Raw genomic sequence first — 56,941 nt, forward strand, 5'->3', positions numbered from 1 at the left:
GCCGACCAGGTCGACAGCGCGCAGCTCAAGGTCTGCAACAACAACTCGCGCCCGCTGAGATTCTTCCTCGTCGGCTACAACCAGTTCCACGACTGGACCGGCTCCCGCTTCTGGGACGTCCCGGCGAACGGCTGCACCACGGCCTGGGACTACTGGTGGCAGACGGACCGCTCGGTCGAGTTCCACTACGAGCGCTCCAACATCGGCTGGCACACGAAGTTCGTCTACATCCCCCGCCAGCGCGACGGCGGCACCTCGACGTACTCGATCAACTGACGGCCGGAGCGCCTTTGCCGACGGTTTGCCCACCTGTCACCTACCGGACATCCACACCCTTCACCGTCTGTGAAGAGGTCGCGCGCCATCCGGTCAAGAGCCTCACTCCCGTAAGGCTCGGACGTAGGCAGGACACGTGGCAGGCCGTCCAGAACTCCCCGTGGACCCCGAGGCCGGTCCCGTCCAGCGGCTCGCCCACACCCTGCGTGAACTGCGGCGGGCCGCCGGCGGACCGGCCTACCGGGCCATGGCGAAGACCGCGGGCTTCGCCGCGACGACCCTCTCCCAGGCGGCGGCCGGCGAACGCCTGCCTTCCTGGCCGGTCGTCGAGGGCTACGCCCGCGCCTGCGGAGCCGACCCCGCGCCCCTGGAACCCCTGTGGAAAGCGGCGCAGGAACGGGTCAGCCACGCCGTGCGCGAACCCGACGAGGACGAGCGCTCCCCGTACCGGGGACTGACCCGCTACGAGACCGACGACCGGGACCTGTTCTTCGGCCGGGACCGGGCAGTCGGCGAACTCAAACGCCTCGTGTGCGAACAGCGCCTCGCCGTCCTCTTCGGCGCCTCCGGCAGCGGCAAGTCCTCCCTGCTGCGCGCCGGCCTCATCCCCCACCTGCGCGAGGAGGCCGCCGCGTACGGCAGGCCCGCCGTCCTGCGCGTCCTCACCCCGGGACCCAGACCGGCCACCACCTACGGCCACCTCCTCACCCCCGCCGACGACGAACCGGAGAGCTGGGTCGTCGTCGACCAGTTCGAGGAAGTCTTCACCCTGTGCCGGGACACGGAGGAACGCACCCGGTTCATCGACCTGCTGCTCGCCGCCCGCGACCCGGACACCCGGCTGCGCGTCCTGATCGCCGTCCGCGCCGACTTCTACGCCCGCTGCGGCGAACACCGCCGCCTGGCCGACGAACTGTGCGGCGCCGGCCTGATGCTCGGCCCCCTGACGGCGGACGAACTGCGCGAGGTGATCGTCGGACCCGCGCGGCAGGCCGGACTGCTCGTCGAGCGAGAACTCACCGCACGCCTCGTCGAGGAGGTGAGCGGACGGCCCGAAGCGCTGCCCATGCTCTCCCACGCCCTCCTGGAGACCTGGCGCCGAAGACGCGGCCGCGCCCTGACCCTCGCCGCCTACGAGGCGGCCGGCGGAGTGCGCGGCGCCATCGCCGAGACCGCCGAGGAGCTGTACCGCGGCCTCACCCCCGCCCAGGCCCGCATCGCCCGGCACCTGCTGCTGCGCATGGTCGAACCCGGCCTCGGCGCCACCCCCGACACCCGCCGCCCGCTGCCGTGCGCCGAACTCGCCGAGCACACCAACCCGGACGTCCCGGTCGTCGTCGACCGGCTCACCCGCGCCCGGCTGCTCACCGCCGACCAGGACGGCGTCCAGCTCGCCCACGAGGCCCTGATCACCGGCTGGCCCCGGCTCACCGGCTGGGTCGAGGAGGACCGCGACCGGCTGCGCCACCGCTCCCGGCTCACCGAGGTCGCCCGCGCCTGGCACGAGCACGGCCGCGACCCCGGCGCCCTCTACCGGGGCACCGCGCTGGCCCGCGCCGAGGAACTGTTCCCCGACCACGACCTGCTGACCCGCACGGAACAGGCGTTCCTCACCGCCGCCCTCGACGCCCGCGACACCGAACGGCACTCCGCCGCCCGCGCCGCCCGCCGCCACCGACGACTCCTCACCACCCTGGCCGCCGTCCTCGCGACCGCCCTGGCCGTGGCGACCGTCGCCTGGTCCCAGCACCGCTCCGACGAGCGGCAGCGCGCCGCCATCGCCGCCCGCCGCGTGGCCGCCGTCGCCGACGCGCTGCGCACCACCGACCCCCGCTCCGCGCTCCTGCTCGGCGTCGCCGCCTGGCGCATCGCCCCGCTCCCCGAGACCCGCCGCGCCCTGCTCGGCTCGCTCGCCCAGCCCGAGGCGGACGCCTTCACCGACCCCGCCCCCGGCACCACCCCGCGCCGCTTCCTCCTCGACTCCGGCCGCACCCTGCTCAGCGTCACCGGCGGCCACTGGACGGCCTGGGACGTCGCCACCCACACCAGGACCAGGGGCGGCGCACTGCCCGACGGCGAGGCACTGGACGCCGGCACCGACGGCCGCGTCATCGCCGTCTCCCGACCCGAGGGCATCCGGCTGTGGGACACCCGCGCGGGCCGCTGGACGGGCGGCCCGGCACCCCTGCCGCTGTGGACGATCATCCGGCTCGGCCACGACGACGCGCTGGTCAGGGACACCGAGGACGGCCGGGTCCGGCTGCGCGCCGTCGGCGACGGGCGCGTCCTGTTCGAGATCCCCTCGCCCGGCGCCGCCGACCCCGTCCTCAGCACCGACGACCGCACGGCGGCGGTCTGCCCCGCCCATGGCGCCCCCCAGGTCTGGGACACCGCCGCCCGCCGCAGGCTCCCCGGCGCCTGGGAGCACGCCGCCGGCCTGTGCGACCCCGCCCCCGACGGGGACACGCCCACCACCGTGCACCTGGACCACGGCCGCCTCCTCGTCCTGACCGCCGACACCGTCCACGTCTGGGACGTCCGCACCGGCAAGGCCCTCGCCACCGTGAGCGACAGCGGCGTCTCCTACGCGTCCCTCAGCGCCGACGGCGCCTTCCTCGTGACCACCGACCCCGGCGAACTGCGCGTGTGGCGGCTGTCCGACCCCGACGCGCCGGTACTGCGTCACGGCCTCGACAACCAGAACCCCTACGACGGCCCCGCCTGGGACCCCGGCCGCCCTGCCCTGCGCTACCTGGAGGGCGGCACCGTCCACACCCTGGACGTCGCCGCGGCCGTCACCCCCGCCTGGCGGACCACTCCGCCCGACCAGGTCCTGCTGAGCCCCGACGGCACCACTGTCGCCACCGCCGAACGCACCGGCGGCCACTACACGTTCCGCCTCGCCTCCACCCGCGGCGGCGCCGCCCGTACCCTCCCCGCCCCACCGCTCCCGGTCGCCGCCGACCCCGCGGACATCGCGCCCCTGATGGCGTTCGACCCGCACGGCACGGCCTTCGCCTACGGGTTCTCCGCACATGGCCTGCCCACCACCGGCCAGCACCTCACCGTGTGGGACACCCGCCGCAGCCGCGTCCTGCACACCCTCGACCTCGCGCCCACCCCCGCCGAACCCATCGTCACTCTCGCCCTGGGCCCCGCGGGCCGCACCCTCCACCTCGTCCGCATCCAGCCCCCCGGCAACCTCGGGGCCGAGACCTGGGACACGGCAGGCAACCGCCGCACCCGCGCCGTCCCCGGCCTCGCCGGACCGGTCCTGGCCGTCAGCCCCGACGGCCGGCTCCTCGTCGGCGACAACGAGGTGACCCTCCTGCCCGCCGGCCCCCCGACCGACCGCGACCTCGTCCTCGGCGAGGAGATCAGCGCCCTCGCCTTCGGCGCCGACGGCACACAGCTCGCCGCGGGCGCCGCCACCGGCCGCGTCGCCCTGTGGGACGGACAGCTGTGGCAACGCGCAGGCATCCTGCGCAACGCCTTCCCGCCGTCGCTCGGCGGCACCCCGGAATCCGTCAGCGCGCTCGCCCTCAGCCCCGACGGCACCACCCTCGCCGTCGGCGGCAGCACCGGCACCCTCCAGCTCTGGGACACCCGCACCCAGCAGCCCCTCGGCTCCCCCCTCACCACCCCCGGCGACGCCGTGCGGACCCTCGCCTTCAGCCGCGACGGCGCCACCCTGTACGCGGGCAGCACACACGTCCCCGTCCAGCGCTACACCGTCGACCCGGACCGGGCGGTCCACGAGGTCTGCGCACGGGCCGGCGGTACCGGACTGACCCCGGAGCGCTGGCGGGCGTACATCCCCGACGCCCCCTACCGGAGCCTGTGCGACTGAACCGCGTTTTGCGAAGGGTTTAATTCCGGTAAGCGGCCTCTCCACGCCCCGGAATTTCCCCGAAGATTCTTTTATCGCCGATCAAGAGGGGACCAGCTCCCACGCAATGGAGATCACCTTCCGGCCTGCCCACAGTATTGCGGAGCGCCGGGCGGGTCGCTACGCTGAGCGCTCCCCGTGGGGAGGGTCCGCTGTGAGAGCACAGGGTGAATTATCGCCGCTCTCCTGGTTTATTCGGAGACGGGACTTTCGATTATTCTGGACGGCCGGCGCGATAGACGGACTCGGCTCTCACGCGTCCGTCCTCGTTCTTCCCCTGGTATTGCTGGGGGCCGGATATCCGCCGGGCCTCGTGGGAATGCTCGCGTCCACGGCGATGGTGAGCGGCCTCGTGGCCTCCCCGTTCGCCGGCGTCCTCGCCGACCGCCTGCCCCGCAAACCCCTGATGATCTGCTCCGCGCTCGTCTCGAGCGCCGCCATGGCGACGGTGTGCGCCGCCGTGGCGTGGGGCGAGACCGTCTTCGCCCACCTGCTCGCCGCCGCCGTCACCGAACAGGTCGCGAGCGCCTGCTACACGGCCGCCGCCCACGGTACGATCCGCCGGCTCGTCCCGCCCGCCGACTACCCCCGCGCGATCGGCAGCCTCCAGGCCCGTGACCAGGCCACCCAGATCGCCGGTCCCGCCCTCGGCGGCGTCCTCTACCAGACGGCCCGCTGGGTCCCCTTCCTCGCCGACGCCCTCTCCTTCCTCCTGTCCGCCGTCCACGTCCGCGCGATGCGCGCCGACCTGACGCCCGAACGCGACGGCCCGCCCGCCTCGTTCACCGCCGACCTGGCCCGGGGCGTGCGGTTCGTGTGGACCGACGGGTTCCTGCGCTTCGTCATGCTGTGGACCGCCGGGCTCAACGCCGTGCTCGGCGCCCTCTACTACCACGCCGTCTTCAGCGCCCAGGCGCGCGGCGCCAGCGCCTCCTCCATCGGCCTGATCCTCACCGTCTCCGGCGTCGGCGGACTCGCCGGGGCGCTCGCCGCGCCCTGGCTGGTGCGGCGCCTGCCCGGCGCGCTGGTCGTCACGGCCGCCTCCTGGGCCATGGTGCCGATGGCCGCAGGTCTCGCGTTCACCACCACGACCTGGGGATACGGGCTGCTGCTCGCCACCGTCACCTGCGCCGCGCCGTCCGTCGTCATCGTCCTGCACGCGCGCGCCGTCCTCGTCGTGCCCGACGCCCTCCAGGCCCGCGTCGGCACCGTGCTGGGCACGGCCGGCGAAGGGCTCGCCGCTCTCGCGCCCCTCGCCGCCGGCGTCCTGGTCTCCGCGTACGGCGGCCGGACCGTGGGGCTCGGCTGCGCGGGTGCCCTGAGCCTGCTGGCGCTGTACGCGACCCGCGGCGCGACCCACCTGCGCGGCGACGGCCCCGACGGCACACCGGAGGCGCCCCGCCTTTCCGCGCCCGAGGGGAGCGCGCGGTGACCGGGCGCGGCTACGGCGTCTACCGGCCCGTCCTGCCGGCGGTCTGCCCCACCGACCCCGGCCGGATGGCCTACGCGGGCGACGCCGACGGCCGGTGCGAGATCTTCGCCTGGGACAACGCCACCGCCGTCCCCCGCCAGGTGACCGACCGCCCCCACGGCACCCTGCTGCACGCCATCGACGCCGACGCGGCGATCTGGTGGTTCGACGAGGACCGCCGGGGCCACGGACACTGGCGGGTCCAGGACTTCACCGGCGGCCCGCACACCCTGGCGCTCCCCGGCGCCGCCCCCGGCCGCCCGCGCGGCCTGGCCATGACCGACACCGGGCTCGTGGCCGCCGGGCTCGGCGACCCCGACGGACTGCGCGTCCACCTCGGCCGGCGCGGCGGCCCCCACACCCTCGCGCTGCGCGCCGGCCCCGACACCCGGCTGAGCGACCTCGCCCCGCACGGCGACCTCCTCGCCGTCTCGGGCCCCGCCCACGCCCCGCACGCGGTCACCCTCGCCACCCCCGACGGCACCACCCTCGCCACCCTCCCCGGCACCGAGGGCCGCCTCTGGGCCCTCGGCTTCCGCCCCAACGCCGCCGAACCCCGGCTGCTGGTCATGTGCGAACGCGACGGCCGCTACCGCCTCGGCACCTGGCGCCCGCGGCGGGGGATCGAGCTGTACCCGTGGTGCGCGTTCGACACCGAGACCACCGCCCGCTGGTACCCGGACGGCGACCGGATCCTGCTCCGCCAGGACCGCCACGGCCGCAGCCGCCTGTTCACCGCCGACCCCGCCCGCCACACCGTCACCGCCCTGCCCGTCCCCGCCGGCAGCGTCCTCGACGCCGCCCCGCGCGCCGACGGCGACGTCCACTACCTCTGGACCGACGCCGTCACCCCGCCCCGCGTCCGGTCACTGTCGGGCACGCGGCTGCCGGGCGCGGACGGCTGGCCGCTGCCCCCCTTCGGCCGCCACCGCGACCTGTGGACGCCCGGACCCGACGGCCCCGTCCACACCCTGCTCACCCTCCCCGCCGACCGGACCCCGCCCCACCCGCTGGTGTTCCTCGTCCACGGCGGCCCCGCCGACCACGACCGCGACGCCTACCATCCCATGGTCCACTCCCTCGCCGGCTCCGGGTTCGCCGTGGCCCGGGTCAACTACCGGGGCTCCACCGGATACGGGCCCGCCTGGCGCGCCGCCCACTCCGACGGCGTCGGCCACACCCAGGTCGCCGACCTGGTCCGGGTCCGCGCCGACCTGCTGCGCCGGGGCGTCGGCCGCGCGGGCGCCGTCGGTCTGTGCGGCACCTCCTGGGGCGGCTACCTCGTCCTCCTCGCCCTCGGGACACACCCGGCGCTGTGGGACGCCGGGGTCGCCGTCAAACCCGTCGCCGACTGCGCGACCGCCTTCCGCCACGCCACCCCGGCGCTGCGGGCCGTGGACACCGCCCTGTTCGGCGGCACCCCCGACCAGGTGCCCGAACGGTACGCGCGCGCCTCGCCCACGACGTACGCGCGCGAGGTCCGCGCGCCCCTGCTCGTCGTCGCCGCCCGCAACGACGTCAAGTGCCCGCCCGAGCAGATCGAGGTGTACCTCGCCGCACTGCGCGCGGGCGCCATCCGTCACGAGGCGGTGTGGCTGGATTCGGGACACGACGGCTATGACGGCGCCGAACACGTCGCCGTCATGGAACGGTCCCTGCGCTTCCTCGACCGCGGCCTCACCGCCGCCCCCGACGTCCCGGCCGCGCAGTGAGCCGGGGTGAACAGCACCATGACCCAGCCCGTCCGATCGACAGAAAGGGGGTGTATGTCATGCAGAAGGACATCTTTCACGACGACCCGCTGGAGGACACCGACGAGAACCGCGCTGTCGGAGTCGGCGTAGTCGTGCGGTTCCGCAACGCGGACGAGCAGGAGCACGAGGAGCAGTAGCACCACCGGGGGCCGGCCCGCGCTGAGCCCGCGGACCGGCCCCCGCCCGGCCGCCCGAACCCGACCCGTGAAAAGAGGCAAGCCGTGCGCGTACTCCTGGTGAACATGCCCTGGGCGCCGATCGATCTCCCGTCGCTCGCCCTCGGAATTCTCAAGCACGGCGTCGACGAACACGTTCCCGGCGGCCGGGCCGAGGTCATGCACGCCAACATCGATTTCGTGGACTGGGTGACGGAACGGACCGAATTCTCTCTGGGGGACTACGGTTACTACTCGCTCGCCTCCTATTTCCTCGGCTGCGGCGACTGGGTTTTCTCCTCCGCCCTCTACGACGACCCCCGGTGGCGGATCACGGAATTCACCGAGGCCATGAACGACCGGCTGTCCCGCGAACGGATGGCGATGACGCTGGAACTGCACCGGGCGGCCCCCGAATTCGTCCGCCACATCGCCGAACGCGTCGTCTCCCTCGCCCCGGACGTCGTCGGCTTCACCTCCACCTTCCAGCAGAACACCGCCGCCCTCGCCGCCGCCCGGCACGTCAAACGCCTCGCCCCCGAGATCGTGACCGTCATGGGCGGCGCCAACTGCGACGGCGCCCAGGGCGAGGCCGTGCACCGCAACTTCCCCTTCGTCGACCACGTCGTGCGCGGCGAGGGCGAGGCGTCCTTCCCCGCCCTGCTCAGGGCCCTCGACGGGGACGGCGACCTCGCCGACGTCCCCGGGCTGTGCCGGCGCGGCGCGGACGGCGCCTCCACGGCGAACGCCATGAGCACGACGCCGCTGCCGCCCGCCGCGATCCTCTCGCCCGACTACACCGGGTACTTCGAACGGCTCGCGGCCTCCGCCGCCCGCTCGTGGGTGGAACCGAAACTCGTCGTCGAGGGCGCGCGCGGATGCTGGTGGGGCGAGAAGCACCACTGCACGTTCTGCGGGCTCAACGGCTCGTTCATGCAGTTCCGCAGCAAGGACCCCGGCGCCTTCTTCGACGAGATCGTCGACCTCGTGCGCCGGCACCGGATCCTCGACATGTACGTCGTCGACAACATCCTCGACATGGGCTACCTCTCCTCGCTGCTGCCGAGGATCATCGAGAGCGGCCTCGACCTGCGCATGCACTACGAGATCAAGTCGAACATGCGCAGCGGCCAGCTCCAGACCCTCGCCGACGCGGGCCTCATCTACGTCCAGCCCGGCATCGAGAGCCTGAGCAGCCGGGTGCTCGGCCTGATGGACAAGGGCGTCACCGGCTGCCAGAACGTCCGCATGATGCGGGACGGCGCCGCCGCCGGCCTCTCGGTGGTGTGGAACTACCTCCACGGGTTCCCCGGCGAGGACGCCGAGGACTACGACGAGGTGACGGTCCAGCTCCCCGCCCTCGAACACCTCCACCCGCCGGTCGAGGAGTCCGCCAGGATCGCCATCGAACGCTTCAGCCCCTACTTCAACAACCCCGGCCTCGGCTTCTCGGACCTGCGGCCCGCCGAACCGTACCGGCTCATCTACGACCTGCCCGAACCCGAGATGTTCGACCTCGCCTACGTCTTCGACGTACCGCCGCGCGGCGTCGGCGAGGACGTCGTGGAACGCCTCAACGCGGCGATCAGGCAGTGGAAGCGGTCCTACGCCGGCAGCCGGCTCACCTACTGCGACCTCGGCGACCGCATCGTCCTCGTCAGCGTCCGGCGCGCTTTCGACTGGCATGTCCGGGAACTGACCTCGCCCGTCGACGTCGCCCTGTTCCGCCTCCTCGACCAGCCCCACTCGGTGGCGGCGGCCGTCCGCAAACTCCGCGCCGGGCACGGCGAGCCGGCCGGGGACGGCGAGGTGCGGGAGATCCTGCGGCGCTGGCGGGAACTGGGGCTGGTCTTCGAGAACGGGGGACACGTGGTGCAGGTCGCGGTGCCCGGCGTCAACGAGGAGCTGCTGCGGATGCACGCGCTGCGGCAGCCCACGGCGCAGGAACCGGCACCGGCACCGGCGTGAACGCGCGGGTCGCCGAAGTTGAGGCCGAAGAGACCGAAGTTGGCACAGCCGAAGTCGAAACGGCCGCGGCCGAAGCCGTCGAAGCCGAAGCCGCCAAGTCGCAGCAGCCGCCCGAGGAGATCCGACGATGACCGCAGCACCCGCCCCCGCCCCGCCGTACGCCTTCACGGTGACGGCCTGGCGCGACCACGACGCCGCCGCGAACGCGCTCCCGGGCATGCGCCTCGACCCGCGGACCGTCGACGGCGCCGGCGGCGAGGCCGCGCGACGGCTGTTCGACGCCGGGGCCCGCCGCGTCGCCCTGCCCCGCCCCGTCGACCTCACCGACGAGTCCGACGCCGCCTGGACGGTCCGCGCGCTGAGCTTCGTCGGAGACCTCACCAGCCTCGCCGTCGCCGTCGACTGGCAGGTGCGGCCCGCGCCCGGAGCCGACACCTGGATCCCCCTCAGCCACCTCCACCCCCCGACGGCGCTCCTCGGCGCGCCGGACGCGGACGCGGCGCTGCGGCGCTGGCGGGACGGCTACTACATCTGCAAGTGCGTCTACCGGCAGGGACCCGGATTCATCCAGGTCCGCGACCGCCGCCGAGGTGAACTGCGCCGGTTCACCATCGACGAGCCCGAATACCGGGCGGCGATCGGCCTCCTCGCCGACGGAGCCCCGATCGCCGCCCTCCCCACCGCCGTCACCGACGACTTCCTCCAGGAGGAGCTGGCCGCGCGCGTCGGGGAGTTCCTGTGGTGGATGCCCTACCGCGTCCGCAGGTGGTCACAGGCGCCGAGGGTGATCTGACCGGTTGTCCCGTGTGGTCGAAGCGCTTCGACGAAATGCTTCACCGGTGAAGGAAGTGTGCGTTCCTGTGTGAAGCCTTGCTGTTCAGACATCCCATTAATACGGTCTGCGGACGCAAGCGCTTCGACAGTGCCCATCTGAGCCGTCCTTGGAGGCACACATGAGAGGGCAACCCCGCACACCCGTCAACCGCCAACCGGCCGGGATCGGCCGGTTGGCCGTGATCGTCGCCGTCATCGCCGGATTCCTGAGCTTCGCCTCCCCGGCGCAGGCCCAGGTGTACTCCACCTGTGACCGGTGGGGTCAGTACACCCAGGGCACCTGGACGGTCTACAACAACATCTGGGGCGAGAACCACGGCCCGCAGTGCCTGACCGTCGACAGCATCAAGTCCTGGCACGCCGACGCCCAGCACTCCGGCGGCGGGATCAAGTCCTACCCGAACACCTCGGTCCGCCCCCAGACGCCGCTGGCCCAGCTGAACTCGGCGGGCTTCTGGTACAGCACGTCGTCGGCTCCCGTCGGCGGCAGCGATCACTGGAACTGGACGAGCGACCTCTGGTCGACCGGCAACCAGGACGAGATCATGGTCTTCACCAGCTGGTCGGGCGGAACGGCAGGCGGCTGGGGACGGCAGATCGCGTCCGACGTGACCATCGGCGGCATCCGGTACGCGTCGGTCTGGCAGGCCGACCCCGGCTGGAACGTCCTCCAGCTCATCCCCGCCCAGCAGACCGACACCGGCAGCATCGACGCCGCGGCGGTCTGGCGCTGGGCCGCGTCGCGGAACCTCCTGCGCAACACCACCTTCGACACGATGCAGTTCGGCCTGGAGATCACCTCGACCAGCGGCGTGCAGAAGCGATACGCGCTGAACGCCTACAGCGCCTGGTGGAGCAACACCTCCGGCGGCGGATCGAGCATCTAGCCGCGCCATACACATCACGCGCACCCCGCGGTCGGGCGGGGTGTGCGTGTCAGTCCAGCAGGGCGGCCGTGAACACCTCGCGGTGTGCCCTCAGCCACTTCTCGATGCGGTCCCAGCGCTGCCAGCCGCCGCGTTCGGACAGGGCCCGCGTGTAGACGGGGTCCCCGTCGGCCACCCGGCCGGCGACGAACGCCCGGCAGGACGCGGTGGCCTCCTCGATGACGGCGGGCAACTCGGCGCGCTCCTGCGGGGAGAGGCCGTACCCGTCGGCGAGGATCCGCAGCCGCGCCGGGACGTCCAGCCCCGGGGGATGAAGCACCGCCGCGGACGTGGGATCGAGCATGGGCACCCAGTAGCGGGCGGTCATGGCGACGTCCCACACGGCCCGCCCGGGAGCCGCCAGATCGAAGTCGATCAGCGCCACCGCACGGCCGTCACGGAAGACGACGTTCTCCGGGCACACGTCGTTGTGACACAGCACCGTCCCTCCCGCCGGATCGGCCATCGACCGGGGCCAGTCGGCGTCCGGATCCACCGGCACGCCCGCTCCCGCCTCATGCAGCCGCCGCAACAGACCGTTCCTTAATCAGTGAGCAGGAGTGATTCTTGGAGCCAAACCTGTCTACTGCGGACATCCCGAACGGTTTTGGGTGTCCTGGTCTCCCGCGTTCGCTCCGCTTCCGGCGGCACGCATCCTGTGCGTGATCCGGGAATGCGGGGGCGGGTTTCCTCACGCTCTCGTACGCCTGGTCCGGCCTGGGCGGTCCGATGCCCCGCAGCATCGCTCTGGTGCTGCGGGGGCGGTGCCGTCCGTCGCCGGATCGGGTGCCCGAGGGCGCGTCGCCCGATCGCGATACCTGCGGCATCGTGCCGGGACATCTCTCTCTTCTTGCTGGTCAGCGGCTTGCGCCAGTGCTCGTCACCCCACATCGACGTGTACGCCGGATCGACGGCGACGATCGACAGGCCCTGTTCGGCTGCCATAGAGACGAGCCGGGCTTTGAGTCTGCCGGTGGGGATGCCGGAGATGAGCTGCCGGAACTTCTTCTTCCGGCCGTGCTTCTCGCGGGTCTTCTCGGCGGTGAAGTCCAGGTTCTCCAGGCCGACTGCCTTGACGCCGCACCGTGTTGCCCAGTGCAGCAGTCGGCTGATGGCGTGCCGGATCTGGGCGTCGCGGTAGTCGGCGGTGCCGGTCAGGTCGTAGAAGAACCGCTTGGGGGCACCGATGGGGTTGCCGTGGACGTCGAGGCGGTAGGCGGCGAAGTGGTCGGCGTTGGTGTCCACACCGACCATTCCGGCGGCGCGGGCCGTCTCCAGCGGGATCGTCTTGACCGGCGGGATTGCCCACGACGCGGTGAGGTACCAGCGGCCCTTTGCCGCGTTTAGGTGGATGCGGTAGGCCACGGCCCGGTTCGCTCCGATGCGGCCCTGCCACTCGGCGCCCCGGTGCTGGAAGGCGATCGTGGAGGCGAGGACGTACCGGCCATTTTTCGCGTTGGCCAGGTGAGCCAGCGGTGCGGGCAGCTTGATGCTGACCTCGCCGTCCGGAGTGACGCGGATCGTCTCGTTCCCGTACCGCTTACCGGACTCGCCGTCAGCGGCGAGGAACCAGCGCTCCGCCTCCCACCGCTCACGCCATTCGGCCTCGGTGAGCTGCGCGGCGGCCAGGTTGTGACGGGTGTTGAGGAGGCGTCGGCCGCCGCGTACGACGTGCACGACACCGGCCTCCCGTTCAGCGCGGGCAACGTCCAGGCGGTGTTTCAGCACATGCAGACGGCGCGACTTCTGGAACCACTCGGCCTTGGAGCGGTAGCCGCCCGGGGCGCGCTTGGTGCCCTTGTCTCCAAGCGGCTGGGACAGGCGGTGCGTGAGCGTGCGCACACCGGCCTCCAGGCCCTGGATGTGGGCGAGCTGGCAACGCCGGGACAGCGCCCACTGGTCGTGGGTGGCCTTGGTGATCGCACCGGCCCAGCGGGACGACGAGCCGGCTGTCAGGCCCTGCTTCCGGACTGCCCACGAATCGCTGTTGTGGTCCAGGCCGTCAGCGCAGCGGGCCTTGAGGTCCAGCGAGGCGAGGTGGCCAAGGTGTCCGCCGACCAGCCGCAACACCTTGTCGTCCTCGGCGCTGAGGTTCTTGAGGCGGTCGCGTATCGCCACCCCGGATGGGCCGGGCACGACGAACGGTGCCTCGATGGTGCGGAGCTTCTTCTTCGGCTCAGCCATCGGCAGCCGCCGCTTCGAGAGCCTTCCTCGCCCGGTTCTTCGCCGACCGGCGCCCGTACAGGCGGGCACAGAACGACGTCAGTACCTCCACCATGTCACGGACCAGGTCGTCCTCAACCTCGCCGTCATCGAGCACGACGAGCCGGCGACCGTGCGCAGACAGGGCAGCCTCGACAAGTTCGGTGTTCATGCGGCCGAGCCGGTCTTTGTGCTCCACCACGACCGTGGTCACTTCCGGATCCGCCAGCAGGCGACGGGCCTTGGAACGGCAGCCGTTCATCCCGGAACCGATCTCGGCCTCAACACGGACGACCCGGTGACCGGCCTTCGCCGCCCACGCCGACAAGCGGGCGACCTGGCGCTCCAAGTCTGCCTTCTGGTCATGGGACGAGACACGGGCATACAGGCCCAGGCCGCCGACGTCTTCGGCAGTGGTGGCCGCGTCCACGTTCACCAGGATCGTGCGCGGCCCCACACGCTGAGCAGGCACCGGCAACGTCCCCTCCCGAAACCACTTGTACGCGGTTTGCGGGTGGACGCCCTGCGCACGTGCCCACTCAGTCAGATTCACGACATGACCGTAACACTCACTCATTCATGCTTACACTCACTCAATCGACCTAAGAGGCAAACAGTTGACACCCCCCGACCGACCTCAACGCGCCCCCGCTCATCGCCCACCCCGGAAACGGCGGAAGAGCGACCTCACCGGGAACGAAGCTCATCCGCTCCCGCCCGTCCGAGGTGAACCCCACCGGCATGGGCGCCCCGTCGAACCCGCCCTCCGCGAGCCCACGAAGATACGCGTGCAGCGCACCCCCGGCCCGCGGCCCCGGCCGCTCCACCACCTCCCCCCACCGAACCACCGCCCCCGCATGAGCCATCCCCCCGACCAACACTTCCCCGTCTGCCGCCATACCGATCACGCTACCGCCGGACCGCCCGGGGACGGGACGGTCCCGGTATGCGCTTGAGCGTTGCGTTCGGCAGCGGCATGCCACCAGCGGGGCGGCGCCGGGCCGACGACCTCGGCGGTGGGCCGGCCGGGATGCAGTCCGAGCCGCCGGAGCGCGTCGGCCCGGACGCGGACGTCGAACCAGCCGTGCCAGTGGCCGTCCGCACTGATGCCGCAGGCGAGTCCCCAGCGGATCTCGTCCGGCCCGAAGGGCATCCAGTCGATGCCGCGCTCACGCAGTCAAGCGCGCACGGCGGCCATCGGCCGGGGACGGCCCGGCAGGTTCTCGTAGGCCGCGACGGTGATCCAGCCGACGCTCGGCGTGTCCATGGGATCCATGCTCCCGGGGCTCCGGCTCCGCCCGCAAGGGACCGCAGGTGAACGACGTGATCAGGCGGTGTCGCGGTCGGTGTCGGCGGCCATGCCCAGCTGGGCGATCGCCGAAGTCATGTGCGCGTGCAGGATCTGCTGGGCCGCGGCGGCGTCGCCGCGGGCGATCGCGTCGGTGATGGGTTCGTGGGCGGTGGGGGACATGGCGGACTCACGGTGTTCGGCGGCCGCGCTCATGATGACGACGCGCATGGGGCCTTCGAGTTGGCGCCAGGTCTTCAGGAGGACGGAGTTGCCGGAGAGTTCGCACAGGAGGAGGTGGAAGCCGAGGTCGGCCTCGACCTTGGCCGCGAGGTCCGCGCCGGTGGAGAAGGCGTCCTGGAGCTGGGCGAGGGCCTGGCGGAGGGCGTCGGCGGCTTCCTGCCTGCGGGGGGACGCGATGATCTGGGCGAGCGCCAGTCCTTCCAGCGCCTCCCGGACCTGGAAGAGTTCCCGGACCTCGGTGGGGGTGAGCCGGGAGACCCGGAGCATGCCGCGCGCGCCGGGCGTGACCAGCCCCTCCTGCTGGAGGTGGCGGAGCGCTTCGCGGACCGTGCCGCGGCTCACCGACAGGTGCTCGGCGATCTCCACCTCGCCGAGATGGTCGCCGGGGCGGTACTGCCCGGTGATGATGGCCGTCCGCAGCGCGTCGAGCGCGCGCTCCCGGAGGGTGGTCGAGCGGGTGAGACTGGACAACGCCTGACCGGGCACGGTCGAACCCTCCTTCAAACCGACGAGTGATCAGGGTAGCCCCCCGACCGTGTCGTCTGTTGACAGTCGGCAATTTCCGGCTGATCTCCGCCGCATGGCTTGACACACCCCGCCCTCACGCTCAGCATCAACTCTCGACTGTCAACAGTCGACAGACAACATTCGCCTACGGTCAAGGAGGACCGGTATGGCTGAGCCCCACGTGCCCCACGTGCCGCAGTCGGCGCAAGGGTCCCCCGAGCGCCTGCGGGTCGCCGTCGGGTGCGGAGTCGGCGCGACCATCGAGACGTACGACTTCATCGGCTTCGGAACCGCGGCGGCCCTCTACTTCGGCGACGTGTTCTTCCCCGACTCCGACCCGCTGTCCGCCACCCTGCTCTCCTTCGCGACCCTCGGCATCGGCTTCGCCGCACGCCCGCTCGGCGGCATCGTGGCCGGCCACCTCGGCGACCGCGTCGGCCGCAAACCCGTCCTGGTCGGCTCACTGCTGCTGATGGGCGTCGCGACCGTGCTGATCGGCTGCCTGCCCACCTACCAGACGGTCGGTATCTGGGCGCCGGTCCTTCTGGTGATCGTCCGCGTGATCCAGGGCCTCGCCTTCGGCGCGGAGTGGGGCGGCGCCATCCTGATGACCTTCGAACACGCCCCGTGGCGCAAGCGCGGCCTCTACACCGGCATCACCCAGGCCGGCTTCCCGGTCGGCCTGCTGCTCGCCAACCTCGCCTTCCTGTTCAGCCGGCACACCCTGGACGACAACTGGGCCTGGCGCGTGCCGTTCCTGCTCAGCGCCGTGCTGATCGCCGTCGGCGTCTTCATCCGCCTGAAGATCGACGAGTCGCCCGAGTTCGAAGCCCTCAAGGAGTCCGGCGAGGTCGTCAAGAACCCCCTCCTCACCGTCGTCCGCGACGACTGGCGAGGCGTCCTGCGGGCCTTCTGCCTGCGCATCGCGGAGACCGCCGGATACGCCGTCTCCGTCACCTTCGTGCTCTCCTACCTGGACGACGGCGACACCCCCGACGTCAGCAGTACGACCACCCTCACCGCGCTGGTCACCGCTGCGGCGCTCGGCATCGCGGCCACCACCCTCTGGGGCCGCCTGTCGGACCGGATCGGCCGCCGCCCCGTCTACCTGCTGGGCTGCGCCGTCAGCGTCCTGTGGGGCGTCCCGCTCTTCCTGCTCGTCAACACGGAGAGCGCCGTCCTCGTCCTGCTCGCCTTCGTGATCAGCTACACCGTCTGCCAGAACTGCCTCGCCGGAGTCCAGGGCGCCTGGTTCTGCGAGCTGTTCGACACCGGGACCCGCACCGCAGGCACCTCCCTGGCCTACCAGCTCTCCGCCGTCGTCTCCGGGTTCACCCCCATGATCGCCACCGCCCTCCATTCCGTCACCGGCTGGACGGGCCCCGCCGTGCTCTTCAGCTGCTACGGGCTCCTGGGACTCGTGGCGGCCTGGACGACCCGCGAGACCTGGGGCACGGAGGAACGCCGCGCGGCCGACCGCGCCGTCACCGCGAGCCCCGCACTCCCCGCCGCCCGCTGACAGAAATGAGGACCACCGTGACGTCCACACACGCACCCGGGACGAGGGCGCCGAACCCCCAGCGCGTCGACGCCCTGCGCGAAGCCGCCCACCGCATCCGCGGCTACGCGCTCGACATGGGCGAGGTCCAGGGCCAGGGCTACATCGGCCAGGCCCTCGGCGTCGCCGACATCCTGGCCGTCGTCTACAGGGACGTCCTCGACTTCCGCCCGCACGACCCGCACTGGCCGGGCCGCGACCGGTTCCTGCTGTCGATCGGCCACTATGCGATCGCCCTGTACGCGGCGCTCGCCGAGGCCGGCGTGCTGGACGTCGCGGAACTCGCCACCTACGGCGGCGACGACTCCCGCCTGCCCATGTCCGGCATGGCCACCTACACCCCCGGCATGGAGATCTCCGGCGGCTCCCTCGGCCACGGCCTGGGCATCGCCACCGGCATGGCCCTCGGCCTGCGCCACCAGGGCAGCACCGCGCGCGTCCACACCCTCCTCTCGGACGGCGAACTCGACGAGGGCTCCACCTGGGAGGCCGCGCTCGCCTGCGCCCACCACGGCCTGGACAACGTGACGGCCATCGTCGACGTCAACGCCCTCCAGGCGGACGGGCCGACCGGGGGAGTGCTGCGCACCGAGCCGGTCACCGCCAAGTGGGAGGCGTTCGGCTGGCACGCCGTCCGCGTCGACGGCAACGACGTCGAAGCCCTAGTCACGGCCTTCGACGGCCTGCGCGCGCACCGGGGCTCCCCGGCCGTCCTCGTCTGCGACACCCGCGTCGGATGCGGCGTGCCCCTGCTGGAGAACCGGGAGAAGGCGCACTTCATGCGGGTCGAGGAACACGAATGGCAGATCGCCCGCGACCAGTTGACCGAGCGCCACCGCACGGAGGAAACCGCCCGATGACCACACGGACACCCCGCAAGCTCACCACCTCCGCGATGATCGCCTCCATCGCCGAGGAGGGACAGCGCACCGCCAAGGCCCCCTTCGGACACGCGCTGACCCGGCTCGCCGACGAACGCCCGGACGTGGTCGGCCTCTCGGCGGACCTCGCCAAGTACACCGACATGCACGTCTTCCGGGACGCCCACCCCGGCCGGTTCTTCCAGATGGGCATGGCGGAACAGGTGATGCTCGGCGCCGCCGCCGGACTGGCCGAGGTGGGGCTGACCCCGTTCGCCTCCACCTACTCCGTCTTCGCCACCCGCCGCGCCTACGACTTCCTGTGCCTCGACATCGCCGAACCGGGACTCGGCGTCAACGTCGTCGGCGCCCTGCCCGGCCTGACCACCGGCTACGGGCCCAGCCACCAGGCCACCGAGGACCTGGCCATCCTGCGCGGCATGCCCGGACTGACGATCGTCGACCCCGCCGACTCGGTCGACATCGAACAGGCCGTCCCCGCGCTCGCCGCCCACCCCGGCCCCACCTACCTGCGGCTGCTGCGCGGCGCCGTGCCCACCGTCCTCGACGAGTACGACTACCGCTTCGAGGTCGGCCGGGCGGCCCTGCTGCGCGACGGCCGCGACGTGCTGTTCGTCTCGACCGGCCTGATGACGGTCCGCGCCCTGACCGCCGCCGCGGAACTGGCGGCCGACCGCGTCGACGTCGCCGTCCTCCACACCCCTACCATCAAACCCTTCGACCGCGCGACGGTCCTGCGGGAGGCGGCGAAGGGGCGCCTCGTGGTGACGCTGGAGAACCACAGCGTCGTCGGCGGCCTCGCCGAGTCCGTGGCGTCCTGCCTGGCCTTCGCCGGGCAGACGGCACACCTCGTCCCCATCGGCCTGCCGGACGCCTTCCTCGCCGCCGGCGCGCTCCCCACCCTCCACGACCGCTACGGGCTGTCCGTCACCGCGATCAAGGACCGCGTACGCCGCGCCCTCTGATCCCGCCCCCACACACACACACCGCAAGGAGAACCGCATGACCACCCCCCGCACCGCCGTCGTCACCGGCGCAGGCTCCCGGCGCGGCATCGGACGCGCCACCGCGCACGCCCTCGCCGCGGCCGGCCACCACATCGCCGTCCTCGACCTGGACAAGGACGCCGCCGAGGACGCCGCCCGGGAGGTCGGCGCCCGGCACGGGGTCGAGGCCCTGGGGCTCGCGGCGGACGTCTGCGACGCCGGGGCGGTCGACGCCGCGCTGAAGCAGGTGGAGGCCGCGCTGCCGCCCGTCGGTGTCCTCGTCAACAACGCGGGGATCACCTCACCGACCCGCTTCCTCGACGTCACGCCCGCCGAGTGGGACCGGATCTTCGACGTCAACGTCCGGGGCGGCTTCCTCGTCACCCACCGGGTCGCGGCGGGCATGGCCGAACGGGGCTACGGGCGGATCGTGTTCCTGTCGTCCGTCTCGGCGCAGCGCGGCGGCGGCGTGTTCGGCGGCGTCGCCTACTCGGCGGCCAAGGCGGCGCTCCTCGGCTTCGCCCGCTCCCTCGCCCGCGAACTCGGGCCGTCCGGGGTGACCGTGAACTCCGTGGCACCGGGGCTGATCGACACCGACATCACCCAGGGCAAGCTGGACGGGGAACGGAAGACGGCCATGATCGCGGACGTGCCGGTGCGGCGGATCGGCGGCGTCGAGGACGTGGCCGACGTGATCGCCTTCCTCGCCCGGCCGGAGTCGGGCTACCTGACGGGCGTGACGTACGACGTCAACGGCGGCTCCCACATCCACTGACGAGGCCCGGCGGGCGCAGTCGCCCGCCGGACCCACGGGTCAGCGCCAGCCCAGCGCCGGGGCGACGTGGGTGAGGACGCTCTCGATCACGTGGACGTTGTAGTCGACACCGAGCTGGTTCGGCACCGTCAGCAGCAGTGTGTCGGCGGCGGCGATCGCCTCGTCCTCGGCGAGCTGCTTGACCAGCGCGTCGGGCTCGGCGGCGTAGGAACGGCCGAAGATCGCCCGGGTGTTCTCGTCGATGTGGCCGATCTGGTCCCGGGAGCCGCCCTCGCGGCCGAAGTAGGCGCGGTCACGGCCGTCGGTCAGCGGGAAGACGCTGCGGCTCACCGACACGCGCGGCTCCCGGGTGTGGCCCGCCGCCCGCCACGCCTCGCGGTACGCCTCGATCTGCTTGCGCTGCTGCACGTGCAGGGGCTCGCCGCTCTCGTCGTTCTTGAGCGTCGAACTCTGCAGGTTCATCCCGAGACCGGCGGCCCACCGCGCGGTCGCGTTCGAGCTGGAACCCCACCAGATACGGTCCCTGAGCCCGTCGGAGTACGGCTCGACACGCAGCAGGCCCGGCGGGTTGGCGAACATCGGACGGGGGTTCGGCCGCGCGAAGCCCTCGCCCTTCAGGACGTCGAGGAACCGCTCGGTGTGGGCGCGGGCCATGTCCGCGTCGCTCTCCCCCTCGGCCGGCACGTGCCCGAAGTACCGCCAGCCGTCGACGACCTGCTCCGGAGACCCCCGGCTCACGCCGAGCTGGAGCCTGCCACCGGAGATCAGGTCCGCCGCGCCCGCGTCCTCGGCCATGTAGAGCGGGTTCTCGTACCGCATGTCGATCACACCGGTACCGATCTCGATCCGGCTGGTGCGCGCGCCGATCGCCGCGAGCAGCGGGAACGGCGAGGCGTGCTGGCGCGCGAAGTGGTGGACACGGAAGTACGCGCCGTCGGCGCCGGCCTCCTCGGCGGCGACCGCGAGGTCGATCGCCTGCAGGAGGGAGTCCGCCGCCGTGCGGGTCTGCGACTGCGGCGACGGCGTCCAGTGTCCGAAGGACAGGAACCCGATCTTCTTCATACCGCGTTCAACAATCGGGGGCGGGGTACATTCCCCGCCCTCCCAGCCCCGGCACCGGCGCTGGGACGGGCAGGGCGCGCGTGCCGAAGCGCTGGGCGGCGTGGTCGACGCTTTTGTCCTGCGTGGCGTTCCAACCGGAGGGCAGGCTGCCGGAGTCGGGAAGGGTCGCTTCGACGACCGCCGCCTCGTCGAGCGCGGTGCTCTCGCGTTCGGCCACGGCTGATTCGCTCGGCGCGGTGGTGCCCGTGCCTCCGCCGCCCCCGCTGAGCGCGTCCGGCCGGCCTCCGACTCCGAATCACCACGCTGTTCGTAGCGTGCGTGGACGGAGCGGACAGGTGTACCTCCAGCCGCCGTCTCAGCTCCGGGTCCGCCTCCATCTCGTCCCGCAGCAGCTCCTGCGCGTCGGACCGCGCTGCCGGAGTGCCGCCGGCGGCGAGTTCTTCCAGGGGCGCGCGTCCCCGTTCCGTGGCGGCGAGACGGGTGCGCACCAGCTCGGTGACCGCCGTCCCGGCGCCCTCCCCGACAGACGTCGCCGCCCCCGTGACCGCGCCGGCCTTCCGTCGGGGCCCATCAAGTGCCGGGGCGGGATCCGGTCACGATCCGCCCGCGTGCCTCGCCGAACCCGATCCGGGCCCCGTCCGCGCCCGGTGCGGTGGCGGTGAGGACGACCTCGTCGCCGTCCTCCAGGAACGTCCGCTCGCGGCCGTTGACGGTGACGGGCTCCGCGCCGCCCCAGGTCAGCTCGATGAACGCGCCCCGCTGGTCCTTCGCGGGCCCGGAGACGGTGCCTGAGGCGAACAGGTCACCGGTGCGCGAGGGCGCGCCGTTGACCGTCTGGTGGGCCAGCATCTGCGCGGGGGACCAGTACATCGCCGCGTACGGGGGCCGGGAGACGACCTGCCCGTTCCAGGCGACCGAAAGCTCGATGTCCAGACCCCACGGCTCGGCCATCCGCAGGTACGGCAGCACGGCCGGCTCCTGCGGCGGCAGCGGGATCCGGGCGGCGTCCAGGGCGAGCAGCGGCACCACCCACGGCGAGACCGTCGACGCGAACGACTTGCCGAGATTGGGGCCCAGCGGGACGTACTCCCACGCCTGGATGTCGCGCGCCGACCAGTCGTTGAACAGCACCACCCCGAAGATGTGCCGCTCCGCGTCGTCCGCGCCGACCGACTCGCCCATGGCACTCCCCGTCCCGACGACGAACCCCAGCTCGGCCTCGATGTCGAGACGCACCGAGGGCCCGAACACGGGCACGGGGTCCTGCGGCCCCTTGCGCTGCCCCGAGGGCCGCACGACGTCGGTGCCCGACACGACGACCGACCCCGCCCGCCCGTGGTAACCGACCGGCAGATGCTTCCAGTTGGGCATCAGCGGATCCGGGCTGTCGGGCCGGAAGAGCCGGCCCAGGTTCGCGGCGTGATGCTCGGACGCGTAGAAGTCGACGTAGTCCGCGACCTCGAACGGCAGACGCAGCGTCACCGCGCCCAGCTCGTGGACGGCCTCCTGCGGCACCGGCCCGCGCAGCCGCTCGGCGATCGCGGCCCGCACCTCGGTCCAGCGGTCGTACCCCTGCGCCATGAAGGCGTTCAGGCTCGGCCGGGCGAAGACGTCGTCGTCCAGCAGCACGGCCAGGTCGATCACCTGGTCCCCGTACCGGGTCGCCACGCGCGGCTCACGGCCGGGCAGCGAATACACCCCGTACGGCAGGTTGGCCAGGCCGAACAGGGAGTCGGCGGGAACACTCGGGCGGACGGTCATGCGGGCACCTCGGTCGGGTCGGCGACGACATCGGCGGGCAACAGGCCAACTCTGCGGCCTCGACAGCGGGTACGGCGAGGAAGCAGGGCTCGACTGGACACTTTGCACAGCTTCCAGGGCCGTCCGCGAGACAGACTGAGCAGCTTGATCAGTCCCGGAGGCGACTCTTGTGCAGAGTCCGTGCGCAGGTGTGTCCTGACGCCACGCGCTGGACACGGGCACGGTGAAAAGGGGCCTCGCATGAGCATGGAACAGACCCTCACGAGCCAGGAACGGCTGGCGGAACTGGACTTGGACCAGCTCAAGCAGTTGGTCGGACTCGTCGAGTACGACGCCGCGAGCGACCCCTTCCCGGTGACCGGCTGGGACGCCGTGGTCTGGGCGGTCGGCAACGCGACCCAGGCCGCCCTGTACTTCCAGACCGTGTTCGGGATGGAACTCGTCGCCTACTCGGGCCCCGAGACCGGCAACCGCGACCACCACGCGTACGTGCTGCGCTCCGGGGCGATCCGCTTCGTCCTCAAGGGCGGCGTCCACCCCGACAGCCCCCTCCTCGACCACCACCGCCGCCACGGCGACGGCGTGATCGACATCGCCCTCGAAGTCCCCGACGTCGACCGGTGCGTCGCCCACGCCCGCGCGCAGGGCGCGACCGTGCTGGAGGAACCGCACGACACCACCGACGAACACGGCACCGTCCGCACCGCCGCCCTCGCCACCTACGGCGAGACCCGCCACACCCTCGTCGACCGCTCCCGCTACACCGGCCCCTACCTGCCCGGCTACGTCGCCCGAAGCTCCGGCTACGCCAAGCCCGACGGCGAGCCCCAGCGGATCTTCCAGGCCCTCGACCACGTCGTCGGCAACGTCGAACTCGGCCACATGGACGAGTGGGTCGGCTTCTACAACCGCGTCATGGGCTTCACCAACATGGCCGAGTTCATCGGCGACGACATCGCCACCGAGTACTCGGCGCTCATGAGCAAGGTCGTCGCCAGCGGCAACCACCGCGTGAAGTTCCCGCTCAACGAGCCGGCCCTCGGCAAGAAGCGCTCCCAGATCGACGAATACCTCGACTTCTACCGGGGCCCCGGCGCCCAGCACCTCGCCCTCGCCACGGGCGACATCGTCAGGACCGTCGACGTGCTGCGCGCCAAGGGCGTCGAATTCCTCGACACGCCCGAGAGCTACTACACCGACCCGCAGCTGAGGGCCCGCATCGGCGAGGTCCGCGTCCCCATCGAGGAACTGGCCTCGCGCGGCATCCTCGTCGACCGCGACGAGGACGGCTACCTCCTGCAGATCTTCACCAAGCCGATCGGCGACCGGCCCACCGTCTTCTTCGAGTTCATCGAACGCCACGGCTCCCTCGGCTTCGGCAAGGGCAACTTCCAGGCCCTGTTCGAGGCGATCGAGCGTGAGCAGGAACGGCGCGGCAACTTCTAGCCGACCGGCGCCGGTTCACCTCGCCGGGAAGAAACGGTGGCAGCCTCCGGTCAGGGTGGGGGTACGGCTTCACGTGAACCGACCGGAGGGAAGCGCCACTCATGACCGGCAAGCTGAAGTAAACCGTCGGACGGTACGGCATCTGGAGCGGCGCCCTGCGCTCGGGGGAGCGGAGTGGCGAACTCGCCGAGGTGGCCGCGGAGCTGGAGGAGCTGGGCTACGGGGCGCTCTGGCTCGGCGGCAACACCTCCGCCCGCGACGCCGCCCCGCTGATCGAGGCGACCTCCCGGATCGTGGTCGGCACCAGCATCCAGAGCATCTGTGAGCACGAGCCCGCCGCCACCGCCGCCAGCTACGCCGAGTTGGACGCCGCCCACCCCGGCCGCTTCGCCCTGGGCCTCGGCGTCAGCCACGCCCGGTTCGCGGAGGGGTACCGGCGCCCCTACTCGGCCCTGGTGTCCTACCTGGACGGCCTGGACGAGGCTGGCCACTCCGCCGACCGACGTCTCCTCGCGGCCCTCGGCCCGAAGAGCATCGACCTCGCCCGGGACCGCGCCGCCGGAACCGTCCCTTACCTGGTCACCGCCGACCACACGGCCGCGTCCCGCGAACGCCTGGGCGACGGCCCGCTGCTGGCCCCGGAGCTGAAGGTCGTCCTGGAGTCCGACCCGTCCCGGGCCCGCGCCCTGGCCCGCGACTACCTGGCCATCTATCTGACCCTCCCCAACTACACCGGCAACTTCCTCCGCCACGGCTTCACGGAGGACGACCTGGCGGACGGCGGCAGCGACCGCCTCATCGACGCGCTCTACGCCTGGGGCGACGACACCCGGATCCGCGCCCGCATCGACGAGTACATCGCCGCGGGCGCCGACCATGTGGCCCTCCACGTCATCGACGGCAGCGGGCCGACGGGAGAGTCCCTGCCGAGGAAGTCCTGGAGCAGGCTCGCCGCCCTGCTGACCTGAGCCGAGGAGCGCCGAGGCCGGCAGGGCGCGCGGGCCACCGGCGGGCGACGCGGCATCGCGCCGCCCGAGTCCGTCACTCGGCCCGCGACAGTTCGGCGGCGTGCCAGTGCCGCAGCAGACCGTTCACCGCCTGCCGTCCCGCCCGGTTCGCCCCCACCGTGGACTGCGACGGCCCGAACCCGACCAGATGCACGCGCGGCTCACCGGCGACCTGGGTGCCGAGCATGGTGATCCCACCGAGCGCGTTGCGCAGCCCCAGCGGGTCGAGGTGAGCCAGCGCGGCCTTGAAGCCGGTGGCCCACAGGATCACGTCGACGCTCGTGAAGGAACCGTCCGCCTCACGCACCCCGTGCGGTTCGACCGCCGTGAACATGGGCCGGCGCGCGAGGGCCCCGCGCTCCTTCGCGGCGCGTGCGTACGGCGTCCAGCCCAGGCCGGTGTAGGAGACGACGCTGCCGGTGGGCCGGCCCGCCTCCACATCGGCGGTGACCTTCGCGATCACCGCGCGGCCCTCGACCTCGGGCGTGAACGTGCCGTCCAGGAAGACGGGTTCACGCCGCGTGTACCAGTACGTGGTGGCCGTCCGCGAGATCTCCTCCAACTGCTGGAGCGCCGAGATGCCCCCGCCGACGACGGCGACCCGCAGGCCGGTGAACCGGTCGGCGCTGACGTAGTCGCGGGTGTGGAGCTGGCGGCCGGTGAAGGTCTCCTGCCCGGGGTAGTGGGGGCGGACGGGGTTGTTCCAGGTGCCGGTGGCGTTGATCACGGCCCGCGTCGTCCACGTCCCGGCGCCGCTCTCCACCGCCAGCTCGCCGTCCGGCCGCTCGTCGACGCGCCGCACGGCGCCGACCGTCACCGGCCGCAGGATCGGCAGCTCGTCCGCCTGCTCGAAGGCGGCGAAGTAGCGCGGGACGGCCGTCCGGCTGGGCTCGTCGGGGTCGATGGGCGGCTGCGGGAAGTCGGGCAGGTCGAAGATGCCGTTGACGGTGTTCATCCGCAGCGACTCCCAGCGGTGGCGCCACGCCCCGCCGGGCGCCGGTTCGGCGTCCAGGACGACGAAGGTGCGTGCGCCGTCCGGGTCGGTCAGCGCGCTGGTGAAGCCGCGCCGCTTGAGGTGGTGTGCGGCGGACAGGCCGGACTGCCCGCCGCCGATGACCACGACATCGGCACGCACGGGGGTGTTCATGAGGGCTCCTCGGGTGGTGCGCGGGGGTGCGCGCCTTCGGGTGAGACGGTAATCCGGATGCCGTTGACGTATCAACTCGCGAGTGGTTCAGTTGATGCGTCAACCGTAAATCCTCCTGGGACAGAGGTCACTGGTATGAGTGAGAACAAGGTCATCGCGGTCGCCGGAGCCACGGGCGCGCAGGGCGGCGGAGCCGCGCGGGCGATCCTGGCCGACCCGGACTCGGGCTTCACCGTGCGCGCCCTGACCCGCGACCCGGCCTCGTCCGCCGCGAAGGAACTCGCGGCGCTCGGCGCGGAGGTCGTGCGGGCGGACTTCTACGACGAGCCGTCCGTGCGCGAGGCGTTCGAGGGCGCCTACGGAGCCTTCCTGGTCACCAACTTCTGGGCGCACGGCTCGGCGGCCAAGGAGATCCAGGAGGCCCAGACGCTGGTGCGGGCGGCGAAGGCCGCCGGGCTGAAGCACGTCGTGTGGTCGACGCTGGAGGACACCCGCGAACTGCTCCCGCTGGACGACGCCCGCATGCCGGTCCTCCAGGGCAAGTACAACGTGCCGCACTTCGACGTCAAGGGCGAGGCCAACGACCTGTTCCGCCGGGCCGGCGTACCGACGACCTTCCTGAACACCACGTTCTTCTACCAGGGCTTCTTGACGACGCTCGCCCCCGAGCGAGCCGAGGACGGCGTCCTGACGCTGACCCTGCCCCTGGAGGACGGCAAACTCCTGTCCGGCGTCGACGTGAACGACATCGGCCGCACCGCCCTCGCCCTCCTCGAGCGCCCCGAACACTTCATCGGCGAGACCGTCGGCCTCGCGGGCGACCACCTCACCGGCGCCCAGTACGCGCAGCTGATCGGCGAGGCCATCGGTGAGCCGGTGCGCTTCCGGTCGGTGCCCTACGACGTCTTCCGCTCCCTCGGCGTCCCGGCGGGCGACGAGATCGGCAACATGTTCCAGTACTACGGGGACTTCGACCAGGAGTTCACCGGCGCCCGCGACCTGGCCGCGATCCGTGCGATCCACCCGGAGCTGAAGAGCTTCGCCACCTGGATCGCGGAGAACGCCGCCGCGCTCCCCGCGCGCTGAACCACCCGCACCTCCCGCGCTCCACAGGACTCGATGAACTGTCAACTACGTTTACACTCTCTTCATGGGAGACACAGTGCGATGGCTGACGCCGGAGGAGCAACGCGCCTGGCGAGGCTTCGTGAGGCTGCACGAACGGCTCGGCGGGCGCCTCGGGCGCCGGCTCCAGTCGGAGGCCGGCGTGTCTCCCGCCGACTTCGCGGTCCTGGTCCACCTGACGGACTCACCCCAGGGGCGTCAGCGCTACCAGGACCTCGCGCGGGCGCTGGAGTGGGAGAAGAGCCGTATGTCCCACCACATCGCCCGTATGGCCGGCCGGGGCATGGTCGTCCGCGAGGAGTGCGCCGAGGACGCGCGCGGGGCGTTCGTCGTGATCACCGACGCCGGGCGGGCGGCCATCGAGGCGGCGGCGCCACGGCACGTCGAGGCGGTGCGCGAACTCTTCCTGGACCACGTCACCCCGGCCGAGCTGAGGGCCCTGGCCGAGATCTCCGAGCGGGTCATCGGCAAGCTGGACGAGGAGCGGAACGCACCCGACAAGCAGTCCTGACTCGCGCACCGGCCCCAGGGTCGTTGTTGATGCGTCAACCCGGAGGAGTCGCGCCTAGGGGCCCCTGCTCAGGCCCCCTGCCCGGCCTCCCCGGCGGCCGGCACCCGCGCCGCCGCGGCGACGAACCCCTCCAGCACCCGCGACACCCCGTCCTCGTCGTTGGAGGGCGCACGGTGGCGTGCGGTCGCCAGGACGTCCGGGTGGGCGTTCGCCACGGCGTACGAGTGCCCCACGGCCGTGAGCATGGGCAGGTCGTTGGGCATGTCCCCGAACGCGGCGATCTCCAGGCCGTCGATGCCCAGTCGGCCGCTCCAGGAGAGGAGGGTGGTGGCCTTCGTGACCCCGGGCGCGCTGAACTCCACCAGCGAGAGCCCGGTGGAGTGGGTCGTCTCGGCGCCAGGTCCGGCGATCCGGTGCGCCTGCGCGAAGAACTCGTCCAGCGGGAGCGTCGGATGGTGGGCCAGGATCTTCAGCAACGGGCGGTCCACGGCGAGCAGTTCCCCGGCCGGGCCGACGACCTCGACCGATTCGCCGCCGTACGACCAGCTCGGGTACGCGCTCTCGTGCCCGTACCCCGTGTCGTACTCGACGGCGAAGGACGTGCCGGGAATCGCCTCCCGGATCCGCCGCGCCAGCAGGGCGGCGGAGCGGGGCGGGAAGGGGAGCGTGTGGGCGAGCGTCCCGTCGGAGTGGTGGACCGCCGCGCCGTTCGCGGAGATCACCGTGTGCGGACCGGTCCTCGCCAGCAGCTCCGGCACACTGCGCGGCGGACGGCCGGTCACCAGGACCACACGGATCCCGGCGCCCTCGGCCGCCGCGAGCGCCGCGCGTGTACGGGCGGACAGCGTCCCGTCACTGCGCAACAGGGTGCCGTCGAGGTCCGTCGCGACCAGTCTGGGCGGCGTCGCCGTGCTCATAGGGGGCTCTCCTCGGCGGTACGGACGCCACCTCGGAAGATGACGCATCAACCCTTCTTGACGCGTCAACAGTACGTCACGACGGCATCACCGGGCCAGGCCGGTGTGGAGGCGGGCGGCCTGACGGGTCAGGTGGTCCCGTTCGGCGAGGTTGGACGCCTGGCCGGCCGCCTCGGCATACAGGCGGGCCGCCGTCGCGAGGTCGCCGGCACGCTCGTGGAGGTAGGCGCGGGCGGCCGTGTGGCGGGGCAGCGAGGCGTCCAGATCGGCGAGCGCGGCCAGGCCCGCGCGGGGGCCGTCGGCCTCTCCGACGGCGACCGCGCGGTTGAGCCGGACGACGGGACTGTCCGTCAGCTTCGCCAGCTCGTCGTACCACTCCACGATCTGCACCCAGTCCGTCTCGGCGGCGCTGGGTGCGTCGGCGTGCAGGGCCGCGACGGCGGCCTGCGCCTGGAACTCGCCCAGCCGGTCGCGGGCCAGCGCCGCCTGGAGGACGGCGACCCCTTCGGCGATCGCCGCCGTGTCCCACCGGCTCCGGTCCTGCTCGGCCAGCGGCACCAGGGCGCCGTCCGGGGTGGTGCGGGCGGCGCGGCGGGCGTGGTGGAGCAGCATGAGCGCGAGCAGGCCCGCCACCTCCGGGTGGTCGATCCGGGCCGCGAGCTGCCGGGTGAGGCGGATCGCCTCGGCCGCGAGGTCGACGTCGCCGGAGTACCCCTCGTTGAAGACGAGGTACAGCACGCGCAGCACGGTCGCCACGTCACCGGGCCGGTCGAAGCGCACCCCGGACACCGTCCGCTTGGCCCGGCTGATCCGCTGCGCCATGGTGGCCTCCGGCACCAGGTAGGCGTCGGCGATCTGGCGGGTGGTGAGGCCGCCGACGGCGCGCAGGGTGAGCGCGACCGCCGACGCGGGCGTCAGCGACGGGTGGGCGCACAGGAAGTACAGCTGGAGCGTGTCGTCCGCCCCCGGCACCGGACCCGGCGCCGGCTCCTCCTCGACCCGGTCCTCACGCCGCCGGCGGGCCGTGTCGGCGCGGGCCGCGTCGAGGAACTTCCGCCAGGCCACGGTCACCAGCCAGCCCTTGGCGTCGCGCGGAGGGTCGGCCGGCCAGACCCGCAGCGCCTCCACCAGGGCGTCCTGGACGGCGTCCTCGGCCGCCGCGAAGTCCGCTCCGCGGCGGACGAGGACGGTGAGGACACCCGGCGTGAGGCTGCGCAGCCGGACCTCGTCCACAGGAGAGGTCACTCCGCGACCGGGGCGTGCGCGGTCAGGAACGGCCGCACCTCGAGCCACTCGTGGATCGGCCGCCCGCCCGCGCCCGGCGCCGCCGACAGCTCCCCGGCCAGCTCGACGGCCCGCTCGTAGCCGTCGACGTCGATGATCATCCACCCGGCGATCAGGTCCTTCGTCTCCGCGAACGGCCCGTCGGTGACCGGCGGGCGGCCCTCGCCGTCGTAGCGCACCCACGCGCCCTCGGGGGCGAGCGCCTGGCCGTCGACGAACTCGCCGCTCTCCTCCAGCTTCGCCGCGAAGTCCCGCATGTACCGCATGTGCGCGGCGACCTCCTCGGGCGTCCACCGGTCCATGGGCACGTTGTTGACCGGGTCGGGGGCGCCGCGGTAGTGCTTCAGCAGCAGGTACTTGGCCATGGTCGTTCTCCTCGGTGCTCGTGCGGCCCATTCTGGCCGCCTTCACCCCGGGGACGGAGCCGGATACGCGATCTCGACATCACCGGCGAAGATTTTTTCGGCGAGATTCCGCGCGGCTCAGCGCCACGCCCCCGACAGGCTCCGCGTCACCACGGTGCTCAGGATCCGCACGCCCCGCGTCGAGGCCGGATCGAGGCCCGTGAGATCGCGGACGCGGCGCAGCCGGTAGTCCAGGGTGCGGGGGTGGACGTTGAGGGCGGTCGCGGTCAGGGCGCGGTTCATGTCGCAGTGGTAGTACGCGTCGAGGGTGAGCAGGAGATCCGGCCCCGGTGCCAGCTCGCGGGCGATCCCCTTGAGCCAGGCGTCCGTGAACGGGGCGTCGGCGACCGCGAGTTCGACGAAGACGTCCGCGAGGCTCCGCGGGCGCACCCGGGCCGGCGCGCGGTGCAGCGGGGCCGTGCGGCTGATACGGCGGGCCCGGTCGAGGGCGTCCGCGAGGTCCGTACGGGGCCCGGTGGCCGTGCCGGCGGCGCAGGGGTGGCCCAGCGACGCGGCGAAGTCCCCGGCGACGTCCGGGAGGTGAGGGCCGTCCGGCAGCAGGGCGATCAGCTCACCGCCCCGGCCGGTGTGGTCGGCGTTCCAGAAGGCGGGCGTGCGGTGCGCGCGCACCAGGGCCTCGACGACGTCGTCCAGGTCACGGTCGTCACCGGGGCGGTCCGGCACGCGGATCACCACGACGGCGTACGTGTCGGCGAGTTCGACGTCCACCACCCGGGCCAGCTCCTTGGCCATCGGGTCGTCGGACAGCAACGCCTTGGCGAGCAGGGCGGCCTGGGCGGCGAACGGCATGCGGCGGCGCAGGACCGTGACGAAACCCCGGCAGTAGGCGTCGATGCCCCGCTCGCCCTGCGGGGCGAACCAGCCCATGACGCGCATGAGCTCGTCCAGGCTCCCGGCGCTGCGGGCACGCGTCGCCTCGTCGATCTCACGGAGCATCAACTCCGTGTGGATGCTGAGCACTTGCTGACGCGAGGCCAGGGACATGCCCGCGTTCGCCCGTAACTCGCCCATGGAGGCGATGTAGTCGAGGTCGCCGTCCGTCAGGACCCCGTTCTGCGGCGAGAGTTCGATCGTGCGGCGCCGGAACCACACCGCGTAGTCCAGCGCCTCGGCCCGCGCCCGGGTGTCCCGCTCCACGGCGGCGAACTCCGGGACGTCGCGGGCGTACGCGTCGATCTCGCGGCGCGCGTTGGCGGGTGCCTGCCGGGCCAGTTCGGCGAAGAGACTTCCCATGCGCGTGAGCATGTCAGTCGGCGGGGAGCGGTCCTAGGCGAAAACCGGACCGTCGATTATCAGTCCGGGTGAAAGCGTGAGGAGTGTGAGGGCGGCGTGTTTGTCAGAGTGCGCAAAGTTCGCCGCACGAGACGCCGTTGTCGGCTGATCCGGTTGTGGGGCGGGGGCGGGCCGCGCTTAATTGGGTACCGCGAAAGGGGCCCCGACACTCTTTTGCGCGTGCCCCACGGCGTGCGCCCGAACGGGAGGAAACGCCTGATGAGAGCAGGGATAGGAAAGAGAGCCGCGGCCTTGGCCGCCGTCCTGTCGGCCACCGGCGCGCTCATGGCGGGCGGCACGGGATCCGGCGCCGCCGCGCCCGCAGCCACCCCCAGCCTGCGCGCCTTCGGCATCACCGGCGACGGCACCCTGATGGCCACCTTCACCACCGACCGGCCCCAGGTCCTCGACTGGGTCCGCGCCGTCATCGGCCTCAGCGGCGACACCAGGCTCGTCGGCGTCGACCACCGCGTCTCCAACGGCCTCCTGTACGGCCTCGGCGACAAGGGCGGCATCTACACCATCAAGACCCCGCCGGCCACCACCGACGCCGTCGTCACCAAGGTCTCCCAGCTACAGATCGCCCTCTACGGCACCACGTTCGACATCGACTTCAACCCGGCCGCCGACCGGCTCAGGGTCCTCAGCAACAACGGGCAGAACCTGCGGCACAACCTGAACGACAACACCACCGTCGCCGACAGCCCCCTGAACATCCCGCCCGCCACCACCGCCGCGCTCGGCGTCACCGCCGCCGCGTACACCAACAACGACCTCGTCGGCTCGACCGGCACCACCCTCGTCGACGTCGACACCCTCAACGACCAGATCGTCATCCAGTCCCCGCCCAACGCCGGCAACCTCGTCCCGACCGGACTCCTCGGCTTCGACGCGAACCTCGACGCGGGCATGGACATCTTCAGCTCCACCACCAACGGCAAGACGACGGCCAACGCCGCCTTCGCCTCCCTCACGCCCTACGGCAACAGCACGCCGACGTTCTACAGCGTCGACATCCTCACCGGATCGCCCACGCCCATCGGGCAGTTCCCGCTCAACATCACGGACTTCGCCATCACGATCAGCGGCACCTGAGCACCCCGGTGCGCCGCCCGAGTCCGCGGCGGCGCACCGGCGTTCACGCCTTCGACGCGCTCCGGTAGCGCCCCGGCGTCACCCCGAACTCCTTCAGGAACGCGTGCGACAGGGCGTACGGGCTGCCGTAGCCGACCTGGGCCGCGATCGTGGCCAGCGTGTCGGAGGAGTCCCGCAGCCGGCTCGCGGCGAGGATCAGCCGCCACCACGTCAGGTACGCCATCGGCGGCCGGCCGACCAGCGAGGTGAACCGCCGGGCCAGCGTGGGCCGGGACACGCCCGCCTCGGCGGCCAGCCGGTCGTACGTCCACGGCGCGGCCGGCGCCGAGTGCATCGCCCGCAGCGCCGCCGACGTCACCGGATCACCCAGCACCGCCGGCCACACCCCGCTGGTCGTCTCCGCCATCCACGCCCGGATCAGATAGACCAGCAGCAGATCCAGCAGGCTCGGCAGCGCCACGCACGACCCCGGCAGCCGCTCGTCCAGCTCACCGGCGAGCAGATCGATCGCCGCCCGCAGCTGAGGGTGGGCGCCGACCCGGTTCGGCAGGTGCACGACCTCGGGCAGCTCCGTCATCAGCGGATGGATCCGGCTGCAGTCGAGCCGGTACTTCCCGCACAGCAGCTCCGTCCCGCCGGACGCCTCGGCCCCCGTCCACCGCTCCAACGGCACCGCCCGCTCCCGCGCGCGCCCCGCCTCCGTCCCCGCCCCGGCGATTACGTGCCCCGCGCCGTGCGGCAGCAGTACCGCGTCACCGACCCCCAGCGCCACCGGCTCACCCCCGTCCGGCAGCAGCAGACAGCTCCCGCTGAGGACGACGTGGAAACCCGCGCCGTCATAGGGGGAGATCCGTACGCTCCACTCCCCGCCCGCCCGCACCCGCTGGGAGGAGGGGCGCCCCAGATGCACCGCGGAGATCGCGTCACTCACCACGTCCATCCACCCAGCCTATCCCTGGTGAGACGCTGCCGTATCTTCCTGACCGGCACGCGCATTGAGCGGATCACCGGGCGCTTCCTAGAGTCGACGGCATGACGAACGTACAGAACATCGTGCTGGGGGACGTCGAGGTCGTCCGGCTCGTCGAGTGGCAGCGCCCCTTCGCCCCCGTGCCCGGCCTCTTCCCCGACGCCGGCCCCGAGGTGTGGCGGGACAACGAGGACTGGCTCGCGCCGGACCACTGGGAACCGGACAGCGACCAGGCCGTGGTCGCCCTCCAGACGTGGGTGCTGCGCAGCGCCGGGCGGACGGTCGTCGTCGACACCGGCGTGGGCGACCGCCGCGAACGGCCCGGCATGCCGCCGTTCCACCGCACCCGCAGCGACCTCCCCGGCCTCCTCGCGCGGGCCGGGGTGCGGCGCGAGGACGTCGACGTCGTCGTCAACACCCACCTCCACGCCGACCACGTCGGCTGGAACACCCTCGACGCTTCCGGCACGGACGGCGAGTGGATCCCGGCCTTCCCCAACGCCCAGTACCTCCTGCCGGCCGCCGACGACGCCCACTTCGGGCCCGCGGGCGGATACGGGGGCGGGCAGCGCGAGGTCGACCGGCTGGTCTACGAGGACAGCGTCGCGCCGGTCCACCGGGCCGGGCAGGTGCGGCTGTGGGACGGCGCCCACCGGATCGACGAACACCTCACGCTGGAGTCCGCGCCCGGACACACCCCCGGGTCGTCCGTCCTGCGCCTCGACTCCGGGGGCGAACGGGCCGTGTTCGTCGGGGACCTGCTCCACACGCCGGTGCAGATCCTGCGCTCCCGCTGCAACAGCTTCGCCTGCCTGGACCCCGGGCAGGCCGTGGCCAGCCGCCGGCGGATCCTCGGACGGGCCGCCGACGAACGGGAGTTGCTGATCCCGGCGCACTTCGCGGGCGCGGGCGCGGTGGAAGTACGCCGGGACGGAGGGGAGTTCACGGTGGGGGAGTGGGCGGGGTTCGCGAACGCCGAGGGGTAGCGAGCGCGGACCGTCGGAGAGAGCTCAGACGCCGCCCCGCTCGCGCGGGATCCTGTGGCCCGCCTCGATCGCCAGCGGCAGCCGGTTCTCCGCCGGAGGCAGCGGGCAGGTCGCCAGGTCCGTGTAGGCGCAGGGCAGGTTCGCCGCGCGGTTGAAGTCGACGGTGACCGTGCCGTCGGCGGCGGGCGCCGCCAGGGCCAGCACCCGGTTCGCCGCGTACGTGGTGACACCGGAGGTCGCGTCGGTGAACAGGACCGTCAGGCCCGCGCCGTGCCCCGGGAACGCCGTCAGCGCCCACTGGCGCCCGTCCAGTTCGAACTCGACCCGGCCCGGGGCGTCGTACACGTGCTCAAGGCCCTCGACCGCCGCGCCGACCGTCGTCGGACGGGGCTCGTCGAAGGGGACGTACCGGCCCGTCACCGACCAGCGCGGGTCGGGCGCGTAGGCGGGCGTGCCGGTGAACGCCGTGCGCAGCGGGGCGTCCGGGTGGCGGGGGCGCACGATGTCGCTGCCGCCGCGCTTCGCGACCTCGATCACCGCGTCGCCCCAGACCGCGTCCACGCCACCGCGCTCGGGCAGGACGCCGAAGCGGTGCTCGCCGCGCACGGGACGGCCGTCCACGAGGAGTTCGTCGCCGTCGTCGAGGGTGACGACGACCCCGTCCGGGCCGGTGCGCCAGGCGCCGGGGGCGTCGGGGAAACGCTGGGGGGTCTCGTCGAGCCAGTGCAGGCCGGTGATGGCGAGGAAGCCGTGCGGGGCGGCGAGGCGGGCCTCCTGGGCGCGGTGCCAGTCCTGCCAGTCACGGGTGAAGGTGTCGGTGTCGGTGGTCATGCGTGCTCCTTCAGAAGGGGGCGCGGCGTTTGGCCGCAGGGGCTGTGCGGCGTTCGGCCGACGGTGGTGCGGACGTCCAACAGCCGTCGTCAGCCCGCCAGTTCGCCGAGGAGGGCCCAGGTCCGGCGCCGGTCCGCCTCGCCCGCGATGCCGGTGCCCTGGAACACGACCTCCGTGGCACCGGCGTCGCGATAGCGCCGCACCTCCGCCGCGACGGCCTTCTCGTCGCCGACCACGGCGAGGTCCCCGGCGCGCCGGGCGCCGGACTTCTCGATCGCGCGGGCGTAGGACGGGATCTGCTCGTAGAACGCCAGGTTCTCGGCGGCGCGCGCCCGCACCTCCGCCACGTCGTCGGTGACGACGCCGGACACGAAGGCCACGATCCGGGGCGCGGGCCGCCCCGCCGCCTCGGCCGCCGCCGTCACAGCGGGCACGATGTGCTCCGCGAGCGCGCGCGGCCCCGCCAGGAACGGCAGGATGCCGTCCGCGAGTTCACCGCTGACCCGCAGCGCCTGCGGGCCCATCGCCGCGACCAGCACCGGCACCCCGCCCTCCGCCCCCGGCACGCGCGCCGGGAGCGGAGGTGTCGCGGTGAGCAGTTCGCCCCGGAAATCGGCCGTCCCGGTCTCGGTCAACTGCCGCAGCGCGGTGAGGAATTCACGCAGCAGGGCGACGGGCCGCTCGAAGGGGAGCCCGAAGCCGCCCTCGGCGACGAGCTTCGCGCCCAGGGCGAGCCCGAGGTGGTAACGGCCGTGCGTCGCGGCCTGCGCGGTCTGGGCCTGGCTGTTGACGATCAGGGGATGCCGGCCGAAGACGGGGATCGCCGAGGTGCCCACCTGGAGGCCGGGCACCTCGCGGCCCACGAGCGCCGCGAGCTGCGGCGAGTCCGCGCCGAAGGTCTGCCCGAACCAGGCCGACCGCAGCCCGGCGGCAGCGGCCTCCCGCGCCAACTGGACGGAGCCGTCGACCTGGTTGGGGGTGTCGGACGCGTCGAGTGCTACTCCAACAGTCATGTCACCAAGAACGGGCGCCGGGCGGGGTGGCATTCCGGTCCGTGTGTGACAGCTTTCTTTCAGATCTGTGAAGCCGACTCCGCCAGCCGGCGCCGCTGTCGCCCGTCCGCGTCGAAGTTGTCCGGCGCCAGCCACTCCCGCAGCGCCTTGCCGACCCGGGGCCACTCGGCGTCCGTCACCGAGAACCAGGCGGTGTCACGGCTGCGGCCCTTGTAGACCACGGCCTGCCGGAAGACGCCCTCGAAGATGAACCCCAGCCGCTCGGCCGCCCGGCGCGACGGGGCGTTGAGGCTGTCGCACTTCCACTCGTAACGGCGGTAGCCCAGCGTGTCGAAGACGTACGCCATCAGCAGGTACTGCGCCTCCGTCGACGCCGGGGTGCGCTGCAGCAGCGGCGAGAAGGCGACGGAGCCCACCTCGACGACGCCGTTCGCCGGGTCCTGGCGCAGCAGGGCGAGGGTGCCGGCCGCCCTGCCGGTGCCGGCGTCGACGACCGCGAACTGGAGCGGGTCGTCGGCCTGAGCCGCCTCGCGGGCGTACGCGCGGTAGTCGTCCGCGTCGGTGAACGGGCCCACCGACATGTACGTCCAGTCCCGGTCGTCCTCGGCGCGCGCGTACGCCGCGTACAGGTCGTCGGCGTGGCGGTCCGCGTCGAGGGGTTCGAGGCGGCAGAACCGGCCGTCGAGGGTGACACGGGCGGGCGCCGGGCGGGGCGTCCAGCCGGGCAGGGGGGTGCCGAGGGGCTGGCCGTGGGCGTTGAGGCGGGCGGACATGCGCTGCTCCTGCGTGGGTACGGGTTCGGGCCAGGCTATGCGGTGGCGGACGGGGCGCTGACATGGGGTGCCGTGCGGGCGTTCCACCGAACAGTTGAACGCGGGTTCCACCTCCGGGCGACGAGACGCCGGGCGCGCCCGCACCAGGATGACGAACGCTCCCTGAGCCCTCGTCACATCACCCCCCTGAAAGAGGTCTCCTCCAGGACTTCGACCGCTGGAAGAAGCAGGGCCGTCTGCTGCACCACAAGCCCGCCGGGTTCTCCGAGGTGCACGACGCCTTCAAGGACCCCCAGAGCGCCTGGACCGCGACCGGCGCCATCGCCTTCAGCGTCCTGTACGGCACCGCGGCCGTCGGCACGGATGCGCCCCGCAGGCCCCTCGACCTGGTCGACCCGAAGTGGAAGGGCAGGATCGCCTCGTCGTTCCCGCACGACGACGACGCCGTCTTCTCGGGCCGGAAGGCGATAGGCATCGGCACCGCCGGCTCGGCCGTCCCCGACCCGTCCTCCCCCGTCCGCTTCCTCACCCCCGGCCGGCTGGGCCTGCACCCCGGTGCCTGACACCTCGGCAGGAGGGTGCCGGTGGCCGGCCGGCACCCTCGCCGCACACGTCAGGTGGTGACGCGGTACGCGCTCACCCAGCGGCCGATGTTGCCGTAGCCGCTGTCGTCGATGGTGATCGAGGTCCCGGTGCAGTTGGCGTGCTCCCACAGCTCGACCCGGACGGCCGTGTCCTGGGTGCGGGCGGAACGGATCTTGTCGTTCCAGTTGTCGCCGACGTAGGTGCACGACCCGGTGGTGCCGGGCCCGAACCAGTTGTCCGGGCCCGAGAAGCCCGTCTGCGTGAAGCCGCGCCACTTGCCGGCCTCCAGGACGGCGGCCTCGCCCGACGGAGCGGCGGCGGCCGTGCCGGCCGACAGCAGACCGACGGCGGCGAGCGCGGCGGCAGCGGCGGTCAACCGCTGGAACCCGAGTGCCTTCTTCATGCCCTGTGTCCCTCCTTGAGACATTCACCCACCCCCGTAGGTGGACGTCTCCACCCTCGTGCAGGAGGGACACGAGGGGTACCTCGGAACTCTCAGGGTCACTTCCGCCTCGGCGGGGTGTACTCCTTGAGGTAGTGGGCGACGCGGCCGGCGTAGGGCCGGATCTTCGGGGGAACACCGGCCGCGTCGTTCACCACGCCGTATGACGTCCGGTAGGCCGCCGAGATCAGCACCCGCCGGTCACCCGGCAGCCCGGCGTCGAGGCGGGACGAGATCCAGCACAGGTAACGGCCCATCGCCGGGATCGACTCGGCGGGCGGGAAGGGCGGCCGGGGCACCGCCTTGCCCGGGGTGCCGTCCGCGCGCATCCACCAGCGCAGCACGCGCGGCGTCCAGCGCGCGATGCCGTACTCGTCGGCGGCCGGGTCCGCGAGGTCCGGGTCGAAGTCGCTCTCCACCTTCAGCATGGCCGCGATCAGCGCCGCGGTGACGTCCGGCTGCCGGCAGTCGTGCGCCGTCTCCACGATCAGCAGCCGGTAGGCGGGCGGCACTCCCTTGTCGGTGCGCAGGTCGGCCGCCCCGTACGAGGCCGCCACCGCGTTCGCCCCCGAGGCCCCGGAGGAGCTGTCCGGCCGGTCGTCGTCCGCCCAGGTCACGACGGTGTACCCGAGCGCGGCGACGGCCATCGCGCCCGCGACGAGGGACGCGCGGACCAGACCCCGGCGCGGCGAACGGGACACAGCGCCCGTACCCGCCGTCGCCCCGACCCTGCGCAGCAGCGCCTCACCGGTGATCCGCTCCTCGTGCGTACGGGTCAGGCAGTCCCGCACGATCTCCCGCCACGCGTCCGGGAGCCGCGGGGACAGGCGCAGTTCGTCCGTGCCCCGGGCGTAGGCCGCCGCCGCGTGCCGGCGGGCCGTCGGCGTGCCGCCCGGCAGGGGGAACGAACCGGTGAGGACCAGGTGGGCCAGCACACCGAACGCCCACACGTCGGCCGACGGGCGGATGCGGCGGCCCCGCTCGCCGATCTCCGACCACAGCAGCTCCGGGGGCGTGTAGTCGGGGGTCGCGAAGGCGGGCGTGTACGCGTGGGTGCCCTCCAGCTCCGCCGCCATGTTGAAGTCCGCCAGCCGCGCCGAACCGTCCGCCATCAGCAGCACGTTCGCCGGTTTCAGATCGCCGTGCACCCAGCCCGCCCGGTGCAGCTGGTCCAGCCCCTCGCAGATCTGCGCGAGCAGCGCCGGTCCCTGCGCGGGCGGCGTGGCCCCGGTGCGGGAGAGCAGGCACGCCAGGGACTCCCGGGCCCGCTCCAGGACGAGGACCACCGCGCCGTCCAGTTCCGGGCGGGCGGGGTCGTCCACCGTCAGCGTCCCGTACATGCGGATCAGCCGGGGGCGCCTCAGGCTGCGGTACAACGTCAGCTCACGGTCGGCGAGTTCACGCAGATGGGCGAGGTGACGGGGGGTTCCGGTGCCCGTCGGCAGGAACTTGAGGGCGGCCGTACGGGGCAGCTCCCCGGACGCGTCGTCGACGCGCCGCGCCTCGTACACGCTGCCGAACGCGCCCGTGGCGATCGGCTCCCGCACCTCCCACCCGCCCACCCGGTAGCCCTTGGGCACGCGCACCGCGTACGCCTCCGGCATCACCGCTCTCCCGGGCCCGGAAGACGGGTGGCGGACAGCGCGCCGAGGTCGTCCTCGCGGACGAGGTCGAAGCGCAGCGCCAGCGACACCAGGGACTCCTTCTTGCCGTTGAGGCGCGGGCCCGCGTCCGCCGTGTCGGGGCCGGGCTTCAGGCGCAGTTTCACGGCCAGGTAGTCGATGTTCCACTGCACCGTGGCGCGGGACACGGTGGGCCAGCCGGGGCGCAGCCGGTCGACGACCTGGTCGACCGTCGGCAGCGGGGCGTGCGGCACGCCGCGCAGCCGGGGTTCGCACAGGGCGGCCAGGACGGCGAAGTAGCGCTTCGTGCGGTCGAGGGAGAAGGCGGGTGCGGTCGTCGCGCCGAACGGGCCCGGTGACGTGTCGAGGTAGTCGTGGCGCGGCGCCCACACCTCGACCGGGAGCAGTTCACCGGCCGCCGGGAGCACGATCCGCGAGAACTCGAAGGGGATCGGCGCGTCCAGCCGCCCCGGGCTCACCTTGATGTGCTCGCCCGCGCCCTCCGGGTTCTCGACGACGTACGTCTGGCTCCGGCTGTGGTTGCTGAGTATCCAGTACGCGCCGTGCGCGGTGATCTCACCGGCGGCGCGTGAGACACCCTCGTGCGGGATCTCCAGGCCGCCCGGCCCCGTGGACCGGCCGAACGGGAGCCGTTCGCCGGGTGCCAGCCGAAAGCGCGTGCCCCTGCGGCCGTCCTCCGTGGTCGGCGGAGGTACCACGATGATGCTGTGCAAGATGCGTCTCCCCGTCTCGCAACTGTTCCCGGCCAGCGTAGGGCGGCGCACGGGGCGCACGACCCCCTCGCGCGGGTGTGACACGTCGATTGCCCGAAACGGCAACGGCGACGCCGTCTTGACGGTTGCCCACGGCGCCCTTCTCGCCCGCGCCCGGCCCCGCGGCTAGGCTCGCCGCATGCCCAGGACCGACCGAGCCGCCCGCCTGATCGCGGCGCCCCCGACGGACGTCTACACCGCCCTCGTCGACCGCGACGCCCTGGAGGCGTGGCTGCCGCCGGACGGCATGCGGGGCCGGATCGAGCACTGGGACCCGCGTCCCGGCGGCGGCTTCCGCATGACGCTCACCTATCTCGACCCGGCCCACAGCCCCGGCAAGTCCTCGGCCGGCACCGACGTCGTCGACGTCCGCCTCACCGCCCTCGTCCCGCCCGAACGCGTCGTTCAGCAGGCCGAGTTCACCTCCGACGACCCCGCGTACGCGGGCACGATGACGATGACCTGGCAGCTCACGGCGACGTTCGGAGGCACGGAGGTGACGGTCACCGCCACCGGCGTGCCGCCCGGCATCAGCCAGGCCGACCACGAGACCGGCATCGCCTCCTCCCTCGCCAACCTCGCCGCACACGTCGAGACGCGGGCCCCGCGAGAGGCCGACTGAGCCGGCGTGATGCACAGCACGCAGGGCCCGGACGTCGAACTCGCCGACACCGGCGCAGAGTTCCCGGTCCACGCCGAACGCGTCCTGGCCGCCCTCGGCCAGGCCCTCGCCGCCGCAGGCATGGACGGTGCACGACAGGCGTTTCCGGCGGGGCCCGGCCCTCATCAGCGTCGTCGAGAACACCGCCGACAACTGGTCCTTCGGCTTCGGCCGTGCCCGGTACGTCGAGGGCGACCTCGCGATCCCCGGCCACCGACCCCGGACCGAGAAGCACAGGCTCAGCGCACCCGCCGCCCCGCCCGGTACACCGCGCGGATGCCGGTGACCGCCGCGATGTCGTCGACGGGGGAGGCGTCGAGGGCGAGGAGGTCCGCGTCGGCGCCGGGGCGCAGGACGCCCTTGCGGCCGGCGCGGCCCACCGCCTCGGCGGCCCCGGTGGTCGCGGCGCGCAGCGCGTCCAGCGGGGACATGCCGAGTTCGGTGAGCTGACGCAGGGCGTACGGGTAGACGCCGTGGTCCTTCTGCGGGGCTATCCCGGAGTCGGTGCCGGCGACGACCCGCGCCCCGGAGGCGACGACCTCGGTCATGAGGTCCAGGAGCGAGGCGTGGCCGGCGGCGACGCCGGGCGGCAGGGCCCCGCCGGGCCGCACGGCGAGCGTGAGACTGACGAACGTCCCGCGCCGCACCACCTCGTCGAGGAGGTCGCGCCGCACGACGGAACCCTGAGGAGTCCTGCAGGAGAAGTGCTCGACGCTGTCGAACCCGGCGTTCACGGCGTCCACCACCGCGCCCAGGGCGTGCGCGTGCGCGGCCGCAGAGAGCCCGAGCCGGTGGGCCTCGTCGACGACCAGCCGCAGATCGGCGCGCCGGTACTGCGCCCGCGCCGGATCCGAGCCCGGCGTCATCCGGCCGCCGCTGGCCATCACCTTGACGACCTCACAGCCGCGCTCGGCCCGCTCGCGCACGGCCGCCCGCAGCGCCCCGGCGCCCTGCGCCACCCCGCCGAGGAAGTGACAGTGCCCGCTGGGCGTGGTGATCGGCGGCCCCGCCGCGACGATCTCGGGCCGCTCCCCGGCCGGCACCCCGTCGCGCAGCGCGAGCGTCAGGTAGTCGCGGTCACCGAGGTCGCGGACGGTCGTGACGCCGGCCCGCAGCGTGGCCGCCGCCGCGTCGCGCGCCGTCGCCAGCACGGCCGCCCGGTCACCGGACGTCACGTGCGCGACGGCGTCCGCGCTGCCGTCCCAGCACAGGTGGACGTGGGCGTCGATCAGCCCTGGCAATAACCAGGCGTCCGGCCCGAAGTCGGTCACCTCCGCGTGCGCCGGGGGCCGCGCGCCCGTGAAGTCGACGTCGAGGATCACACCGTCCTCGACCAGTACCGTGCCCGATCGCCTCGCACGCACGCCGTCGAAGACGTGCCCGGCCCGCAGTGCGAGCAGTTCGCCGTGCATGAGCCTCAACTCCCCCTACCGGGATGCGGGCTGGGACCGGCGACACCGGCCGGGCACGGGCTACAGGCCGGCGCGATGCCCCAGCGCCCCGAGCCCCGCCGCCACGATCACGTCCGTGCGGTCCGTCCACCGCTCGACGCGGTTGGCCATCATCGTCGCGGTCACCGCCCCGATCGCGGCCACGACCCGCACGTGCCGCTCCTCGTCGCTCCACGTGTCCGGCCCGAAGGCCGCCATCAGCGTGTGCTGCGCCCCCGAGAGCCGGTCCATGACCTCCGGCTCCCGCGTGAGGCAGAACGCGCCCACGATGAGTGCGCCCATACCCGGCCGCTCGGCGATCATGCCGACCAGCGCCTCGACGAGCGCGGCGTCCCGCCCGGCCCCGGCGGGAACCTCGGCGGCGACGCCCGCGAGCGTGGTGGCGGTCTCCTCCGCGTGGGCCACGACGGCGTCCTGGATGCGTTCCTTGGAGCCGAACCGCTTGAGGACGGCGGCCTTGGAGTACCCGGAGGCGTCGGCGATGGCCTGGACCGTGCCCTGTGCGAACCCGTGCCGGGCGAAGACGAAGGCCGCGACGTCGATCAGCGCCCGGTCGATCTCCCCGCTCGTGGGCTTCACATTTGACTTCATGGCTTCAAGTTACCATTCTGGTCACCTAGTAACCAAAATGGTCACCCGAAGGGATCGGTGCAGTGGCGCACGACAACGACGAGACGGAAACCAGCAGGTCAGGATCGGGGCTGGGACCGGTGCTACGGCTCTGGCTGGTCCCGGTCGTCCTCGTCACCGTGGTCATGGCGACGCTCGCCTCGCTGTACCTCGGCAGCTCGGTCAACTCCGCAGACCACCTCGACGCCTTCCCCGTCGCGGTCGTCAACACCGACCGCGGCGACACCGGCGCGAAGATCGTCCAGGGCCTGCGCCAGAACACCGACGCCGACAAGTTCGACCTGCGCGTCCTCACGCCCGCCGAGGCGCGCAGGCAGATGGACGAGGCGAAGCTGTACGGCGCGATCGTGCTCCCGGCAGACCTGAGCCAGAAGCTCGCCGGCCTCACCGGCCCCGGCGCCGAGCGGCCCGTGGTGAGCGTGTGGACCAACCCGCTCGCCAACACCTCCAGCGTCTCCCTCGTCAACGCCTTCGCGACCAAGGCGCTCACCGGCGTCAACGAGACCGTCGGCAAACAGCTCCTGACCGCCGCCCCCAAGGCCACCGGCGCCACCCGCCTCGTCCTCGCCACGCCCGTCGACGTCCACACCGCCCCCTACAAGACCGTCCCGGACGGCACCGGCAACGGGCTCTCCGCCTTCTACTACGCCCTGCTGCTGGTCCTCGCAGGGTTCACCGGGTCCGTCATGGTCGCCAACCTCGTCGACGCTCAGCTCGGGTTCATCCCCCTGGAGTGGGGGCCGGTCTACCGGATGGAGGAGCACTCCGGGCGCAGCCGGCAGTCGACGCTGGTGCTCAAGTGGGCGCTCATGGGCGGGCTCGCGGTCGTGGTGAGCGGCGCGTACGTCGGGATCGGCGCGTGGCTCGGGATGCCGCTGGACCACCCCTGGCAGCTCTGGCTGCTCGGCGTCCTCGTCATCGCCGCCGTCGCCGTGGTCGCGCAGGCGATCCTCGCGCTGCTCGGCGGGCTCGGGATGATCGTCAGCCTGCTGCTGTTCGTCGTCCTCGCGATCCCCAGCTCCGGCGGGACGACCCCGCTGGAGGCGCTGCCCCCGTTCATCCGCTTCCTCGCCGAGTTCGAGCCCGTGCACCAGGTGTACGTCGGCACCCGCTCGGCCCTCTACTACGGCGCCACCTGGGACAGCGGCCTCGGCCGCGCGGTCCTCGCCTCCGCCGTGGCCCTCGTCCTCGGCCTCGCCGTCGGGTACCTCGGGACGCGCGTCTACGACCGCAAGGGCCTCGTCCGCGGCCACACGGTGCCGGCCGCCGCATAACAAGGCCGGCCGCTGGATCGCCGGGTGCCTCGCGCTCTACGGTGACGTCATGAGCGATCACCCCGAGGCACCTGTCGAAGCGTTCGAACCCCCCTACTACGTCACGGTGTTCACGTCCCTGAAGACCCAGGACCAGGACGGCTACGGCGAGACCGCCGCGCGCATGGAGGAACTGGTGAGGGACATCCCCGGGTTCCTGGGGATGGACCACGCGCAGACACCCGGCGGACTGGGCATCACCGTCGGGTACTTCCGCGACGCGCAGGCCCTGGAGCAGTGGCGCACGGACGCCGAGCACAGGACCGCGCAGAAGCGGGGACGGCAGGAGTGGTACGAGAGCTACACGCTCCACGTGGCGAAGGTGGAGCGCAGCAGCGGCTTCAGACGGGACGCCGCAGACGCCGGCTCTCCGGGGGCGCCAGATACCCCGGCACCGGGCCGTCCGTCGCGATGACGATCTGATCGACGGCGATCGCGGGATCGGCCATGAACAGCCGCAGGACGTGCTCGCCGGGCGTGTCGACGGTGATCGTGCCGGTCAGCTTCTCCACGCCCTCCTCGACGTTGCGGGCCCAGGCGTCGCCCCGGTTGCCGGTGGCGACGGCCTGGCCGCTCAGCAGGACCGGCGGCCGGCCGTCGAGGCCCACGGCGAGGCGCCGGGCGCCGCGTTCGTCGAGGGAGGGCAGCCGCAGCACCGTCACCGGGAAGACGCCGGTGGAGGTGAAGCGGACGCGGTAGCGCAGTTCCGGCGCACGGGTGGCGAACGCCTCCGTGACCGGGCGCGCGGTCGAGGGCACCGCTTCGACGGCGGCGCTGCGGCGCCCCAGCCCCGGCACGGTCCGCCAGCGGGCCCCGCCGCGCGGCACCTGACGGTCGTAATGGGCCGCCTCGATGGACACGTAGCCGTGCGCCTCCACGAACCCCCGCCCTTCGAGCGGCGTGTTGACGACCCGCAGCGCCACCTCGGTACTGCGCCCGCCGCCGCTGAGGATCACGGCCGGCGTGTGCACGCCCTCCGGGGCCAGGGCCCAGTCGATCTCCACCCAGATCCGCGTCTGATCGGTGACCGTCCCGCCGCCCGCACTCAGCCGCACCCACGGCTCACTGCCCACGGCCGTCCACTCCAGCGGCAGGAACCCGGTGGTGAAGACCTCGACGAACCGGCGGCCCCGGTCGGCCCGGTCGAAGGACAGCGGCCGGGCGGTGCCGACGTCGTTGCCCTCGGCGGCCACCCCGAGCCCCGACGTCTCCTGCCGCGCGACCCGCGTGACCGCCGGGCGGCCCGGCGCCTTGGGGATCTGGGACGGGTACGGGTTGACGATCCCGTCCCACTTGCCGCCCGCGACCTGCGTGTTGTACCGCCGGGTGAGCGCCTGCTCGTCGGCGTGCGCGGCCTCGGCCAGCTCCGCGTACCGGTTGGTGCCGGCGCCGCGCCCCTGCCGGACGGCGAGGGCGTTGCGGTCGGCCCAGTAGTACTTGAGGTTCATCAAATAGGCGCCGTGCACGGGGTATTCGACCAGCTCGAAGAAGGCGTCCCGGTAGGACTCGGGGAGCGCGGCGCCCAGCGCGCGCACCCGCTCCAGCAGGCTTGCGTACGCGTCGAGACGGCGGCCCGCCTCGTCGCCGTGGTGGACGGTCGAGAAGACGTCCCGGTCGATGAACTCCGGGCGCCGCTCGGCCGCGAGCCGGTAGTACTCGGTGCGGATCGCGGCCAGCTCCCGCGCGTACCGGTGGCCGAACTGACGGCCGTACCACGCGGCGAGGAAGCCGTCCGGGCCCGTGCGCTCCACGTCCCAGGCCAGGTCCAGGCAGAACGACAGGCCGGTCTCGATGGACTTGAGGTCACCGACGTTGAAGATCCACACCCGGTCCGCCCCGTGCTCGTGCACCCGGCGCAACTCCTGCCCCACCTTGGCGAGTTGCGTGGTGTCCAGCCACAGGTAGCTGCGCGGACGCCCCCAGTAGGAGAGGTGGTAGTAGATGCCGTTGCCGCCGGAGCGGGCGCGCTCGGCCTCGTCCGGGAGCTGGCGCATGTTGCCGTGGTTGTCGTCCGGCCAGATCAGGGTCACGTCGTCGGGGACCTGGACACCCGCGTTGTAGAGGTCCAGGACCTCCTTGTACGGGACGAAGATCTGCGGCGCGGCCCCGGCGCCGACCTCCTCGGCGAGGATGCGCCGCTGGTCGGCGATGATGTCGTTCATCACCGCCACCTTCTGAGGGATCGTCGTCGCGTTCTTCGTCTCCAGCGCCGAGTCGTGCAGCCCGCGCATACCGAGCGTCCAACTGCTCTCGTACCGCGCGTTCTGCCGGGCCCGCGCCCGCCAATAGGCCGAGATGACCGCGGGGTTGACCGTGTAGTCGTACACCGGCAGGGCACCGTCCGCGTCTGGATGCTCCGCAGCCCACGGCGCCCACTCGTGAACTCCGTTGCGCAGCATGGCCTCCGGGTGGCTGGAGCCGACGACGATGCCGTAGCGGTCGGCCAACTCGGGGTTCTCGGCGTGCTTGTTGAAGAAGTCGGAGTACGGATGCATCGCGGGCCACAGGTAGTTGGCCTTCAGGCGCAGCAGCAGTTCGAAGACGCGCTCGTAGGTACGCGGGCCGATGTTCTTGTCCGGCTCCTGCGTGCGGCGCGACCACGTGGTCAGGTTCTGCTCGTCGTTGATGAAGATCCCCCGGTAGCGGACGGCGGGCTCGCGCCGCTCGAAGGTCCGCGCGGGGACGGTGACGGTGTCGCGCCGCTCCACGGGCACGTCCGCCCACCAGTACCAGGGGGAGACGCCGATGCGCTCCGACGTGTCGTAGATGCCGTAGACCGTGCCCCGGCGGTCGCTGCCGGTGATCGTCAGGGCACGGTCCACGCCGGGGAACGGGCGCTCGACGACTCGGGTCACCGAGGCTTCCCAGCGGCCCTGCGCCGGGTCGGTGGCGATGACGACCAGATGCGCGGCGCGCTCGGGCAGCGTGTGCAGGAGCCGGGGGCGCACACCGCTGACGCGCTCGACGTCCGCCTGGAGGTCACCGGCCGCGCGGATCACCGCCGGATCCTCGGCCGGGTCCACGAAGAGGTCGGTGGCCTGCCCGCCCACGACCAGCGGGAAGTCCGGCCGGCGCGACGGTGCCGCCTCGGCGACGCCGGGCAGCAGCGGGGCCGCGCCGGCCGCCGCCATGCCGTACAGGAACGACTTGCGGGTCCACAGGGGTCCGTCCGGCACGGTGCACTCCCGATCGACGCAGGGCGGGTTGGGCATGAGCATGTCCAGAAAGCGCTTGCTGTGCACTGTAGGAGGCACCGCGCGAACCCGTCCAGAGGCCGGAGCGACCGAAGAGCCCGCAGATCGTTAGGGATGCCGGAGAAAGACGAGGTGAGCGATGACCGGCAACACACCCGAACTGCGGGAGTCCTACGAGGCGTGCGAGACCGAAGTACGCGAACGGCTGCCCGCGCTGTGGACGGCGACCGGCCTTCTGCCCGCCGAGGTGCGGCCGTTCATGTACGCCATCCACGGCTGGGCCGTCCGCACGGACCGCATCGCCGACGAAGGCCCCAGCGAGGGCCGCGCGCAACGCCTCGCCCGCTGGCGCGACGACACCCTCACCGAACTGCGCACCGGAGAAGGGCGGCACCCCCTGCGCCGGGCCCTGGTCGACACCGTGCACCGGCGAGACCTCGACCCCGCCCTGATCGAGGCCCACCTGGCGGCCGTCACCGAGGACAGCGCCGCGCCCCCGGCGTTCGACACGGTCGCCGACCAGCGCCGCTTCCTGCGCGGCATCACCGGCATCGTCGGCGAACTGTGGGCACCCCTCCTCGAACCACGCGGCCCCGAGAGCGCCCGCCAGGTCGCCGCCCTCTTCGACGCCTGCAAGATGGCCGACCTCTTCGAGGACCTGCCCGACGACCTCAAGGCCGGCCGCTGCTACTGGCCCCAGGACGACCTGCGCGACCTCGGCCTCACCCCCGGTGACCTCCTCGGCGACGGCCCCCGCGCACCGCTGGACGCCTTCGTCGACCGCCAACTCGCCCACTGGCGCACCCTGCTGGCCGAAGCGACCCCCGCGACCTGGGCCGTGGGCGAGCCCTACCGCCTCTTCCTGCACTCCCTGCTCCTCGGCACCCAGCTCCACTACGACGAGGTCACCCTCCTGCGCTCCCGCGTCCTCACCGAAGGCGTCCCACACCCCACCACCGACGGCAGACTGACCCGCCGCGAACCCTGGCCGGGACCGCGCCCCGGACACGTCGCCGTCATCATGGACGGCAACCGGCGCTGGGCCGACGCCCACGGCGTCCCCGCCCGCCACGGCCACCACGCCGGAGCACGCGCCACCATGCGCCTGATCAACTCCGCGCTGCGGCTCGGCATCCGCCACCTCAGCGTCTACGCCTTCTCCACCGAGAACTGGAACCGCGCCCAGGAGGAGACCACCGCGATCTTCGACACCCTCGCCGACTGGATCACCCAGGGCACCCGCCGCCTCCACGAACTCGGCGTCCAGGTCCGCTGGTGCGGGCGCCGCGACCGCGTCGACACCTCCCTCGCCTCCGCCCTCGCGCTCGTCGAGAGCATGACCCACGCCAACGACACCCTCACCCTCACCCTCTGCGTGGACTACGGCGGCCGGGACGAACTCGCCGCCGCCGCACGCGCGCTGGCCGCCGAAGCCGTCGCCGGGACCCTGCGCGCCGACGACATCGGCCCCGCCGACCTCGCCCGTCACCTGTACGTGCCCGAACTGCCCGACGTGGACCTGCTGATCCGCACCTCCGGGGAGCAGCGGATCAGCAACTTCCTGCCCTGGCAGCTCGGTTACGCGGAACTCGTCTTCGACCCGACGCCCTGGCCGGACTACGACCTCACCCGGCTCAGGGACGCCGTCACCGCCTACACCACCCGCGAACGCCGCTTCGGCGCGGGGGCGTTCACCGCTTCGCCGGAGGCGTGTACACCCCCTCCGCGGTCACCTGAGCCAGCACCGAGTCCACGGTGATCTCGTCGGTGCCGAGCGTGGTCGCGAGCGCCGCGACCAGTTCCGGCGTCGGACGCAGCGGCACGTCCGTCACCTTCACCTTCATCGGCTTGCCCAGCGGCACGCTCTCCACCTGGAGCACCCCCGCGTCCAGGCCCGGCCGCACCGCGGCCTTGTGCCCGACGTCCAGACCGTTGACGACGCACGTGCCCCAGGCCACCCCGTCCCGGAGGAAGCCCTGCAACTCGGTCACCCGGACCGTGGCCTCCGGCACGCGGATCTCGACGCCGCCCGCGAGGCGCCCGTTGCCGTGCGCCTGCCCAGGGTTCACCAGCGACGGGTCGCCCTCGCCGGACGCGACCGGGAACCGGACCGACTTCCCGTCCTCGCCCAGCGTCGCCGGCTCCACGGCCGACACCGTCGCCCCGAACCGCCCCAGCAGCAGCTCACCGAGCGGCGTCCACCGCACCACCGCCGACGCCTCCGAGACCGTGCCCAGCGACCCGTCGTCCGCGACCGCGTCCGGCGCGCCCGTGAACTGCGCCAGCAGCGGGGCCGCCATGACCGCGCCGAGGACCGAACGCCGTGAAGTGTCCATCCGTACCCACCTGTTCCTCACCGGACCGCACCGTGCGGCCCGGGAAGGATCATCGGGGCCCTGCGCCGCCTGGCGGCCGCGAACTGCCCGAACGAGGGAACCGGACCACCCGAACGTGGGACGGCGTCACCTCCCGCCCGCCCTCTGCAACGCCCACACGTAGAACCACTTGTCCTGGCGCAGCGGACGGGAGCTGTTCTCGGTGGCGGCGTGGACCAGACCCCACAGCCCGCCCCCGGCACCCAGCGCGGCGATGGCCGCCTGCAGCGCCGGACCGTACACGGCCACCAGGACCGCCCCCACCGAGCCGACCGCCGCCCCTGTCACGGACACCGCTCGCTTCCTGCGCAGGGTCTCCATCTCCGTGCGGGCCGACCAGATCTGGTCCTTGATCTCCAGCCCCAGCTTGGTGAGTTCACGGTCGGACTGGGTGTCGTCGAGCGCCGCGTCCAGATCGAGGAAGCGCTGCCGCAGGAAGTCCCGGAACCGGGCGTACGCGTCGAACTCGTGGACCGTGATCTCGCTGAAGTCGCGCAGGCTGCACCCGTCGAGGAACGGCAGGTCGATCCGCAGGACCGGCCGCACGAACTGGCTCTTGAGCGGTTCGGCCCCCGAGGCGTCCACCGCCCGCCCGTCCCGCACCAGGTAGTCGATGACCTGGTCGTGGCGCTCGCTGTCGCGCAGGCTCCACCAGCGGACGCCGTTGCGGGTGAGCGAGTCCGCGGGCGGGCCGTCGGCGCCGTCGTAGTCGACCGTCGTGAACCTCGGCAGATACCAGGCGAGGCCCGCCCTCAGCAGCGGCTCCGCGTCCAGCACCCACTTCCCGAGCGCGTCCAGGTCCGGGCAGTGGATCCCGTACCAGAGGTGGTAGGACAGGTTGTGGACCGGGACGCGGGCACTGCGCGACAAGGAGGACGCCCCGTGCCGCCCGATCTCGTGGAACCGGTGGGACGACTCGTGGGAGAGCAGCAGCGTGTCCGAGACGAGCGCCACCCGCTTCGTGACGGACTCCAGATCGGCGCCGCCGCCGACCGACAGCCCGACGTAGAACCGGGAGCGCGACAGGCGCTTGCCGTCCACCAGTCCGGGCCTGCGGACCGTCAGGGGGTTCTCCGCGCGCCACAGCGCGGAGGCGTACCGCCGTGCGACGGTCTGCGGGTCGGCCCGGTGCGCGTCGGGGAGCGTCCCGAAGAACTCCTGCATACGCCGGGCGACGACCTTGTTCTGCACGGGCCGCCCCTTACGGGAGAACATCACCCTGCTCCTCACTGCCGGCCGGCAGCGGCTCGTCCCGCCACCGCGCCAGCGCGCTCACGAGATCCACCCAGGCCCGCTCCTCGGGACCGAGCCGCGCCCTGAGCCCCTGCAACTCCCGGAGTTCGAAAGGTTCGAGGCAGGCGAGCGCACGGTGGCCGATGGCGCGCACGCGCTCGTCCCACAGCCGCCAGGCCGTCACGACGCCCCGCGTGTCGGCGGTGACGACGGTGCCGCCGTCCAGGGACGCCGACAGATGGTCGACGGACGCCCCGTCGCCGGCGGGCAGGACGCCTTCCTCGTGCGCGTCCGGCAGCCGCCACAGGTGGACGCCGTGCCCGGCGCCGGCGAAACCGGCGAGGAGGTCCCCGCGCGCGAGCACGGACAGCCGCTTCCCTTCGGCGCCGGGCCCGGTCAGGAGTTGCTGGGTGCCGCCCGCGGAGCGCCACAGCACGATCCCGTCCAGGCCGCGGGTGGCCAGCAGCGTGCCGTCGGGCGTGGCACAGACGTCCCACAGCGCGAAACCGAGCGTCTTGGGCCTCGGCCGGGACAGCTCCCACACCTTGACCGGGCCACCGCCGGGCCCCACGGCGACGAGCCCCCCGCGCTCGGGCAGGAACACCTTCCCCACCATGCCGTCGAAGTAGAGCCGGCGCAGGAGCCGGGCGTCCCGCAGCCGCCGCATCAGGACGGTTCCGTCGCTGTGCCCGGACACCAGCACACCGCGGTCCGCGGCCAGGCACGACACCGCGCTGCCGCCGGTGAGGCTGCCCGCCGACGCGCCGGACGGCAGGAGCCACAGGTGTACCGCCCCTGTGTGGTCCCCCAGGGCGAGGTACCGCCCGTCCGGGGTGATCAGCATGGCGTTGACCGAGCCGACCGGCCCTGTGAGGACGGCGAGGGACTTCCCTGAGGCGAGGTCCCACAGCCGCGCGACCTCCGCGTCCGGCGAGTCCCACGCGCGGTGCTCGGTGACCAGCACCTTGCTGTCGGGCGTCACCGCGAAGCGCCACGCCGAAGCCCGCTCCGACGGGATCGTCCACCCCTTCCCGCCCGGGGACAGGGCCCGCACATGGATGCCGTCGTCCGCGTCGCCGACGACGACGTGTGATCCGTCCGGGGCCGTCACCACCCGCCGGATCCCGCCCTCGGCCCGCAGCAGCCGGGTCGGCTCGGCGGGCACCCAGGCGTCGCGCAGGGCGGATCCGGAGGCCCGCGTCAGGTCCCGCAGCTCGGTGAACGCCTGCCGCTCGGTGGGGTCGCCGGGCGTCCACCCCGCGTCGTCCAGCCGGCGCAGCAACTGTGCGGCGCGGGCCGGCGGGGCCGCGAACACCAGCCGCCACAGCAGGTCCCGGCGGCCGGTGGTGTCGAGGATGCCGGCGAGCGCTGCCCACTCCGGGTCTATCAGCTCCGCGAACCGCTCGTCGGTGCGCCCCCGCAGGAGCCCGTTCACCCACTCCACGGACGTCACGGCGAGGGCGCGGTCGGCGACGCGCGCACGCACGGTGGTGTCGGCGTGCTCCTGCACCGCGCGCAGCGCGTCCCCCGTGGGGTCGAGGGCATGGGCGCGCTCCACGTCACCGGTCAGGAAGCACACCACGGCGCGGTAGGCGGGACGGGAGTGCTCGTACCCCTGCTCCTCGATCACCTCGGCCAGCCGGGGTTCGCCGGTCGCCAGGAACGCGTCGCACACGGCGTCCACCAGACGCCGGTCGTCGAGCGCCGTGAGCGCCGAGTAGGCCAGGTCCGCCGCCCGGCTGTCCTCGGTGAACACGGCGGGGGAGAAGGCGATCACCGCGAGCGCCCGCACCGCGGCGGGCGTCCGGGCGCGCACGAGCCGCCGCACGGCACGCCGTCTCCTCAACCGGCCGCGCGAGCGGGCGCGTTCGGCCAGCCGGTCCACCTCGTCGTCGTACATGCCCCTCCCCTCCGGGCCGCCACGGGGAGGTTCCGTTGTAACGGCTCACGCGGCCGGGATCCAGCCCCGGGCGGTCAGCCGACGTCGAGCCGGTCCCGCAGCCCCGCGCCCGTGAACGCCGCCTCCAACTCCCCGCGCCCCTCGGTGAAGTGGGCCCAGCTGTCGCAGTGCACCGGGACGACGCGCCGCGCGCCCAGCAGCCGCGTCGCCTCCACGGCCCCCGCGCTGTCGAGGACGAGGAGCGCGCCGTCGAACAGCCGGGAGACCCGCGGCGCGCCGGCGAACAGGATCGCCGTGTCGACGGGCCCGAACCGCCCGGCGATCTCCCGCACCGCGTCCAGCGAGGCGTTGTCGCCGCTCACGTACACCGTGGGCAGCCCCTCGCCGGTCAGGACGAACCCGACGACCTGGCCCGAGAACGGCTCGACGTCCGCGCGCTCGCCGGGGCCGTGGACCGCGGGGACGCCGGTCACGGTGACCGTGCCGCCGCCGGGGCGCTCCAGCGTCACCGGCTCCCAGTCCGCGAGCCCCCGCGCGTTCCCGCCGAGCCGCTTCCCGCCGCCGGGCGTGGTGAGGGTCAGCGGGACACCGGCGAGGAACGCCCGCCCGGAGACGTCCAGGTTGTCGGGGTGCTCGTCGTGGGAGAGCAGGACGACGTCGACGGGGCCGAGGTCGTCCGGCGTCGCGGCGGCGGGCGCCGTCTTGGTCAGGCTGCCGCCCGGCACCGGGTAGGAGCCGGGCGCGTCGAACGTCGGGTCGGTCAGGAAGCGCAGGCCGCCGTACTCGAAGAGGGCGGTGGGGCCGCCGAGGGTGCGGACGGGGAAGGACATGACAGATCTCCTCACGGATGTTCGCGGTTCAACCGTGAGAACCATAGGCGTGTCTCACGGATGGAGGCAAGCTGTTCCGTGAGGATCGCGGACGTAGCATGGACGCCGTGGAAGAGAACGTGACGCCGCCCGCACCGGGGGAGGACCGCTACCGCGCCCTCGCCCTCGCCAACAGCGCGATGGCCCTGCCCGGCGGGCACTACGTCGACCTGCTCGGCACCCCGGCCGCCGCGAGCCACTGGCTGACCGCACACGGCCTCGCCCCCGCCGACGCCGCCCTCGGCGAGATGTGCTCGGCCCAGCTGCGCGCCCTGCGCGAACAGATCAGGGCCCTGTTCGCCTCCCGCGTCGCCGCCCTGCCCGCCCTGCCCGCCGCCCTCGCCGCCGTCAACGACGCGATGACCCGCGTCCCCACCGCCCCCCTCCTGAAGTGGGACGAGACGACCGGCCCCTACCGCACCACCCCCCACCCCACCACCGCCCTCGTCGACCACGCCCTCGCGGCCCTCGCCGCCGACGCCGCCGACCTCCTCACCTCACCCGACGCCGAACGCCTCACCGCCTGCGCCTCCACCCCCTGCAACCGCTACCTCCTGCGCAACGGCCGCCGCCACTGGTGCTCCACCCGCTGCGGCGACCGCGCCCGCGCCGCCCGCGCCTACGCCCGCCGCACCAGACCCGCCGGAGACTGAACGAGGGCCGCCGAAATTCGCTCGCGCGTACGGCACGCCACCCCCGACCATGGGCCGCATGAGCGACACCCCCGCACGATGGACCGAGGCGACCGTCTACCCCGACATGTGGGTCGACCCGGCCGACGACCCCCGGCACAACGACGGCCCCAGCCCGGACGGCGAACTCCCCACCCTCCTCGACTTCCTGACCGGCTACCGCCACACCCTGCGCATGAAGTGCGACGGCCTCACCCCGCAGCAGCTCGCCCGCCGCTCGGTCCCGCCCTCCACGATGTCCCTGCTCGGCCTCCTGCGTCACCTCGCCGAGGCGGAACGCGACTGGCGCAACTGGATCACCGACGGCGAACCCCTGCCCAAGCTGTACGGCGAGCGCGACGCCGACTTCGACGGGGCCGTCGCCGACCAGGCCGTCGTCGACGCCGCCTACGCCGACCTGGAGCGCGAACAGGCCGCGCTCGACGCCGAACTGGCCGCGTACCCGGACCTCGGACAGCGGATCGGCAAGGAAGGCATCGCCGTGCGGGAGCTGATGGTCCACCGGATCGAGGAGTACGCCCGCCACTGCGGCCACGCCGACCTGCTGCGGGAGTGCGTCGACGGGCGCGTGGGCCAGTAGGCCCCGCCCGCCCCGGCGCCGATATCGGAAGCGCCGATCCGTTCCCGTCCCTAGGATGAAGGGCTGAGACAACCGTTCGGTCGGCTCGACGGGGAGCCGGCCGAGGTCGCCGATGCCGGGGACCGCTCCCCGGGCTGTGGTGATCTTCCTGCACAGGAGGGATCCCGCATGTTCCGACGTATGGGCGACGCCGTCGTCCGGCACCCTGTCTGGACGATCGTCGCGTGGCTGATCGCCGCGGTGGCGATCGCCGCCACCGCGCCGAGCCTGCCGTCCAGCAGCGACGAAAGCAGCTTTCTCCCCAAGAGCTACGAGTCGATCAAGGCCGCGGACCTCCAGGAGAAGGCGTTCCCCAGCGCCTTCACCCCGTCCGCGATCGCCCTGTTCCAGCGCACCGACGGCGGGAAGCTGACCGCCGCCGACAAGCAGGACGTCACCAGGATCACCAAGGACCTGGGCGCGAAGAAGATCGACCAGGTGCAGAAGGTCGTCGAGGGCCAGCCCTCCGGGGACGGCCGTTACACCATGACCCTGGTCCAGATGGACAGCGAGAAGGCCGGACAGCCCGAACAGGCCGACGCCGCGAAGGTCCTGCGCGACGACGTGAAGGCCCTCGCCCAGGGCACCGACCTGGAGGTCAGGCTCGGCGGCTCCGCCGCGCAGGCCCTCGACCAGCAGGACTCCTCCGAACGCGGCGAAGCCCTCATCGGCATCGGCACCTTCGTGATCATCCTGGTCACCCTGCTGATCATCTTCCGGGCCCCGATCCTCGCGATCCTGCCGCTGATCCTCATCGGCATCGTCGCCGCCATCGCCAACGCGCTCATCGCCTACGCGACCAAACTGTTCGACCTCCAGGCCAACAGCTCCATCTCCTCGATCCTCATCGTCGTCCTGTTCGGCGTGGGCACCGACTACTTCCTGTTCCTGATGTTCCGCTACCGCGAACGCCTGCGCGCCGGCGACGAACCCAAGGCGGCCATGGTCAACGCGGTCGCCCGGGTCGGCGAGGCCATCGCCTCGGCCGCCGGCGCCGTGATCATCGCGTTCCTCGCGCTGATCCTGTCCACGCTGGGCTTCCTCAAGCAGATGGGCCCGGCGCTGGCCATCGCGGTCACCGTCACCCTGATCGCCGGACTCACCCTGATCCCGGCCGTCGTCTCACTGATCGGCCCGCGCGTCTTCTGGCCCTCGAAGTCCTGGCGGCACGAACCCTCCGACGCCCGCTTCGCCGCCCTCGGCCGGGCCGTGCAGCGCAGGCCCGCGCTGACCGCGGCCGTCTC

Annotated in this window: 50 protein-coding genes and 4 pseudogenes (2 of these 54 cut by a window edge); 26 read left to right on the forward strand and 28 right to left on the reverse strand. The window is 72.8% G+C overall.

Annotated features, from left to right (window positions below):
- The 8 genes from IAG44_RS41980 to IAG44_RS42010 form a co-directional block, all read left to right on the forward strand.
- On the forward strand, positions 1-276 hold the 3' portion of the coding sequence (locus tag IAG44_RS41980; protein ID WP_187752254.1) for a hypothetical protein. It extends 87 nt beyond the left edge of the window; 276 of the gene's 363 nt are visible here — the last part of the coding sequence; its start codon lies off the left edge, out of view; its stop codon occupies positions 274-276.
- Positions 277-412: 136 nt separating this feature from the next.
- Entirely contained in the window at positions 413-4,126 is a 3,714-nt protein-coding gene (locus IAG44_RS41985) for an nSTAND1 domain-containing NTPase (RefSeq protein ID WP_187752255.1), read from the forward strand.
- A gap of 193 nt (positions 4,127-4,319) precedes the next feature.
- Complete coding sequence (locus IAG44_RS41990) at positions 4,320-5,597, forward strand: MFS transporter (protein WP_246563126.1); 1,278 nt, start codon at positions 4,320-4,322, stop codon at positions 5,595-5,597.
- Positions 5,594-7,348 (forward strand): S9 family peptidase, encoded by a 1,755-nt coding sequence (locus IAG44_RS41995; RefSeq protein WP_187752257.1) that lies wholly within the window; start codon positions 5,594-5,596, stop codon positions 7,346-7,348. Before IAG44_RS41990 ends, IAG44_RS41995 begins: the two co-directional genes overlap by 4 nt.
- Before the next feature lie 263 nt (positions 7,349-7,611).
- Positions 7,612-9,513 carry a RiPP maturation radical SAM C-methyltransferase gene (locus IAG44_RS42000; RefSeq protein WP_187752258.1) on the forward strand — a complete coding sequence of 634 codons (1,902 nt, stop codon included), beginning with the start codon at positions 7,612-7,614 and terminating at the stop codon, positions 9,511-9,513.
- Entirely contained in the window at positions 9,510-9,644 is a 135-nt protein-coding gene (locus IAG44_RS44435; protein ID WP_281404330.1) for a hypothetical protein, read from the forward strand. The genes IAG44_RS42000 and IAG44_RS44435 overlap by 4 nt, the downstream gene beginning before the upstream one ends.
- On the forward strand, positions 9,641-10,306 hold the full coding sequence (locus IAG44_RS42005) for a DUF5825 family protein (RefSeq protein ID WP_187752259.1): 666 nt from the start codon (positions 9,641-9,643) through the stop codon (positions 10,304-10,306). Before IAG44_RS44435 ends, IAG44_RS42005 begins: the two co-directional genes overlap by 4 nt.
- A gap of 160 nt (positions 10,307-10,466) precedes the next feature.
- On the forward strand, positions 10,467-11,234 hold the full coding sequence (locus tag IAG44_RS42010; protein ID WP_187752260.1) for a glycoside hydrolase family 12 protein: 768 nt from the start codon (positions 10,467-10,469) through the stop codon (positions 11,232-11,234).
- A gap of 49 nt (positions 11,235-11,283) precedes the next feature.
- Here IAG44_RS42010 and IAG44_RS42015 read toward each other — a convergent pair.
- From IAG44_RS42015 to IAG44_RS42035, 6 genes and pseudogenes are all read right to left on the reverse strand, one after another.
- Positions 11,284-11,808, reverse strand: a pseudogene (locus tag IAG44_RS42015) (phosphotransferase); the annotation flags it as partial.
- 8 nt (positions 11,809-11,816) lie between these two features.
- A complete protein-coding gene (locus tag IAG44_RS42020; RefSeq protein WP_246563160.1) occupies positions 11,817-13,457 on the reverse strand; it encodes a transposase in 1,641 nt (546 codons plus the stop codon).
- Positions 13,450-14,028 carry an IS607 family transposase gene (locus IAG44_RS42025; protein WP_187752261.1) on the reverse strand — a complete coding sequence of 193 codons (579 nt, stop codon included), beginning with the start codon at positions 14,026-14,028 and terminating at the stop codon, positions 13,450-13,452. Before IAG44_RS42025 ends, IAG44_RS42020 begins: the two co-directional genes overlap by 8 nt.
- 73 nt (positions 14,029-14,101) lie before the next feature.
- A pseudogene (locus IAG44_RS44065) lies at positions 14,102-14,374 on the reverse strand (aminoglycoside phosphotransferase family protein); the annotation flags it as partial.
- A 5-nt stretch (positions 14,375-14,379) separates the two neighbouring features.
- Positions 14,380-14,628 (reverse strand): hypothetical protein, encoded by a 249-nt coding sequence (locus IAG44_RS42030; protein ID WP_187752262.1) that lies wholly within the window; start codon positions 14,626-14,628, stop codon positions 14,380-14,382.
- 174 nt (positions 14,629-14,802) lie between these two features.
- Positions 14,803-15,492, reverse strand: a complete 690-nt coding sequence (locus IAG44_RS42035) for a GntR family transcriptional regulator (protein ID WP_187752263.1) — start codon at positions 15,490-15,492, stop codon at positions 14,803-14,805.
- A 187-nt stretch (positions 15,493-15,679) separates the two neighbouring features.
- Between IAG44_RS42035 and IAG44_RS42040 the strand changes: the two genes are divergently transcribed.
- From IAG44_RS42040 to IAG44_RS42055, 4 genes are read left to right on the forward strand one after another with little or no spacing between them, the layout of a single operon-like run.
- Positions 15,680-17,032 carry an MFS transporter gene (locus IAG44_RS42040; RefSeq protein WP_187752264.1) on the forward strand — a complete coding sequence of 451 codons (1,353 nt, stop codon included), beginning with the start codon at positions 15,680-15,682 and terminating at the stop codon, positions 17,030-17,032.
- Between the two features lie 17 nt (positions 17,033-17,049).
- Positions 17,050-17,931, forward strand: coding sequence for a transketolase (locus tag IAG44_RS42045; protein WP_223006851.1), 882 nt, complete (start codon positions 17,050-17,052; stop codon positions 17,929-17,931).
- The gene (locus tag IAG44_RS42050) at positions 17,928-18,917 is read left to right on the forward strand and encodes a transketolase family protein (RefSeq protein ID WP_187752266.1); all 990 of its coding nucleotides are present in this window, start codon (positions 17,928-17,930) and stop codon (positions 18,915-18,917) included. Before IAG44_RS42045 ends, IAG44_RS42050 begins: the two co-directional genes overlap by 4 nt.
- Positions 18,918-18,954: 37 nt before the next feature.
- The gene (locus tag IAG44_RS42055; protein WP_187752267.1) at positions 18,955-19,713 is read left to right on the forward strand and encodes an SDR family NAD(P)-dependent oxidoreductase; all 759 of its coding nucleotides are present in this window, start codon (positions 18,955-18,957) and stop codon (positions 19,711-19,713) included.
- A 39-nt stretch (positions 19,714-19,752) separates the two neighbouring features.
- On the opposite strand, the gene IAG44_RS42060 is transcribed toward IAG44_RS42055, so the two are convergent.
- From IAG44_RS42060 to fahA, 3 genes are all read right to left on the reverse strand, one after another.
- Positions 19,753-20,775 (reverse strand): LLM class flavin-dependent oxidoreductase, encoded by a 1,023-nt coding sequence (locus tag IAG44_RS42060; RefSeq protein WP_187752268.1) that lies wholly within the window; start codon positions 20,773-20,775, stop codon positions 19,753-19,755.
- A 7-nt stretch (positions 20,776-20,782) separates the two neighbouring features.
- Positions 20,783-20,992: a hypothetical protein gene (locus tag IAG44_RS42065; protein WP_187752269.1), complete on the reverse strand. Its 210-nt coding sequence runs from the start codon at positions 20,990-20,992 to the stop codon at positions 20,783-20,785.
- Between the two features lie 353 nt (positions 20,993-21,345).
- On the reverse strand, positions 21,346-22,536 hold the full coding sequence (fahA, locus tag IAG44_RS42070) for a fumarylacetoacetase (RefSeq protein WP_187752270.1): 1,191 nt from the start codon (positions 22,534-22,536) through the stop codon (positions 21,346-21,348).
- A 240-nt stretch (positions 22,537-22,776) separates the two neighbouring features.
- Between fahA and hppD the strand changes: the two genes are divergently transcribed.
- Both hppD and IAG44_RS42080 read left to right on the forward strand, forming a co-directional pair.
- On the forward strand, positions 22,777-23,982 hold the full coding sequence (hppD, locus tag IAG44_RS42075) for a 4-hydroxyphenylpyruvate dioxygenase (RefSeq protein WP_187752271.1): 1,206 nt from the start codon (positions 22,777-22,779) through the stop codon (positions 23,980-23,982).
- 122 nt (positions 23,983-24,104) lie between these two features.
- A pseudogene (locus tag IAG44_RS42080) lies at positions 24,105-24,950 on the forward strand (LLM class F420-dependent oxidoreductase); the annotation flags it as partial.
- 73 nt (positions 24,951-25,023) lie between these two features.
- On the opposite strand, the gene IAG44_RS42085 reads toward IAG44_RS42080, so the two are convergent.
- On the reverse strand, positions 25,024-26,136 hold the full coding sequence (locus IAG44_RS42085) for an NAD(P)-binding domain-containing protein (RefSeq protein WP_187752272.1): 1,113 nt from the start codon (positions 26,134-26,136) through the stop codon (positions 25,024-25,026).
- A 135-nt stretch (positions 26,137-26,271) separates the two neighbouring features.
- Here IAG44_RS42085 and IAG44_RS42090 point away from each other — a divergent pair, with 135 nt between their 5' ends.
- Together IAG44_RS42090 and IAG44_RS42095 are read left to right on the forward strand one after the other, a co-directional pair.
- Positions 26,272-27,222: an NmrA/HSCARG family protein gene (locus tag IAG44_RS42090; RefSeq protein ID WP_187752273.1), complete on the forward strand. Its 951-nt coding sequence runs from the start codon at positions 26,272-26,274 to the stop codon at positions 27,220-27,222.
- Positions 27,223-27,286: 64 nt separating this feature from the next.
- The gene (locus IAG44_RS42095; protein WP_187752274.1) at positions 27,287-27,772 is read left to right on the forward strand and encodes a MarR family winged helix-turn-helix transcriptional regulator; all 486 of its coding nucleotides are present in this window, start codon (positions 27,287-27,289) and stop codon (positions 27,770-27,772) included.
- Between the two features lie 68 nt (positions 27,773-27,840).
- On the opposite strand, the gene IAG44_RS42100 is transcribed toward IAG44_RS42095, so the two are convergent.
- The 4 genes from IAG44_RS42100 to IAG44_RS42115 form a co-directional block, all read right to left on the reverse strand.
- Positions 27,841-28,689, reverse strand: a complete 849-nt coding sequence (locus IAG44_RS42100) for an HAD family hydrolase (RefSeq protein ID WP_187752275.1) — start codon at positions 28,687-28,689, stop codon at positions 27,841-27,843.
- 87 nt (positions 28,690-28,776) lie between these two features.
- Positions 28,777-29,922, reverse strand: coding sequence for an RNA polymerase sigma factor (locus IAG44_RS42105; protein WP_187753122.1), 1,146 nt, complete (start codon positions 29,920-29,922; stop codon positions 28,777-28,779).
- Between the two features lie 8 nt (positions 29,923-29,930).
- A complete protein-coding gene (locus IAG44_RS42110; RefSeq protein WP_187752276.1) occupies positions 29,931-30,338 on the reverse strand; it encodes a YciI family protein in 408 nt (135 codons plus the stop codon).
- 117 nt (positions 30,339-30,455) lie between these two features.
- Positions 30,456-31,631, reverse strand: a complete 1,176-nt coding sequence (locus IAG44_RS42115) for a PucR family transcriptional regulator (protein WP_187752277.1) — start codon at positions 31,629-31,631, stop codon at positions 30,456-30,458.
- Positions 31,632-31,889: 258 nt separating this feature from the next.
- On the opposite strand from IAG44_RS42115, the gene IAG44_RS42120 reads away from it, so the two are divergent.
- Positions 31,890-32,765, forward strand: a complete 876-nt coding sequence (locus IAG44_RS42120; protein WP_187752278.1) for a DUF4394 domain-containing protein — start codon at positions 31,890-31,892, stop codon at positions 32,763-32,765.
- Between the two features lie 43 nt (positions 32,766-32,808).
- On the opposite strand, the gene IAG44_RS42125 is transcribed toward IAG44_RS42120, so the two are convergent.
- Positions 32,809-33,705, reverse strand: a complete 897-nt coding sequence (locus IAG44_RS42125; RefSeq protein WP_187752279.1) for an AraC family transcriptional regulator — start codon at positions 33,703-33,705, stop codon at positions 32,809-32,811.
- Positions 33,706-33,797: 92 nt separating this feature from the next.
- Here IAG44_RS42125 and IAG44_RS42130 point away from each other — a divergent pair, with 92 nt between their 5' ends.
- On the forward strand, positions 33,798-34,721 hold the full coding sequence (locus IAG44_RS42130) for an MBL fold metallo-hydrolase (RefSeq protein ID WP_187752280.1): 924 nt from the start codon (positions 33,798-33,800) through the stop codon (positions 34,719-34,721).
- Between the two features lie 24 nt (positions 34,722-34,745).
- Here IAG44_RS42130 and IAG44_RS42135 read toward each other — a convergent pair whose 3' ends face one another.
- The 3 genes from IAG44_RS42135 to IAG44_RS42145 all read right to left on the reverse strand — a co-directional run bounded on the left by IAG44_RS42135 (position 34,746) and on the right by IAG44_RS42145 (position 37,338).
- The gene (locus IAG44_RS42135) at positions 34,746-35,552 is read right to left on the reverse strand and encodes a DUF1684 domain-containing protein (RefSeq protein ID WP_187752281.1); all 807 of its coding nucleotides are present in this window, start codon (positions 35,550-35,552) and stop codon (positions 34,746-34,748) included.
- 89 nt (positions 35,553-35,641) lie between these two features.
- Positions 35,642-36,565, reverse strand: a complete 924-nt coding sequence (locus IAG44_RS42140) for an LLM class F420-dependent oxidoreductase (protein WP_187752282.1) — start codon at positions 36,563-36,565, stop codon at positions 35,642-35,644.
- Positions 36,566-36,624: 59 nt separating this feature from the next.
- On the reverse strand, positions 36,625-37,338 hold the full coding sequence (locus IAG44_RS42145; RefSeq protein ID WP_187752283.1) for a GNAT family N-acetyltransferase: 714 nt from the start codon (positions 37,336-37,338) through the stop codon (positions 36,625-36,627).
- A gap of 200 nt (positions 37,339-37,538) precedes the next feature.
- On the opposite strand from IAG44_RS42145, the pseudogene IAG44_RS42150 reads away from it, so the two are divergent.
- Positions 37,539-37,865 (forward strand): annotated as a pseudogene (locus IAG44_RS42150) (ABC transporter substrate-binding protein); the annotation flags it as partial.
- A gap of 86 nt (positions 37,866-37,951) precedes the next feature.
- Here the strand turns inward: IAG44_RS42150 and IAG44_RS42155 are convergent.
- The 3 genes from IAG44_RS42155 to IAG44_RS42165 all read right to left on the reverse strand — a co-directional run bounded on the left by IAG44_RS42155 (position 37,952) and on the right by IAG44_RS42165 (position 40,721).
- Entirely contained in the window at positions 37,952-38,326 is a 375-nt protein-coding gene (locus IAG44_RS42155; RefSeq protein ID WP_187752284.1) for a peptidase inhibitor family I36 protein, read from the reverse strand.
- 98 nt (positions 38,327-38,424) lie between these two features.
- Entirely contained in the window at positions 38,425-39,969 is a 1,545-nt protein-coding gene (locus IAG44_RS42160) for a serine/threonine protein kinase (RefSeq protein ID WP_187752285.1), read from the reverse strand.
- On the reverse strand, positions 39,969-40,721 hold the full coding sequence (locus IAG44_RS42165; protein WP_187752286.1) for an FHA domain-containing protein: 753 nt from the start codon (positions 40,719-40,721) through the stop codon (positions 39,969-39,971). Before IAG44_RS42165 ends, IAG44_RS42160 begins: the two co-directional genes overlap by 1 nt.
- A 178-nt stretch (positions 40,722-40,899) precedes the next feature.
- Here IAG44_RS42165 and IAG44_RS42170 point away from each other — a divergent pair, with 178 nt between their 5' ends.
- Entirely contained in the window at positions 40,900-41,382 is a 483-nt protein-coding gene (locus IAG44_RS42170; RefSeq protein WP_187752287.1) for an SRPBCC family protein, read from the forward strand.
- A gap of 278 nt (positions 41,383-41,660) precedes the next feature.
- On the opposite strand, the gene IAG44_RS42175 is transcribed toward IAG44_RS42170, so the two are convergent.
- Both IAG44_RS42175 and IAG44_RS42180 read right to left on the reverse strand, forming a co-directional pair.
- Complete coding sequence (locus IAG44_RS42175; protein WP_187752288.1) at positions 41,661-42,833, reverse strand: amidohydrolase family protein; 1,173 nt, start codon at positions 42,831-42,833, stop codon at positions 41,661-41,663.
- 60 nt (positions 42,834-42,893) lie between these two features.
- Positions 42,894-43,463: a TetR/AcrR family transcriptional regulator gene (locus tag IAG44_RS42180; protein ID WP_187752289.1), complete on the reverse strand. Its 570-nt coding sequence runs from the start codon at positions 43,461-43,463 to the stop codon at positions 42,894-42,896.
- A gap of 62 nt (positions 43,464-43,525) precedes the next feature.
- Here IAG44_RS42180 and IAG44_RS42185 point away from each other — a divergent pair, with 62 nt between their 5' ends.
- Together IAG44_RS42185 and IAG44_RS42190 are read left to right on the forward strand one after the other, a co-directional pair.
- The gene (locus IAG44_RS42185) at positions 43,526-44,776 is read left to right on the forward strand and encodes a YhgE/Pip domain-containing protein (RefSeq protein ID WP_187752290.1); all 1,251 of its coding nucleotides are present in this window, start codon (positions 43,526-43,528) and stop codon (positions 44,774-44,776) included.
- Between the two features lie 49 nt (positions 44,777-44,825).
- A complete protein-coding gene (locus tag IAG44_RS42190) occupies positions 44,826-45,230 on the forward strand; it encodes an antibiotic biosynthesis monooxygenase family protein (protein WP_246563179.1) in 405 nt (134 codons plus the stop codon).
- Here IAG44_RS42190 and IAG44_RS42195 read toward each other — a convergent pair.
- Positions 45,157-47,946 carry a glycosyl hydrolase 115 family protein gene (locus IAG44_RS42195; protein ID WP_187753123.1) on the reverse strand — a complete coding sequence of 930 codons (2,790 nt, stop codon included), beginning with the start codon at positions 47,944-47,946 and terminating at the stop codon, positions 45,157-45,159. The genes IAG44_RS42190 and IAG44_RS42195 overlap by 74 nt on opposite strands.
- A gap of 202 nt (positions 47,947-48,148) precedes the next feature.
- Between IAG44_RS42195 and uppS the strand changes: the two genes are divergently transcribed.
- Complete coding sequence (gene uppS / locus IAG44_RS42200; protein ID WP_187752291.1) at positions 48,149-49,768, forward strand: polyprenyl diphosphate synthase; 1,620 nt, start codon at positions 48,149-48,151, stop codon at positions 49,766-49,768.
- Here the strand turns inward: uppS and IAG44_RS42205 are convergent.
- The 4 genes from IAG44_RS42205 to IAG44_RS42220 form a co-directional block, all read right to left on the reverse strand.
- The gene (locus tag IAG44_RS42205) at positions 49,701-50,345 is read right to left on the reverse strand and encodes a hypothetical protein (protein ID WP_187752292.1); all 645 of its coding nucleotides are present in this window, start codon (positions 50,343-50,345) and stop codon (positions 49,701-49,703) included. The genes uppS and IAG44_RS42205 overlap by 68 nt on opposite strands.
- 126 nt (positions 50,346-50,471) lie before the next feature.
- Entirely contained in the window at positions 50,472-51,599 is a 1,128-nt protein-coding gene (locus tag IAG44_RS42210) for a hypothetical protein (protein ID WP_187752293.1), read from the reverse strand.
- Positions 51,586-53,517: a WD40 repeat domain-containing protein gene (locus IAG44_RS42215; protein ID WP_187752294.1), complete on the reverse strand. Its 1,932-nt coding sequence runs from the start codon at positions 53,515-53,517 to the stop codon at positions 51,586-51,588. Before IAG44_RS42215 ends, IAG44_RS42210 begins: the two co-directional genes overlap by 14 nt.
- Positions 53,518-53,591: 74 nt before the next feature.
- On the reverse strand, positions 53,592-54,347 hold the full coding sequence (locus IAG44_RS42220) for an MBL fold metallo-hydrolase (RefSeq protein WP_187752295.1): 756 nt from the start codon (positions 54,345-54,347) through the stop codon (positions 53,592-53,594).
- A gap of 98 nt (positions 54,348-54,445) precedes the next feature.
- Here IAG44_RS42220 and IAG44_RS42225 point away from each other — a divergent pair, with 98 nt between their 5' ends.
- The 3 genes from IAG44_RS42225 to IAG44_RS42235 all read left to right on the forward strand — a co-directional run.
- On the forward strand, positions 54,446-55,039 hold the full coding sequence (locus IAG44_RS42225; protein WP_187752296.1) for an ABATE domain-containing protein: 594 nt from the start codon (positions 54,446-54,448) through the stop codon (positions 55,037-55,039).
- Positions 55,040-55,088: 49 nt separating this feature from the next.
- Positions 55,089-55,658 carry a DinB family protein gene (locus IAG44_RS42230; RefSeq protein WP_187752297.1) on the forward strand — a complete coding sequence of 190 codons (570 nt, stop codon included), beginning with the start codon at positions 55,089-55,091 and terminating at the stop codon, positions 55,656-55,658.
- Positions 55,659-55,826: 168 nt separating this feature from the next.
- Positions 55,827-56,941 carry the 5' portion of an MMPL family transporter gene (locus IAG44_RS42235; RefSeq protein WP_187752298.1) on the forward strand. Its footprint extends 1,045 nt past the window's final position, so the window shows 1,115 of its 2,160 coding nt (coding positions 1-1,115); the start codon lies at positions 55,827-55,829; its stop codon lies off the right edge, out of view.

This window comes from Streptomyces roseirectus, assembly GCF_014489635.1.
Classification (GTDB): Bacteria; Actinomycetota; Actinomycetes; order Streptomycetales; family Streptomycetaceae; genus Streptomyces; species Streptomyces roseirectus.

Bases quoted from the DNA above. Each gene is read 5' to 3' on its own strand.
- IAG44_RS42125 (WP_187752279.1), bottom strand. From the start codon at position 33,705: ATGGACGTGGTGAGTGACGCGATCTCCGCGGTGCATCTGGGGCGCCCC.
- fahA (WP_187752270.1), bottom strand. From the start codon at position 22,536: ATGACCGTCCGCCCGAGTGTTCCCGCCGACTCCCTGTTCGGCCTGGCC.
- IAG44_RS42210 (WP_187752293.1), bottom strand. From the start codon at position 51,599: ATGTTCTCCCGTAAGGGGCGGCCCGTGCAGAACAAGGTCGTCGCCCGG.
- IAG44_RS42230 (WP_187752297.1), top strand. From the start codon at position 55,089: ATGGGCCGCATGAGCGACACCCCCGCACGATGGACCGAGGCGACCGTC.
- IAG44_RS42160 (WP_187752285.1), bottom strand. From the start codon at position 39,969: ATGCCGGAGGCGTACGCGGTGCGCGTGCCCAAGGGCTACCGGGTGGGC.
- IAG44_RS42005 (WP_187752259.1), top strand. From the start codon at position 9,641: ATGACCGCAGCACCCGCCCCCGCCCCGCCGTACGCCTTCACGGTGACG.
- IAG44_RS42140 (WP_187752282.1), bottom strand. From the start codon at position 36,565: ATGACTGTTGGAGTAGCACTCGACGCGTCCGACACCCCCAACCAGGTC.
- IAG44_RS42040 (WP_187752264.1), top strand. From the start codon at position 15,680: ATGGCTGAGCCCCACGTGCCCCACGTGCCGCAGTCGGCGCAAGGGTCC.
- IAG44_RS42010 (WP_187752260.1), top strand. From the start codon at position 10,467: ATGAGAGGGCAACCCCGCACACCCGTCAACCGCCAACCGGCCGGGATC.
- IAG44_RS42120 (WP_187752278.1), top strand. From the start codon at position 31,890: ATGAGAGCAGGGATAGGAAAGAGAGCCGCGGCCTTGGCCGCCGTCCTG.
- IAG44_RS42100 (WP_187752275.1), bottom strand. From the start codon at position 28,689: ATGAGCACGGCGACGCCGCCCAGACTGGTCGCGACGGACCTCGACGGC.
- IAG44_RS42225 (WP_187752296.1), top strand. From the start codon at position 54,446: ATGGACGCCGTGGAAGAGAACGTGACGCCGCCCGCACCGGGGGAGGAC.
- IAG44_RS42190 (WP_246563179.1), top strand. From the start codon at position 44,826: ATGAGCGATCACCCCGAGGCACCTGTCGAAGCGTTCGAACCCCCCTAC.
- IAG44_RS42090 (WP_187752273.1), top strand. From the start codon at position 26,272: ATGAGTGAGAACAAGGTCATCGCGGTCGCCGGAGCCACGGGCGCGCAG.
- IAG44_RS42195 (WP_187753123.1), bottom strand. From the start codon at position 47,946: ATGGCGGCGGCCGGCGCGGCCCCGCTGCTGCCCGGCGTCGCCGAGGCG.
- IAG44_RS42060 (WP_187752268.1), bottom strand. From the start codon at position 20,775: ATGAAGAAGATCGGGTTCCTGTCCTTCGGACACTGGACGCCGTCGCCG.
- IAG44_RS42155 (WP_187752284.1), bottom strand. From the start codon at position 38,326: ATGAAGAAGGCACTCGGGTTCCAGCGGTTGACCGCCGCTGCCGCCGCG.
- uppS (WP_187752291.1), top strand. From the start codon at position 48,149: ATGACCGGCAACACACCCGAACTGCGGGAGTCCTACGAGGCGTGCGAG.
- IAG44_RS42095 (WP_187752274.1), top strand. From the start codon at position 27,287: ATGGGAGACACAGTGCGATGGCTGACGCCGGAGGAGCAACGCGCCTGG.
- IAG44_RS42175 (WP_187752288.1), bottom strand. From the start codon at position 42,833: ATGCACGGCGAACTGCTCGCACTGCGGGCCGGGCACGTCTTCGACGGC.
- IAG44_RS42135 (WP_187752281.1), bottom strand. From the start codon at position 35,552: ATGACCACCGACACCGACACCTTCACCCGTGACTGGCAGGACTGGCAC.
- IAG44_RS42110 (WP_187752276.1), bottom strand. From the start codon at position 30,338: ATGGCCAAGTACCTGCTGCTGAAGCACTACCGCGGCGCCCCCGACCCG.
- IAG44_RS42170 (WP_187752287.1), top strand. From the start codon at position 40,900: ATGCCCAGGACCGACCGAGCCGCCCGCCTGATCGCGGCGCCCCCGACG.
- IAG44_RS42050 (WP_187752266.1), top strand. From the start codon at position 17,928: ATGACCACACGGACACCCCGCAAGCTCACCACCTCCGCGATGATCGCC.
- IAG44_RS42220 (WP_187752295.1), bottom strand. From the start codon at position 54,347: ATGTCCTTCCCCGTCCGCACCCTCGGCGGCCCCACCGCCCTCTTCGAG.
- IAG44_RS42145 (WP_187752283.1), bottom strand. From the start codon at position 37,338: ATGTCCGCCCGCCTCAACGCCCACGGCCAGCCCCTCGGCACCCCCCTG.
- IAG44_RS42085 (WP_187752272.1), bottom strand. From the start codon at position 26,136: ATGAACACCCCCGTGCGTGCCGATGTCGTGGTCATCGGCGGCGGGCAG.
- IAG44_RS42205 (WP_187752292.1), bottom strand. From the start codon at position 50,345: ATGGACACTTCACGGCGTTCGGTCCTCGGCGCGGTCATGGCGGCCCCG.
- IAG44_RS42020 (WP_246563160.1), bottom strand. From the start codon at position 13,457: ATGGCTGAGCCGAAGAAGAAGCTCCGCACCATCGAGGCACCGTTCGTC.
- hppD (WP_187752271.1), top strand. From the start codon at position 22,777: ATGAGCATGGAACAGACCCTCACGAGCCAGGAACGGCTGGCGGAACTG.
- IAG44_RS42215 (WP_187752294.1), bottom strand. From the start codon at position 53,517: ATGTACGACGACGAGGTGGACCGGCTGGCCGAACGCGCCCGCTCGCGC.
- IAG44_RS42030 (WP_187752262.1), bottom strand. From the start codon at position 14,628: ATGCCCTTCGGGCCGGACGAGATCCGCTGGGGACTCGCCTGCGGCATC.
- IAG44_RS42180 (WP_187752289.1), bottom strand. From the start codon at position 43,463: ATGAAGTCAAATGTGAAGCCCACGAGCGGGGAGATCGACCGGGCGCTG.
- IAG44_RS42130 (WP_187752280.1), top strand. From the start codon at position 33,798: ATGACGAACGTACAGAACATCGTGCTGGGGGACGTCGAGGTCGTCCGG.
- IAG44_RS42055 (WP_187752267.1), top strand. From the start codon at position 18,955: ATGACCACCCCCCGCACCGCCGTCGTCACCGGCGCAGGCTCCCGGCGC.
- IAG44_RS42115 (WP_187752277.1), bottom strand. From the start codon at position 31,631: ATGGGAAGTCTCTTCGCCGAACTGGCCCGGCAGGCACCCGCCAACGCG.